The 57,671-nt window shown below is 51.6% G+C and carries 54 protein-coding genes, 1 pseudogene and 2 riboswitches (2 of these 57 cut by a window edge); of the genes and pseudogenes, 23 read left to right on the forward strand and 32 right to left on the reverse strand.

The features are described 5' to 3' along the window. The 5 genes from ABEA66_RS27930 to ABEA66_RS27950 all read right to left on the reverse strand — a co-directional run. A protein-coding gene (locus ABEA66_RS27930; RefSeq protein WP_345592822.1) for a glucose-1-phosphate adenylyltransferase crosses the window boundary here: on the reverse strand, window positions 1–872 show its 5' portion. The gene continues 328 nt to the left of window position 1, outside the view; 872 of the gene's 1,200 nt are visible here — the first part of the coding sequence; the start codon lies at window positions 870–872; its stop codon lies beyond the left edge, outside the window. A 338-nt stretch (window positions 873–1,210) separates the two neighbouring features. Continuing rightward, a complete protein-coding gene (locus ABEA66_RS27935) occupies window positions 1,211–2,401 on the reverse strand; it encodes an ATP-binding protein (RefSeq protein ID WP_345592824.1) in 1,191 nt (396 codons plus the stop codon). Window positions 2,402–2,437: 36 nt separating this feature from the next. Beyond that, complete coding sequence (locus ABEA66_RS27940; protein WP_256865572.1) at window positions 2,438–3,316, reverse strand: CheR family methyltransferase; 879 nt, start codon at window positions 3,314–3,316, stop codon at window positions 2,438–2,440. Between the two features lie 44 nt (window positions 3,317–3,360). Beyond that, window positions 3,361–7,041: a response regulator gene (locus ABEA66_RS27945; RefSeq protein ID WP_345592829.1), complete on the reverse strand. Its 3,681-nt coding sequence runs from the start codon at window positions 7,039–7,041 to the stop codon at window positions 3,361–3,363. Between the two features lie 31 nt (window positions 7,042–7,072). Beyond that, complete coding sequence (locus tag ABEA66_RS27950) at window positions 7,073–8,218, reverse strand: SpoIIE family protein phosphatase (protein ID WP_079914081.1); 1,146 nt, start codon at window positions 8,216–8,218, stop codon at window positions 7,073–7,075. A 321-nt stretch (window positions 8,219–8,539) separates the two neighbouring features. Between ABEA66_RS27950 and ABEA66_RS27955 the strand changes: the two genes are divergently transcribed. Together ABEA66_RS27955 and ABEA66_RS27960 are read left to right on the forward strand one after the other, a co-directional pair. Further along, complete coding sequence (locus tag ABEA66_RS27955) at window positions 8,540–8,986, forward strand: YflT domain-containing protein (RefSeq protein ID WP_079914080.1); 447 nt, start codon at window positions 8,540–8,542, stop codon at window positions 8,984–8,986. Window positions 8,987–9,039: 53 nt separating this feature from the next. Further along, window positions 9,040–9,204: a DUF1328 domain-containing protein gene (locus ABEA66_RS27960; protein ID WP_079914079.1), complete on the forward strand. Its 165-nt coding sequence runs from the start codon at window positions 9,040–9,042 to the stop codon at window positions 9,202–9,204. Window positions 9,205–9,299: 95 nt separating this feature from the next. On the opposite strand, the gene ABEA66_RS27965 is transcribed toward ABEA66_RS27960, so the two are convergent. Both ABEA66_RS27965 and ABEA66_RS27970 read right to left on the reverse strand, forming a co-directional pair. Beyond that, the gene (locus tag ABEA66_RS27965) at window positions 9,300–9,809 is read right to left on the reverse strand and encodes a DUF4188 domain-containing protein (protein ID WP_079914078.1); all 510 of its coding nucleotides are present in this window, start codon (window positions 9,807–9,809) and stop codon (window positions 9,300–9,302) included. Between the two features lie 32 nt (window positions 9,810–9,841). Then, a complete protein-coding gene (locus ABEA66_RS27970) occupies window positions 9,842–10,480 on the reverse strand; it encodes a TetR/AcrR family transcriptional regulator (RefSeq protein WP_192705130.1) in 639 nt (212 codons plus the stop codon). Between the two features lie 203 nt (window positions 10,481–10,683). Here ABEA66_RS27970 and ABEA66_RS27975 point away from each other — a divergent pair, with 203 nt between their 5' ends. From ABEA66_RS27975 to ABEA66_RS27995, 5 genes are all read left to right on the forward strand, one after another. After that, window positions 10,684–11,274 carry a sigma-70 family RNA polymerase sigma factor gene (locus ABEA66_RS27975; RefSeq protein WP_345592836.1) on the forward strand — a complete coding sequence of 197 codons (591 nt, stop codon included), beginning with the start codon at window positions 10,684–10,686 and terminating at the stop codon, window positions 11,272–11,274. Further along, a complete protein-coding gene (locus ABEA66_RS27980) occupies window positions 11,249–12,298 on the forward strand; it encodes a hypothetical protein (protein ID WP_345592838.1) in 1,050 nt (349 codons plus the stop codon). The genes ABEA66_RS27975 and ABEA66_RS27980 overlap by 26 nt, the downstream gene beginning before the upstream one ends. A 290-nt stretch (window positions 12,299–12,588) precedes the next feature. Next, window positions 12,589–13,677 carry a GerAB/ArcD/ProY family transporter gene (locus ABEA66_RS27985; protein WP_345592840.1) on the forward strand — a complete coding sequence of 363 codons (1,089 nt, stop codon included), beginning with the start codon at window positions 12,589–12,591 and terminating at the stop codon, window positions 13,675–13,677. A 44-nt stretch (window positions 13,678–13,721) separates the two neighbouring features. Beyond that, complete coding sequence (locus ABEA66_RS27990; RefSeq protein WP_345592842.1) at window positions 13,722–15,206, forward strand: spore germination protein; 1,485 nt, start codon at window positions 13,722–13,724, stop codon at window positions 15,204–15,206. Continuing rightward, entirely contained in the window at window positions 15,203–16,342 is a 1,140-nt protein-coding gene (locus ABEA66_RS27995) for a Ger(x)C family spore germination protein (protein ID WP_079914073.1), read from the forward strand. The genes ABEA66_RS27990 and ABEA66_RS27995 overlap by 4 nt, the downstream gene beginning before the upstream one ends. Before the next feature lie 150 nt (window positions 16,343–16,492). Here the strand turns inward: ABEA66_RS27995 and ABEA66_RS28000 are convergent, their stop codons facing one another. Beyond that, window positions 16,493–16,867 (reverse strand): winged helix-turn-helix transcriptional regulator, encoded by a 375-nt coding sequence (locus tag ABEA66_RS28000; RefSeq protein ID WP_079914072.1) that lies wholly within the window; start codon window positions 16,865–16,867, stop codon window positions 16,493–16,495. 116 nt (window positions 16,868–16,983) lie between these two features. On the opposite strand from ABEA66_RS28000, the gene ahlS reads away from it, so the two are divergent. Next, the gene (gene ahlS, locus ABEA66_RS28005) at window positions 16,984–17,832 is read left to right on the forward strand and encodes an AhlS family quorum-quenching N-acyl homoserine lactonase (protein WP_079914071.1); all 849 of its coding nucleotides are present in this window, start codon (window positions 16,984–16,986) and stop codon (window positions 17,830–17,832) included. A gap of 45 nt (window positions 17,833–17,877) precedes the next feature. Here the strand turns inward: ahlS and ABEA66_RS28010 are convergent, their stop codons facing one another. The 6 genes from ABEA66_RS28010 to ABEA66_RS28035 form a co-directional block, all read right to left on the reverse strand. Next, complete coding sequence (locus tag ABEA66_RS28010; RefSeq protein WP_345592846.1) at window positions 17,878–18,759, reverse strand: glycoside hydrolase family 43 protein; 882 nt, start codon at window positions 18,757–18,759, stop codon at window positions 17,878–17,880. A 294-nt stretch (window positions 18,760–19,053) separates the two neighbouring features. Beyond that, window positions 19,054–20,334, reverse strand: a complete 1,281-nt coding sequence (locus tag ABEA66_RS28015) for a Gfo/Idh/MocA family protein (RefSeq protein WP_225948548.1) — start codon at window positions 20,332–20,334, stop codon at window positions 19,054–19,056. Window positions 20,335–20,437: 103 nt separating this feature from the next. After that, entirely contained in the window at window positions 20,438–21,565 is a 1,128-nt protein-coding gene (locus tag ABEA66_RS28020; RefSeq protein WP_345592849.1) for a DUF3048 domain-containing protein, read from the reverse strand. 241 nt (window positions 21,566–21,806) lie between these two features. After that, complete coding sequence (locus ABEA66_RS28025) at window positions 21,807–22,028, reverse strand: DUF2905 domain-containing protein (protein WP_079914067.1); 222 nt, start codon at window positions 22,026–22,028, stop codon at window positions 21,807–21,809. A gap of 197 nt (window positions 22,029–22,225) precedes the next feature. Beyond that, window positions 22,226–23,083 carry a sugar phosphate isomerase/epimerase family protein gene (locus ABEA66_RS28030; protein WP_192705132.1) on the reverse strand — a complete coding sequence of 286 codons (858 nt, stop codon included), beginning with the start codon at window positions 23,081–23,083 and terminating at the stop codon, window positions 22,226–22,228. A 236-nt stretch (window positions 23,084–23,319) separates the two neighbouring features. Next, window positions 23,320–24,258, reverse strand: coding sequence for an aldo/keto reductase (locus ABEA66_RS28035; protein WP_345592852.1), 939 nt, complete (start codon window positions 24,256–24,258; stop codon window positions 23,320–23,322). Window positions 24,259–24,485: 227 nt separating this feature from the next. Here ABEA66_RS28035 and ABEA66_RS28040 point away from each other — a divergent pair, with 227 nt between their 5' ends. The 3 genes from ABEA66_RS28040 to ABEA66_RS28050 all read left to right on the forward strand — a co-directional run bounded on the left by ABEA66_RS28040 (window position 24,486) and on the right by ABEA66_RS28050 (window position 25,724). Further along, window positions 24,486–24,869, forward strand: a complete 384-nt coding sequence (locus ABEA66_RS28040) for a MerR family transcriptional regulator (RefSeq protein ID WP_345592854.1) — start codon at window positions 24,486–24,488, stop codon at window positions 24,867–24,869. 188 nt (window positions 24,870–25,057) lie between these two features. Next, window positions 25,058–25,228, forward strand: a complete 171-nt coding sequence (locus tag ABEA66_RS28045) for an anti-repressor SinI family protein (RefSeq protein WP_079914063.1) — start codon at window positions 25,058–25,060, stop codon at window positions 25,226–25,228. A gap of 163 nt (window positions 25,229–25,391) precedes the next feature. Next, on the forward strand, window positions 25,392–25,724 hold the full coding sequence (locus tag ABEA66_RS28050; protein ID WP_345592857.1) for a helix-turn-helix domain-containing protein: 333 nt from the start codon (window positions 25,392–25,394) through the stop codon (window positions 25,722–25,724). A gap of 36 nt (window positions 25,725–25,760) precedes the next feature. Here ABEA66_RS28050 and ABEA66_RS28055 read toward each other — a convergent pair whose 3' ends face one another. The 6 genes from ABEA66_RS28055 to ABEA66_RS28080 are packed head-to-tail and all read right to left on the reverse strand — an operon-like array spanning window position 25,761 to window position 33,767. Further along, window positions 25,761–27,977, reverse strand: coding sequence for a hypothetical protein (locus tag ABEA66_RS28055; protein WP_345592859.1), 2,217 nt, complete (start codon window positions 27,975–27,977; stop codon window positions 25,761–25,763). Between the two features lie 36 nt (window positions 27,978–28,013). Next, entirely contained in the window at window positions 28,014–28,829 is an 816-nt protein-coding gene (locus ABEA66_RS28060; RefSeq protein ID WP_345592861.1) for a response regulator transcription factor, read from the reverse strand. 54 nt (window positions 28,830–28,883) lie between these two features. Continuing rightward, entirely contained in the window at window positions 28,884–30,344 is a 1,461-nt protein-coding gene (locus ABEA66_RS28065; RefSeq protein ID WP_345592863.1) for a glycosyltransferase family 2 protein, read from the reverse strand. Next, a complete protein-coding gene (locus ABEA66_RS28070; protein ID WP_345592865.1) occupies window positions 30,341–31,555 on the reverse strand; it encodes a HEAT repeat domain-containing protein in 1,215 nt (404 codons plus the stop codon). Before ABEA66_RS28070 ends, ABEA66_RS28065 begins: the two co-directional genes overlap by 4 nt. Before the next feature lie 37 nt (window positions 31,556–31,592). Further along, on the reverse strand, window positions 31,593–33,422 hold the full coding sequence (glmS, locus tag ABEA66_RS28075; RefSeq protein WP_345592867.1) for a glutamine--fructose-6-phosphate transaminase (isomerizing): 1,830 nt from the start codon (window positions 33,420–33,422) through the stop codon (window positions 31,593–31,595). A gap of 33 nt (window positions 33,423–33,455) precedes the next feature. After that, window positions 33,456–33,767 carry a helix-turn-helix domain-containing protein gene (locus ABEA66_RS28080; RefSeq protein WP_079914056.1) on the reverse strand — a complete coding sequence of 104 codons (312 nt, stop codon included), beginning with the start codon at window positions 33,765–33,767 and terminating at the stop codon, window positions 33,456–33,458. Window positions 33,768–34,151: 384 nt separating this feature from the next. Between ABEA66_RS28080 and ABEA66_RS28085 the strand changes: the two genes are divergently transcribed. From ABEA66_RS28085 to ABEA66_RS28110, 6 genes are all read left to right on the forward strand, one after another. Then, a complete protein-coding gene (locus ABEA66_RS28085) occupies window positions 34,152–35,009 on the forward strand; it encodes a decaprenyl-phosphate phosphoribosyltransferase (RefSeq protein ID WP_377740202.1) in 858 nt (285 codons plus the stop codon). A 22-nt stretch (window positions 35,010–35,031) separates the two neighbouring features. Continuing rightward, on the forward strand, window positions 35,032–35,385 hold the full coding sequence (locus ABEA66_RS28090; protein WP_345592971.1) for an EamA family transporter: 354 nt from the start codon (window positions 35,032–35,034) through the stop codon (window positions 35,383–35,385). A 110-nt stretch (window positions 35,386–35,495) separates the two neighbouring features. Beyond that, the gene (locus tag ABEA66_RS28095) at window positions 35,496–35,930 is read left to right on the forward strand and encodes a divergent PAP2 family protein (protein ID WP_192705083.1); all 435 of its coding nucleotides are present in this window, start codon (window positions 35,496–35,498) and stop codon (window positions 35,928–35,930) included. A gap of 39 nt (window positions 35,931–35,969) precedes the next feature. After that, the gene (locus ABEA66_RS28100) at window positions 35,970–37,622 is read left to right on the forward strand and encodes a hypothetical protein (protein ID WP_345592873.1); all 1,653 of its coding nucleotides are present in this window, start codon (window positions 35,970–35,972) and stop codon (window positions 37,620–37,622) included. 398 nt (window positions 37,623–38,020) lie between these two features. Then, window positions 38,021–40,294, forward strand: coding sequence for a hypothetical protein (locus tag ABEA66_RS28105; protein WP_345592875.1), 2,274 nt, complete (start codon window positions 38,021–38,023; stop codon window positions 40,292–40,294). Between the two features lie 153 nt (window positions 40,295–40,447). Then, window positions 40,448–41,326 carry a hypothetical protein gene (locus ABEA66_RS28110; protein WP_345592877.1) on the forward strand — a complete coding sequence of 293 codons (879 nt, stop codon included), beginning with the start codon at window positions 40,448–40,450 and terminating at the stop codon, window positions 41,324–41,326. Window positions 41,327–41,420: 94 nt separating this feature from the next. Here ABEA66_RS28110 and ABEA66_RS28115 read toward each other — a convergent pair whose 3' ends face one another. Then, window positions 41,421–42,191: a DODA-type extradiol aromatic ring-opening family dioxygenase gene (locus ABEA66_RS28115; RefSeq protein ID WP_345592879.1), complete on the reverse strand. Its 771-nt coding sequence runs from the start codon at window positions 42,189–42,191 to the stop codon at window positions 41,421–41,423. A 225-nt stretch (window positions 42,192–42,416) separates the two neighbouring features. Between ABEA66_RS28115 and ABEA66_RS28120 the strand changes: the two genes are divergently transcribed. From ABEA66_RS28120 to ABEA66_RS28135, 4 genes are read left to right on the forward strand one after another with little or no spacing between them, the layout of a single operon-like run. Next, on the forward strand, window positions 42,417–42,956 hold the full coding sequence (locus ABEA66_RS28120) for a sigma-70 family RNA polymerase sigma factor (RefSeq protein ID WP_192705088.1): 540 nt from the start codon (window positions 42,417–42,419) through the stop codon (window positions 42,954–42,956). 11 nt (window positions 42,957–42,967) lie between these two features. Further along, window positions 42,968–44,122 (forward strand): hypothetical protein, encoded by a 1,155-nt coding sequence (locus ABEA66_RS28125; RefSeq protein WP_345592884.1) that lies wholly within the window; start codon window positions 42,968–42,970, stop codon window positions 44,120–44,122. 8 nt (window positions 44,123–44,130) lie between these two features. Continuing rightward, entirely contained in the window at window positions 44,131–45,078 is a 948-nt protein-coding gene (locus ABEA66_RS28130; protein WP_079914175.1) for an ABC transporter ATP-binding protein, read from the forward strand. After that, the gene (locus ABEA66_RS28135) at window positions 45,075–45,953 is read left to right on the forward strand and encodes an ABC transporter permease (protein ID WP_345592887.1); all 879 of its coding nucleotides are present in this window, start codon (window positions 45,075–45,077) and stop codon (window positions 45,951–45,953) included. The genes ABEA66_RS28130 and ABEA66_RS28135 overlap by 4 nt, the downstream gene beginning before the upstream one ends. A gap of 74 nt (window positions 45,954–46,027) precedes the next feature. Here ABEA66_RS28135 and trxA read toward each other — a convergent pair whose 3' ends face one another. The 3 genes from trxA to ABEA66_RS28150 form a co-directional block, all read right to left on the reverse strand. Further along, window positions 46,028–46,351: a thioredoxin gene (gene trxA, locus ABEA66_RS28140; RefSeq protein ID WP_192705091.1), complete on the reverse strand. Its 324-nt coding sequence runs from the start codon at window positions 46,349–46,351 to the stop codon at window positions 46,028–46,030. A 54-nt stretch (window positions 46,352–46,405) separates the two neighbouring features. After that, window positions 46,406–46,789 carry a hypothetical protein gene (locus ABEA66_RS28145; RefSeq protein WP_079914045.1) on the reverse strand — a complete coding sequence of 128 codons (384 nt, stop codon included), beginning with the start codon at window positions 46,787–46,789 and terminating at the stop codon, window positions 46,406–46,408. A gap of 155 nt (window positions 46,790–46,944) precedes the next feature. Next, window positions 46,945–47,376 carry an RrF2 family transcriptional regulator gene (locus ABEA66_RS28150; RefSeq protein ID WP_079914044.1) on the reverse strand — a complete coding sequence of 144 codons (432 nt, stop codon included), beginning with the start codon at window positions 47,374–47,376 and terminating at the stop codon, window positions 46,945–46,947. 182 nt (window positions 47,377–47,558) lie between these two features. Between ABEA66_RS28150 and ABEA66_RS28155 the strand changes: the two genes are divergently transcribed. Further along, window positions 47,559–47,831, forward strand: a complete 273-nt coding sequence (locus ABEA66_RS28155) for a hypothetical protein (protein ID WP_345592893.1) — start codon at window positions 47,559–47,561, stop codon at window positions 47,829–47,831. Between the two features lie 77 nt (window positions 47,832–47,908). Here ABEA66_RS28155 and ABEA66_RS28160 read toward each other — a convergent pair whose 3' ends face one another. The 8 genes from ABEA66_RS28160 to ABEA66_RS28190 all read right to left on the reverse strand — a co-directional run bounded on the left by ABEA66_RS28160 (window position 47,909) and on the right by ABEA66_RS28190 (window position 57,059). Next, window positions 47,909–48,079: a hypothetical protein gene (locus ABEA66_RS28160; protein ID WP_179136256.1), complete on the reverse strand. Its 171-nt coding sequence runs from the start codon at window positions 48,077–48,079 to the stop codon at window positions 47,909–47,911. 37 nt (window positions 48,080–48,116) lie between these two features. After that, the gene (locus ABEA66_RS28165; RefSeq protein WP_345592897.1) at window positions 48,117–50,441 is read right to left on the reverse strand and encodes a histidine kinase; all 2,325 of its coding nucleotides are present in this window, start codon (window positions 50,439–50,441) and stop codon (window positions 48,117–48,119) included. Window positions 50,442–50,482: 41 nt separating this feature from the next. Continuing rightward, entirely contained in the window at window positions 50,483–51,106 is a 624-nt protein-coding gene (kdpC, locus tag ABEA66_RS28170; RefSeq protein WP_345592899.1) for a potassium-transporting ATPase subunit KdpC, read from the reverse strand. A gap of 60 nt (window positions 51,107–51,166) precedes the next feature. Beyond that, window positions 51,167–53,218, reverse strand: coding sequence for a potassium-transporting ATPase subunit KdpB (gene kdpB / locus ABEA66_RS28175; RefSeq protein ID WP_377740173.1), 2,052 nt, complete (start codon window positions 53,216–53,218; stop codon window positions 51,167–51,169). A gap of 19 nt (window positions 53,219–53,237) precedes the next feature. Further along, window positions 53,238–54,917, reverse strand: coding sequence for a potassium-transporting ATPase subunit KdpA (gene kdpA, locus ABEA66_RS28180; protein ID WP_345592901.1), 1,680 nt, complete (start codon window positions 54,915–54,917; stop codon window positions 53,238–53,240). Window positions 54,918–54,974: 57 nt separating this feature from the next. Beyond that, window positions 54,975–55,052, reverse strand: coding sequence for a K(+)-transporting ATPase subunit F (gene kdpF, locus ABEA66_RS36440; RefSeq protein WP_377740199.1), 78 nt, complete (start codon window positions 55,050–55,052; stop codon window positions 54,975–54,977). A gap of 126 nt (window positions 55,053–55,178) precedes the next feature. Continuing rightward, window positions 55,179–55,577, reverse strand: coding sequence for a hypothetical protein (locus ABEA66_RS28185; protein ID WP_079914040.1), 399 nt, complete (start codon window positions 55,575–55,577; stop codon window positions 55,179–55,181). A gap of 134 nt (window positions 55,578–55,711) precedes the next feature. Then, window positions 55,712–55,863: riboswitch (cyclic di-AMP (ydaO/yuaA leader) on the reverse strand. Window positions 55,864–56,020: 157 nt separating this feature from the next. Further along, window positions 56,021–56,214, reverse strand: a riboswitch (cyclic di-AMP (ydaO/yuaA leader). Between the two features lie 413 nt (window positions 56,215–56,627). Beyond that, on the reverse strand, window positions 56,628–57,059 hold the full coding sequence (locus ABEA66_RS28190; protein ID WP_345592903.1) for a VOC family protein: 432 nt from the start codon (window positions 57,057–57,059) through the stop codon (window positions 56,628–56,630). Between the two features lie 113 nt (window positions 57,060–57,172). Between ABEA66_RS28190 and ABEA66_RS28195 the strand changes: the two are divergent. Further along, window positions 57,173–57,671, forward strand: a pseudogene (locus tag ABEA66_RS28195) (helix-turn-helix transcriptional regulator); it runs 442 nt beyond the window's last position.

The raw sequence follows: 57,671 nt of genomic DNA on the forward strand, positions 1-57,671 counted from the left end.
CCCAGCGATTCTACAAAGCGCGATTGGGCCAAGCCATTGGCACTGTAGAGCGGCCAGGAGTCCCGGCTTGCAACGAAGGCGGGGCTTCCGCCCAGCAAATCCATATGGGCTTCCCACAGACTTTCAATAGTTCCGACATCTTTCCAATAGTCGGCGAATTCATATGCATACAGCTTGGCGTTATGCTCCAGCATGGCCGGAATGACGTTCTTCCCGAAATCATGGCTTGAAGACGAATCCTGAGCATCCCGTTCCAGGAATGTGCGTAAGAAGGAAGTATTGAATATATAAATGCCCATAGAAGCCAAATTGCTTGCCGGAGCCTTCGGTTTCTCCGCGAATTCCGTAATGCGTCCGCTGGAATCAGTTTTCATAATCCCGAAGCGGCTCGCTTCCGATATAGGTACCGGAGTTACGGCAATGGTCGCATCCGCGCCCGCTGTCAAATGATGCTCCAGCAGCTTGCGATAATCCATATGATAAATGTGATCGCCCGAAAGGACGAGCACCGTATCCGGGTTATACTTCTCGATAAAGGACCAATTGCGGTAAATCGCATCGGCCGTCCCGTGGTATCCTCTTTCGCCGATATGGGACTGGCGGGACGATAAGAGAGCTATCTCCCCTTGCTCCGGCTTCTCCAGCCATGCGGAGCCCAGACCGATATGACGATGCAGAGCCTCGGGACGATACTGTGTCACTACACCAACCGTATCGAGGCAGGAATGCCGGCAGTTGCTAAGCGCAAAGTCAATCATTCGGGCTGAGCCGCCAAAATGAACGGCAGGCTTCGCCTTTTGACTCGTCAGTATGCCCAATCTCTTCCCTTCCCCTCCGGCAAGAAGCATAGCCACACATTGCTTTTGTGTCATCCCGTCATCACCAAACCTTTCCGTTTATGTAGTTTTCCTGACCTTCATAGTATTGATTAAACGAAGGGGACCGCATTGAAACAAGCGCTTCTAGGTTTTGGGCACTCCTGATTAGTATGGTCTATAATCGATTTTTCAATCTGGAGGAGACGGGGAAAATAAATCCCAGGGATGGAGGGAAGGTGGATGAGGGAGTGAATCACTTCATACGCCGCCCGAACTCGGACGATATGAATTTGAAGGCAACAAAAAAAGCCTATGGTTCGTTATAGGCATGTCATGGCTTCCCTTTTGACATAAGGGAGAGGTATTCGATTTCTATCGTTTTGCTTCAGCAATTATAAGGTATGATGCTCCAGCAAGCCTATTTTCGGCCGTATCGTAAACACAAATCGGGCTCCCGATGTATATTCCGTATCCAGATAAATCCTGCCCCCGAGCAGCTCGGTGAAATTTTTGCAGATGGCAAGCCCCAGCCCTGTACCTCCATATTTGCGGGTTGTAGAGGAATCCAGCTGGGAAAAGGGCCTGAACAGAATATCGCGCTTAGAGGCGGGAATGCCGATTCCCGTATCCTGCACGGCAAACTCAATTTCCACGTATTGATCCGTTTCGCGGGACAGCTCTTTGACCGACACGTGTACGCAGCCGCTCTCCGTAAATTTGACGGCATTTCCGAGCAAATTCACGAGAATTTGCCTTAACCTGGATTCATCTCCTACAAGCAGCTCAGGCAGCCGCGGATCGATCTCATAGGCGATATTCAACGATTTGCTGCGCGTCTCCAGCTGAAAGAGGCCTACGGACTCCTGCAGCCAGGAATGGAGATGAAACAGCTCCTCGGTAATTTCCATTTTACCGGATTCGATTTTGGACAGGTCCAGTACGTCGTTCAGAATCGTCAGCAGCGAGGCGCCGCTCTTGCGGATCGTCTCGGCATACTCCCGCTGCTCCCCAGAAAGCTGCGTATCCAGCAGCAGATCCGCCATAGCCAGCACTCCGTTGAGAGGGGTACGAATTTCATGGCTCATGACCGCCAGAAATTCCGACTTGGCCCGCGCGGCCTTCTCGGCCTCCTCCTTGGCCTGCTGCAGCTCCCGGGTCCGTTCTTGCAGCAATGCCGTCTGCCTTTGCAGCTGCTGCTGGGTCACGTAAATGTGAACGAAGCCCTCGATTTTGGAGCGCAGCACATGAGGCATGACGGGCTTAACCATGTAGTCAATCGCACCGACGGAATACGCCGTGAAGGATTGATCCTGCTCATGATAGGCCGCCGTAACGAAAATGATCGGTACTGCCTTCGATTTATCCCGGGATTTAATCCATTTGGCCGTCTCGAAGCCGTCCATGCCAGGCATCTGTACGTCCAGCACAATAACGGCAAAATTATAGGTGAGCAAGCAGCGAAGAGCCTCCTCACCGGAATGTGCCTTGACCAAATGGTAAGGCTGATCGCCAAGCATCGCCTCCAAAGCCAGAAGATTTTCCGGTTGATCGTCAACAAGCAGGATGTGAATCGGTTCATTCATGCAGCTTCCCATTCCTTTCCGTTATCGCTGGCATCCTTATTTGATCTTGCAATACATTTTCTGCTGCGGATCGAGCATTTCATAATGGGCCGCATGCTTGGTGAACGTGATCGTCTCCTTGTCTCCGAGCACAAAGATGCCCGAACGGCACAAGCTCTCATACATCAAATCATGCACCTTGCTTTGCAGCCCGGAGTTAAAATAAATCAATACATTGCGGCAGAAAATAACATGAAATTCATTGAAGGAGCGGTCCGTAACCAGATTATGCTGGGCAAAGACGATATTGTTGCGCAAAAAGGCTTGAAGGGTCGCACTGTCCCCGGATGCCGTATAATAACGGGAAAACTCCTCCTTGCCTCCGGCCTTAATGTAATTTTTGGTGTATTCCCGCATCTTTTTCAATGGATAGACTCCCCGTTCTGCATATTGGAGCACTTCCTCATTCATGTCCGTTGCGTACAGTCTCGTCCTGTCATACAGGCCCTCCTCATGCAACAGGATGGCCATGGAATATACTTCCTCCCCTGTAGCACAGCCCGCATGCCAAATCCGGATCGACGGGAGCTTCCGGAGCAGAGGGACCACCTTCCTGCGGAAGGCTTCAAATAAGCCCGGATCGCGAAACATTTCGGTGACATGAATGACCAGATCGGATGCGAGCCGTTCCATGCAGGCCCTGTCATGCAGCACCCGGCTCTGCAGCTCGGAAATCGTCTGCAGCCGTTCCCCGTACAGCCGGTGCCATATGCGGCGGCGCAGGGTAGGGTAGGCATATTGGCGAAAATCGTATCCATACAGGCGGAACACCCCTTCCAGCAGCAGCTCGATCTCTATTCGCTCACGTTCGTCCTCCTCATCCCCAAGGGGTTCCGCATCTACAGTTGTGTCTGCCACCCAAGCATTCGAATTCACACTGCTTCTCCTTTCCAGCCTCCGCTTCTCTCCTGCACCGCTCATCACTTGCATAACCAGACACGGATAAGGGAAAGCAGCTGCTCCGTATGAACCGGTTTCGTAATATAGTCCGATGCCCCAGCCTGGACACACTTCTCTCGATCGTCCTTCATGGCCTTGGCCGTCAAGGCTATGATAGGCAGGTGCTCAAACTGCGGCTGGCTGCGGATGGCGCGCATAGCTTCATAGCCGTCCATCTCCGGCATCATAATATCCATGAGCACAAGATCAATATCCGGGCTTTCCGACAGACGCTCCAATGCCTGCTTGCCCGTTTCCGCAAAGGCTACCTGCATATCATAGCCCTCCAGCAAATTCGACAGGGCGAAGACGTTGCGGATATCGTCGTCCACGAGGAGCACCTTTTTACCGGCGAACACCGCTTCCTTACTGTGAAGCTTTTGCAGAATACGGCGTTTGGCTTCCGGCAGACGGGCCTCCACCCGATGAAGGAACATGGCCGTTTCGTCCAGCAGGCGCTCCGGCGATTTCACGTCCTTGATAATGATCGATTCCGCATATTTCTTGAGCCTGAGCCGCTCCTTGCTGTCCCATCTATGCTGCGTATAAATAACAATAGGCAGACGCCGCAGGCCTTCTTCGGATTTAATCCGGTCCAGAAGCTCGAACTCGGCCAGATCCGCCGGTCCCATATCGATAACCATGCAATCGAAGGACTGCTTCTTCAGCTCGTCCCAAGCTTCGGCTCCGCCCGATGCACTGACGATTTGAACATCATCATGCCCGATCAGCTCGGTTATGGTGCTGCGATGGTCCTCGTCCTTGCCTACAAGTAAAAGCCGTCTCAAGCCGTTAGCCAGGAAGGCTTCGATTTGGGCGAACGCCTGCTCCAGACTTTCCTTGCTGGAAGGCTTCTGCAAATAAGCGATCGCTCCCATGGACAAGCCTTGTTGAATTTCGTCCACTACCGAAACGATATGCACCGGGATATGCCTCGTGGCGGCATCATTCTTGAGATGAACGAGAATGGACCAGCCGTCGATCACTGGAAGCTGGATATCGAGCAGGATCGCATCCGGCTTATAAGCTTTGGCCAGCTCGAGTCCCGTGTCTCCCTGGAGTGCGACGATGACTTTGAAGCCTCTCTCGCGGGCGGTATCCATACAGATTTTGGCAAAATGGATATCGTCTTCCACGATCAGCAGAACCCTGTCGCCCTCCTCAATAGAGCCTCGATCGTCCGGAAGCTGCTGCGTCTCCTCAGAAGGCATGGCGGCGGATTCCATCGGCCTCAACAGAGCCATAGGCGGAACCGGCTCCGCTAAGAGCGGTTCGACGTCCCTGGCAGCAGCCGCTTGCGCATAGCCTTCGCTCAGCAGCGATTCATGATTTTGGGGGATGTACAAGGTGAAGCGGCTTCCTTCGCCCTCCACACTCTCCAGCTCAATGCAGCCTCCAAGCAGTCCCGCTATCTGCCTGCTGATCGACAGGCCGAGTCCCGTCCCGCCATAGTGGCGGCTCGTCGTGCCGTCCGCCTGACGGAATGCTTCGAAGATCATTCTCTGCTTATCAGCAGGAATGCCGATTCCGGTATCCGCTATCGTAAATCCGATCATAGGGCTGCCGCCCGTCAGCGAATGAATATGAATGGATACGCCTCCCTTGGACGTAAATTTAAATGCGTTGGAAAGCAGATTCTTCAGCACCTGCTGAAGGCGTAGGGAATCGGTCACGATGTCTTGCGGAGTCCCTTCATCGATGTGGATATCGAACGACAGCTTCTTCTTGCGGGCCATCGGGACGAAAGCTTTGTACAGAGCGTCCGTCACGTCCTTGATGACAACCGTCTCGGTGTGAAGCTCCATTTTACCGGATTCGACCTTGGCCAGATCCAGCACATCGTCAATCAGCTTCAGAAGGTCGCTGCCCGAAGTATAAATCGTCTCGGCATACTCAACCTGTTTGTGGTTAAGATTACCCTCTTTGTTCTCTTTCAGCAGCTGGGACAAAATCAGCAGACTGTTGAGAGGCGTCCGCAGCTCATGAGACATATTGGCAAGAAATTCCGACTTGTATTTGGACGCGTAGGTCAGCTCTATCGCCTGCTTCTCCAGCGCGTCGTTGGCATGCTCGATCTGCCGGTTCATTTCTTCGGATTCGAGGATTTGCTCTTCAAGCTGCTTCGTTTTGCGCAGCAAATCGGCATTGCTTCTTTCGAGCTCCTCTTGCTGGCGCTGCAGCAGCTCCTCCGAGGCTTGCAAAGCCTTGGTCTGCTCCTCCAGCTTTTCGTTGGATGCCTGAAGCTCCTCCTGCTGGGTCAAGAGCTCCTCCGATTGACTCTGCAGCTCGTCCGTCAACGACTGTGAAATTCGCAGCAGCTCCTCTACCCGCAGCTGTGCCCGGATTCGCTGCACCGTTATCGCAACGATCTCGCTGAGCCGATCCAGCAGCTGAAGCTCCAGCAGGCTGAAGGGCTGAAGAGAGGCTACCTCGAAAACAGCCACAACCTCATCGTAAGAGACAGCGGAACGAATGGCTACCGTTAGCGCGGCCACCTCTCCGAAGGCGGACCGGATCTTCAAATAATCGGCCGGCACCTCCGCGAGGTCGATCGGCTTCCCGTCCAAGGCGCATTGACCGATAAGTCCTTGTCCGGGGATGACCTGTTGAACCGGCTCCGTCCCGTCTGCACGGGCATACATTCCTTTTAGCTCCAATGTACGGAGTGCATCCTGCTTGGGACCCGCTTCCTTCTCGGCGATATAAATAGCCCCGCTGTGAGCCCCAATGATGCGGCAGAGCTCGCCGATGAACGTCTGCCCCATCTCCTCGAACCGCCGGACACTCTGAAGCTCCGTAGAAATGAACGAGATATGGGATTCGAGCCAAGCCTGATCGGCATTAAGCTGGCTTAATTTCCGTTCATTGGCCGTTGACTCCTCCAAATCCTCAGCAATCTCATTAAAAATATGGGCGATATCGGCGAATTCATCCGTTGTCGTAATCGCTATGCGATAGGAGCCCATCCATCTGCCCTGCTCCTTTTCCAATCCGAAATTCGAGATGATACCCGATAGCATTCCCAATCCCCGGGTCACGCTGAGAACAATCCAGAACATGATGGCAATGCCGATCAACAGGCTCAGTATGGCCAGCAGCATCGTATACGTATAAACGCGGCTGTTTTCTTCTTCCGCCGCTGTCAGCGCCTGCTTCATCGCTTCTTCCTGGTAATCGGTCATACTGCCGATGCTGCTTACAAAATCATCCTGGTAACCGACGCCGACTGCGGTTCGCAGCTCGTTGGCCTCTGCTTGCTTGCCCGCCCTGTACAGCTGAAGGACATCGTCCTTGTATTTCAAGAACGTTTTGCCGCTATTCGATATATCGGCCGCTAAGGACTGCTCCATGCCCCCTTTGAACTCGGTATCCATTTGGCTAAGGGCTTTAGAGACAATGAGGCTCTGCGAACGAATCGCCTCCAGACTTTGGGTCGATTTCGCCGGGTCGGCAATCAACAGCAAATTAGCGAGCGACTTGGCAAGCTCCGTCGTCCCGTTGTGAAGCTCCGCGGTCAGCTGCACCTTCTTGTACCGGTTGCTGTAAATCTCCTTCATGCTTTCGTCTATCGTCGTCAAGCGGTTAATCCCGATTCCGGCCAGTGTGAACATCAGCACCATCAGCGTTCCGAAGCCGAGAAACAGCTTTGTTTTTATCTTCATTGTACTCTCTCCTTACAGCCCCTCCGACGTTTTACCTCGCTCGAACCAGGACCATGCAAATATCGTCCTCCTGCTCCTTCCTGACCTCAGGCGGCAGAAGCCGATCGATGATGCTGCACAGCTCTTCCTCTCCGCTGCATGCGGACAGCTCATTGATAAGCGGGTTCGTTTCCTCCTGCCCTTCCTCTTCCAGCGCCTCCAGCAGGCCGTCCGTATACAGGAAAAGCTGAATCGGGCTCTTGTATTCGAGCACCCCTTTTTGAATATGCATTTGCTCGAAAAATCCGACGGCACAGCCTCCCTGATCCAAAAGGCGGACCGCTTGCCCTTCCTCGAACAGCATGCCGGGCGGATGTCCGGCGTTGACATATTCGATAGTCCGGGCCTCCGTATCGATCAGCAGATAGATAGCCGTAAAATAATAGCTGAAGCCGTTGTTATTCCGTTTGTTCAACTGGTTCATGTACCGGTTCAGCTCGGCGACAACCAGATCCGGGGAGACGAACCGCGTGATTGTATCCTGCATGACGGATGAAATGAACATGCATACAAGCGACGAGGAAATGCCATGCCCCATCATATCCAGCAAAATGATGCCGTACCGGTGGTCATCGATGCGGTACCAGGAATACAAATCTCCTGCCAGCTCATAGGAGGGATGGTAGGAGGCGCTGATATCCAGCCTATCCGTATGGACCGGCTGACCCAGCACGCTGCTTTGCACCTGCTTGGCCAGCTCAAGCTCGCTTTTGATCCGCGCTTCGTTCTCCTTATGCCAGTCCTTCTCGTGCTTCAAGCGCAGCGCTACGCGTATGCGCGCGATCAGCTCCACCTTGTTGACAGGCTTCATCACATAATCCGAAGCCCCCGCCTCCAGCACCTCCGCCAGCAGGTTGGAGTCTCCCAATGCCGTCACGATGATGATGGGGATGTCTTTCAGCTCCTCGCATTCCTGAATGCGTCTGCAGGCCTCAAGACCGTCTATCTCAGGCATCATCATATCCAGCAAAATCAAATCGACCGGTTCCTTGGGTCCCATCCCGGTCCCTACATTTAACAAGTCCAGCAATTCCACGGCGGAAGACAGCTTGATAAAATGCGAATACCCCGTATTGCTCAATATTTTTTCAATCACCATCAGGTTAATGGGATTGTCGTCCACGATTACGATATTCATCGTCAATAGTCCCCTATCGTTGTGCGTCTTACTTGCTTTCTATTATAAATAGAACTTTATATTTATGTAACCAATCTCCGCGGGATTGAATCACCTTCGCTTCCTGTTTCATTCCTGGGGCAAGCGGTTAAAAAATGGCATGCCGTTCCCGGCGGCTCGATAGCTCGAGTGAGTGCCTACTCGAAAACTCGGCAGGTGCTTACGAAGAAAGTTTTCTAATCGAAAACTCAGTAGGCGCTTACGAAGAAAGTTTTCTAGCGAAAACTCAGCAGGTGCTCACGAAGAAAGTTTTCTAATCGAAAACTCTTAGGAGGGATTACCATGAACAACAAGGTGAAGCTGGTAATGACAGAGGAGCAGGCAATCGAAGCCATTCGCGATTTCCGAAGGGAAGGCTATGCGCTGGAGGAAATCTACGTATTGGCTCATGACGACAAGACCACCGAAGGGCTGGCCAATCTTATGGACACCAATAAAGTAGGCTTGTATGAGGAAGGCATCGCGAATACGTTCGCGAACTTGTTCCGCTCCAGGGGAGACCAATTGCGCTCCAAGATGCATTCGCTGGGCTTGACGAAAGCGGAGGCCGATCATTTCGAGGCTGAGCTCGACAAAGGAAAAATCCTTGTCATGGTATGGTACGACGATATCGATCGCCATGATCTGGAGGAGGCCCGCCGCCGCAATCTCCATCGGGACGAGCCGGTTATTCCGCCCGCCGGCCTCTATATGTCCGACAGTATTGGACCCGACGGCACGATGCGATAACGCTTAGGCTAAAGACATCAACATGAACGGAATCCTATTGGGAGGTGAGGCAAATGTTAAGCTGGGCATTATTGTTTCTGGTTATTGCAATCATCGCCGGAATCTTCGGATTTCTTGGCATTGCTTCCGCCGCAGCGGGGATTGCCAAAGTGTTGTTCGTTCTGTTCCTGATCCTGTTTGTCATCACGCTGATTTTGGGGCGTAGACCTTCAGCCTGACCCAAGACAGCCCATTCAGGGCATTCCATTTGATAAATGAACAAAAGGAGCTGTGATCCCGAGTTGTCGGGAGCAGCTCCTTTTGCATGCCAGCTTTATCCGGTAATTTCCGTATTCTCTTGCTTGTGTCCGCGGCCGGAACTCAACCGGTCGCGGGCGCTTTCATGCCGTCTGGCCACGGGAAGGTGGGAGCCGGCTTGGGCCAATCCGTAGACCGGCATATTGTTATAGAAGCATTCATGCTTGCCCTCGTCGATCAAATACGATTCATGATAAATACCAACCGTACCGCTCGTTCCGACCTTCTGATTAAATTCACGCCAAGCCTCCAGATGGGTAGCCCCATGCCTCGCGTAATGCTCCAGCTGCTCAAAGGACCGCCAATACTGCACTATCGTCAAACCGCGCCAGGATAGGAAATAAGAGGCCGACAAAAAACCGAGCTCCGGATGCTGATACAGCTCCTTTAACATCTTGGGCATCGCCTTCATCACCGGCAGCCACTTGTGAACGGCCCACAGCTTGTTAATGCGCATTCCAATCATAAAAACGACAAAGGACCCTTCCATCTGGGCCGTATATCTTCCCGGTATAACCTTTGACATTGCACCCACATCCTTTTTATTTATTCTATAGCTTAACTTCGCATTAATAGCTTCAGATGAGCCTCATATACTCCCATTACATCGTTGGACCGGTACAAATGCGCGGTTAGAAACGCCCCGTAAAAAATCGTAAACGCCATTTGTACGGCCATACCCGGCGTTATGCCTTCTCTTAATTGTCCATCTGCATGGGCCTCTTCTACAAACTGCCGAAACAGCTCGAACAGGTTCGGGTCCTGCCTGCCGATCTCCCTATGCTCGGGAAACAGCAAATAAATTTCGGCTTCGCTAAGCTCCGGCATGCACGGATGCATCTTCATTTCGGACAAGAAGCTGATCAAGCTTAGCATCAGGCCGGGCCATTTCTTCGAGCGCTCTGCCACGTCAGCGAATATATGGCGCAGCGCCGCAAATCCCCGCTTCGGCTTCTCCGCCAGCTCGATCATCCGGTCTGTCAGCCAGACCCGCATGTAATAAACGAGCACATCCTCCTTTTGCGGAAAAAATTTAAAAAAGGTGACCTTCGATATTTCCGCCTTACGGCAAATGTCTTCCAAATAGACCTCGCGAAACGATTTTTCTCCGATAAGCTCGAGGCACGCTTCGTACAAGGCCAGCTTAGCCCGGGCTTTCTTGAGCTCCCGCAATGGTATAGCGTTTTGTTCTGCCATTATGAATTCCTTCCAAAGTTTTGTTAACTCATATAAATAAATTAACACGAGTTAACTTTTTAAGTCAAGTAAAGCTTCTGATCTTTTTTCCATATTTATTAGCACTGGAATATAACCTAAACTAAAAACTAAATAGAACCGAACCTTTTTGGGATACAGAGACAATATAGGGTGTAAGCTGCTTACTCAGGAGGGCCCTCTGAATGCAAAGTGAATACATGTACGAATTACTCGCCAAAGTGAAGGATGGTGATCAACAGGCGTTTCAAGCGATGTATGACGCCACCTATCAGGACGTCTACCGCACAGTCTCCTTTCTGGTGGATCACCAGCAGGATCGGGAAGACATCATGAACGAGATCTATATGCAAATGTGGACCTCACTTGCCAACTACGATCTGAACCGTCCATTCCACTTCTGGCTGCACGGATTGGTCATCCGTCAAGTGCAGAGATTTCGAGTCAAGGGCTGGCGGAGATTCCGAATTTTTGAACGCATCCGTATCTTCTCCCGGGAAGAGCATCATTGGGATCACCCCGCTGTGGTGACGGAGGGGACTAACCAAGAGATATTGCAGGCACTTCAAAAACTGACCGACAAGCAGCGAACGGTGACTATCCTCCGTTTTTTCCATGAATATACTCTTGAGGAAATCGCAGTACTGCTCGATATTCCGCTGGGTACAGTCAAGTCCAGATATCATGCTGGCCTTCAGGCGCTTCGAAAACATGTAGGGAATCTCCCCCCGGAAAGGATGGAACAGCTTCATGACTATGGAACGCAAAATCCGTGAACATCTGCATCAAGCAGCAGAAGCGATGGAATGCCCGCCGGCCATTTCCAAACGCATAGAACAATCCTATGCTCAATATTTGCAACGAAAAAGGAGAGAACTATCTATGAAAAAACGACTTATTAGCGGAATCGCTGCGGCTGCGATTTTGATTCCAACTGCAGCATTTGCGGCCCCTCCCCTGATTGAAATGCTTACTAGAACACCAATGACTACGGAACAAGTCAAGGTGGATGAGGCTGGCAAGGCAGCACTTGAGAAGCTGTACAGCGCATTGCCCGTAACAAAATCGTTTGAGATTATCGATGCAAGCCGCGTTCAAGGTGTCCAAACCAGTATTACATTGCAGGAAAAAGGTGGAACCGGCAAAAAGATTACTCTTCATACCAACGCAGTTACGGGTGCGATCGAGCACGTGATTCAAGAGAATTGGGAGCCTAAGGAGAGGCCGCTCACTGCTTTAACGGATCAGGAAATCAAGACCAAGGTAGATGATCTTATTGATAAAATGTACGGCAGCATCGGTGAGTATGAGTTTGCTATGGAGCAAATGGAGAACCCGGAACAAAAAACATGGATGTTAAATTACACCAAAAAGGGATCGAAAGCGCCATTCTACCAGGCTTTTGTCCAGGGCAATACCATCAGTATTTCTCTGATCGGCGGTGAGACTGCACCTTCAAACATGAAAGTAGAAGGCTTCTTCTCCACAAATGGTAAGCCCGATTATACTGCTGATGCCTTTTTGAACGATGAAAACCTGCTTTCATTACTAAACATGAGCCCAGCAGAATTAAAGCAGCAATTGGCAAAAGGGCAATCTGTTGTTGATATTGCAGCATCTAAGCATGTCTCTAAACAGCAAGTGATTGATGTGATTGCGAATACGCAGGCTGAAGGACAGATTCAAGCTGAACAAAATGGGGAAATCCCTAAGAGCCATCCTTTAAAGGAACAAATGAAAAAAGCTCTTGAGCCAAAAATTTTGCCGGTTATCGAACATAAAACGGAAACACCATGGTAAGGTTGGAAGAGCCATACGGGTGAATGCTGTAAGCAAGCGATGAGCCCTGCTTGTTCAAAATGAAAGTGTGCCGGCTGCCGCCTTAAAAGGTGGGGCAGGAATAGAAGTACAATAGCCTTAACTCCGACTCGGTGGCCCGTAGGAGGCATTTTAAAAAGATGCCCTCCTGCGGGTCATTGCTGCTTTGATCAAAGATTTATTTTGACCTCATTCTACAAATTCCCGGTGTAAAACATCCCTTTTTTGGGTATCACTTCTAAGGGGAGAATAAGGGGGCTGAGCTGAACAACATGAATTCGTCCAACCAAATTTCCATACTGCAGCTAAGCATCCTACTAACCATGACCGTCGGACTTGCCAATCATGTTACCGTCATTCCCCTGCTTCTGCAAACCGCGAAGCGGGATGCATGGATCAGCGTCATTGCCGCCTTCATCCTGCTCGCAGCCTGGATTTGGATCCCTTTTGCCATAACAAAAAAAACAAGGCAAGCGAATCTTGTCGATTGGCTCAAGAACCATACGGGAGTCTGGTTTACACGATTCATACAATTTGCAGCCGCTATCTATATAGGATGCATCGCCTTCATTTCACTGAAAGAAACGGTAACCTGGACCAAAGTAACGTATTTACCCCAAACTCCGGTAATCATTATTGCTGCCGCTCTGATTCTGCTCAGCTGTTATACCGCTAGCAAAGGCATCCAATCCATTGCGATTGCGGCGGGCATCCTTCTGCCCATGGTCATCGTGCTCGGTTATTTCGTCATGGCCGCTAACTTTCAATATAAGCGATATAATCTGCTGTTTCCGATGATGACAAGCCAGCTGTCCGCCATTGCCCAATGCACGATTTATATTGGCGGCGGATTTATCGAGCTGATCATCATCTTGTTTATGCAGCATTTATTAAGCCGTCCCCTCAAATGGGGCCATTTATTTGCGCTGCTCTCCGTCATTTGCGGGTTGACTCTAGGCCCGCTGACAGGCTCGATTGCCGCCTTCGGCCCGGAGGAGGCCGCCAATCTGCGCTACCCTGCCTATGAGCAGTGGAGGCTCGTCACAATTGGCGAGTACATCGCCCATGTCGACTTTTTCTCTATCTATCAGTGGCTCTCCGGAAGCTTCATCCGCATCGCGCTATCGATCTTTCTGATCGTCGAGCTGTTCCAGATCAGACTGCCCCGGAGACGCCAATTATCGATTAATCTGATCAGCTTATGCTTGTTTATTCTATGTATGCTGCCGGTCAGCGACATGACTTTCGTCGCCTACATTCACAACTATTACGCGGTAACCTTCTACGCGGCACTTGTGATCTCGCTAGTTCTTATCACCCTTGTCGCTCTAAAAAGCAGGCAGAAAGGACGAAGCCTATGAACCTTCTTCATTGGATACGCAGCAGGATGGAAGACAGGCGTACAATGTCCCCTTTAACCCGAAGCAAGCCCTCCAAGATGCTGACACGCTGGGATGAGCAGACGCTTCGCTCCTATTTCGCCCATTCCGATGATATATGCATTACCGCCCATACCTATTCCAATCCGGCTTGCCCCAAGGTCATTTTCGTCTATTGCGAAGGAATGATCGATTCCAAACAGCTGCAAGAGTGGGTCATCCCCAATGTCACCGTCTGCATCAAGGAGCATTCGAAGTGGGAGACCATCACGGATCATTTGGGCGGCCTGCTCCAGCTGGAATCGATACGGTCGGACGAGAGCCTGTTTACGCGCTTGTTCAGCGGTCATCTTGTCATTGTCTTCGAAGCCCTCTCCCTGGTTTACACCGTCTCTATTCCGCAGATCCCGCAGAGGAATCCGGAAGAATCAGCCACGGAAATTTCACTCAAAGGCCCCCGGGATGCCTTCACAGAGGAAATCTCTACGAACGTCGCTTTAATACGTAAAAGACTGCGGACGCCCACCTTGTGCAACGAGCCTTTCGAAATAGGAACAAGGAGCCGGACCAAGGTGTCTTTAATGTACATCCGCGATATTGCCAATCCGAATACGATCCAGGAAGCGCGCAACCGGCTCAATAACATCTGTGTCGATGCCCTTCTAAGCAGCGCCCAATTGGAGGAAGGGTTATCCGACCGGTCCTATTCGTTGTTTCCACTGATCGACTATATAGGAAGGCCCGATTTTATTGCCGAGTCCCTGCTCCGGGGCCGCTTCGCCGTCTTGGTGGATGGTTCCCCGATGGCTCTGATCGCGCCGTCTAACCTGACGTCTCAGCTCAAATCGCCGGAGGACCTGCACCTCACCTTTTACTTTGTCAGCTTTGAAAGAGCGCTAAGGCTCATCGGCTTGTTCGTGGCCATTTTTGTTCCCGGCTTTTGGGTTGCCTTAAGCACGTTCAATATGGAGCAGCTCCCATTCCCGCTGCTGGCTACCGTGGTGACCTCTCGTACAGGGCTGCCCACCTCGGCACCGCTGGAAGCGCTTCTGATGCTGTTTTTGTTCGAGATCTTCCGGGAGGCCGGCATCCGGCTGCCGAAGGCCGTCGGACAAACCATTGCCGTCGTGGGAGGACTTATTATCGGGGACGCGGCCATCCGGGCCGGGCTGGCTTCACCCACCATGCTGATTGCTTCCTCGGTGACCGCTGTCGCCACCTTTACTTTGGTCAACCAGTCTTTAAGCGGAACCGTGAGCGTGCTCAGACTTTTCGTGCTGGTGTGCTCCTCTATACTGGGGTTGTTCGGCTTCTTCATCTCCATGTTCTTTATTGTCGTCTATTTGTCCGGTCTGCGCTCCTTCGGTCTTCCCTATCTTGCCCCCTTATCTCCTATTACCTTCCGGGGCTTGATTCCTGCCCTGCTGGCACTTCCATGGAGCGCTGAGAAAAGCAGACCGGGGATGCTGGAGACCATCGATTCCACCCGGGAAGGTACGAGTAAGGAATGAAACGGATACCGATCATGGCAGCTCTTCTTGTCGGCATGGCGCTCATCACCGGCTGCTGGGATGCCCAAAATGTGGAAAAGATCAATTATATCTCCGCCATCGGGCTGGATTACGAGAAACCGAATTACGTCGTTTATGCGCAGCTCCTGGAATTTTCCGCAATTGCGAAGCAGGAAAGCCCTGAGAGCAGGGGAGGGACAAAGACCTGGGTCGGCAAAGGAATAGGAGAATCGCTGAACCTGGCCATGAATGACCTCTATAATACGGCACAGCAAAGAATGGTATGGAGTCACGTAACTACTATCTTTATCGGGGAGAAGGCGCTCAAGCAATGGCCGGGAGGGTATGTGGACGCTCTGACCCGATTTCGGGAAATTCGGCTTACCCCATGGGTGTTCGCGACCAAGCAGCCTATAACCGAAATCATGAACGCGCCCGCTTTCTTTAATCTGTCTCCGCGCGATACGATTTCACATTCGCCGGCCGCCAACTATATGCAGCACTCCTGGATACTTCCGATTCAGTACATGACTTTCTTAGGGGATTACAACGAGCCCGCAAGAACAGTCATCCTGCCTATCCTTTCTATCAATCCGGACCAATGGGAAAAATCCGAAAAACCGGACCCGAAGCTGACCTGGGACGGGGCATTCATCATGAGCGGCAAAAAAATCAAAGGAGCCTTAAAACATGAAGATTTGAAGGGGCTTCGCTGGGTTATCGGAAATACGGTCCGTTCCCCGCTGAAAGTGCAAGAGAACGGAAAATTACTTGGAGTCGTATCGCTCGAGGATCCGTTGGTCCATATTGATGTAAAGCAGGCGTCAGGCCGTCCCCAATATCATCTGCGGATTTCATTGCAGGGGAATGTCGTGGAATTGTTCGGCGATACGCCGGAAAAGGAGCTTGTTGCCGCAGCCAAAAAAATGATGGAGAACGAAATCCGGTTCACTTATGAAAAGGGAATCGCTATCCATGCCGATGTCCTTCAGCTCCAATATGCCCTCTACCTCCAGCATTATAAGGATTGGAAAAGGATGTCGGAGGATCAGCTCGCTTTAGACAAGAGCTCCCTGGATGGAATCGATATCCAGCTCAAGCTGCTGCATTCCGGCATGCTGAAGGAGAAGAAATAAACGTTCACGGGGGCCTAGATAAAAGCAGTCTGGGGGGATTTTCGACGTATTGTGTCGCAGCTCAGGCGGGACCTCCCTATCGAGAGAAAAAACACAGACCTTCCTGCTATAAGGAAGGTCTGTTGCTGTTATAAGTAATTGTCGGCAGCCTTATGTTTGCTCATAATTGGCTCTTGCCGCTTCGACATGCCAGTAATTTTCCCTACCCCACTGTCTTAGCTCTCTCATCGGTTGAAGCAAGCTATCCCCTAAAGGAGTGAGCGAATATTCAACGGTTGGGGGTACGCTTGCTGTAATATGGCGTTGGACCAGACCGTTCCATTCCAGCTTCCGCAGCGTTTGAGTAAGCATTTTTTTGGAAATACCGTCGATTCTTCTTTCCATTTCTCCGTATCGAATGCTTCCGTTTTCCAATGCATAAATGACAAGTGCCGTCCATTTGTTAGAAATGATTTCAAGAACTCTGCTGTAGCCGCATATCGACAACGAGATATCGGGTTGTTTTGTTTTGGCTGAAGATGTCAAATGGTCCCCTCCTGTACACTTCAAAGTTCCCAGGACACCTTAAAGTGCCTACTTACTTAAGTTTAGTTTATGTATTATTGTATGTCTAGCACAGGATAAAAAAGGAGGAAATGAACATGACGAATATTATTAAAGCCCGCCCAAAGCTGTATGTGATGGATAACGGACGTATGCGTATGGATAAAAACTGGATTATCGCCATGCATAATCCAGCTACGGTCAGCAATCCTAATCCACCGGCACAATTCGTAGAATTTCCGATCTATACGGTATTGATCGATCACCCGGAAGGAAAAATTTTGTTCGATACGGCTTGCAACCCGAATTCAATGGGCAGCGAAGGACGCTGGGCCCAATCTACTCAGCAAATGTCCCCTTGGGCAGCGAGCGAGGAATGCTACCTGCATCATCGGCTGGAACAGCTCCAAATCAGACCGGAGGAAATCAAGTACGTCGTTGCCTCCCATCTGCATCTGGATCATGCCGGGTGCCTGGAGATCTTCACGAACGCTACGATCATCGTCCATGAAGATGAGCTGAATGGCGCGCTGCAAAGCTATGCTCGCAACGAAAAAGAAGGTGCCTATGTATGGGCGGACATCGATGCTTGGATCAAAAACCAATTGCAATGGCGGACCGTCAAACGCAATGAAGACAACCTGGAGCTGGCAGAAGGCATCAGGGTTATGAACTTTGGGAGCGGCCATGCCTGGGGCATGCTAGGATTGCACATAGATATGCCGGAAACAGGCGGGATCATCCTCGCTTCCGATACCATCTATACGGCGGAGAGCTACGGTCCCCCCGTCAAGCCGCCAGGCATTTTATACGATTTGATAGGCTACCGGAACTCGGTTGAGAAAGTCCGCACGCTTGCTGCCCGAACGAATTCCCAAGTATGGTTCGGGCATGATGCGGATCAATTCAACCAATTACGCAAATCCACAGAAGGATACTACGAATAGGAAGGTATCTTCAGGCTCCCTGAGGGTCTGCATACTTTTTAACGGCTAGACGATCGCGGCCCCTACCTTGAGTGTGTCTCCGCAATCTTCTACAGGAAATAGATGAGGGCGCTCATTCGGATTTTTGTTCGGCAAATGAATCGTGAGCATCAACCCGCCCAGCAAGCCATGGAACAGCATCCCATGTCCGCCGTCCTTCCGGTAAATCGGCTCCGGATCGTGAACCCAGGGGCCGCTGATATCCCCGTTCAAAGAACGAGCAACCCCTATTGCGTAGCCCTGCTCCCCGAAGCTGGACCATAGGAGCAGCAGCTCGCCTGTTCTGGAGCTGTAGAAGAACGGGCCGTCCGTTACGTACGTGTCCCCATCCCGGACTGGCTTTACCCAGGGAGCCTCGCTGGCCTTGAATAGCGTCATGACCTCACCCTGTGCTTCGGTCAGATCGGGGGACAACCGCATGGCGCATAGTTCACCGTCCTTAACCTGCACCCATTCGTGACAGAACACGATCCAGGGATCTCCGGACCGGTCCACATATAGCGTGCCGTCAAGACATTCCCAATCCTCGGGTGTCACAGGGCCGCTGCCATGCGGCTTATAAGGGCCCTCCGGACGTTCCGATACAAGAATTTGCGTCGCGCGGCAGCGTTCCTCTGATTTAAAGCTTGCGAACATATAGTAGCTGCCTTTCCATTCATGAACCTCGGGAGCCCAATAATGACGGTCCGACCAGAATGAGGCCTCAGGCCGAAACGCAGGGTAAGGCCCTTCCCAATTCACCAAATCATCGCTTATGTAGACGTCGAAGCCCTGCGGCTTCCCGGACCATGCGGTTTCCCCCGAGGTGCCGTATAAATAATATTTCCGTTCTTGCTCTACGGGCAAGATGAACGGATCGCGAAGATGAATATCATCCAGTCTCTTCATCCTATTCTCCCTTTCCAGGCTCGGCTGTAGTGTCATTGGTTAGCTTCTAACACTTCCAATATTCCTCTTTATTATACTTCCAAACTGGAAATTATTGCAGCATCCTTCCGGGCAAGTGAAGCTCGGATGTGAAGATGCCCTTGGACTAAATAAACAAAAAGAGACCCGCATACCAAACGGTGGCTGCGGATCTTATCCAATGTATTTATATGAAAAGGGGGGTCGTTTATTATTATAGGCTTGCAACATTAATCTAAGATGAAAAATAGATTTCATTTATATTACAAAAAACAGCTATAGGAATACGACCTGTCCCTCAAGCCGCGAACGTTCGGCGGCAAATCCGATGGTATGGCCCGAAATGGACTGATCGAGCGTCGTCGACATGACGGAGGATTGGTCACCGCGAAGCGTTTTGACAAAATCCTCGACCAGCCTTAAATCACCGCCGCCATGCCCGTCATCGGTGATGTTAATATTCACATGCTCCTCGGTATAGCCCTGTCCCGGTCTCGGATCCGGATGGCGGACGACAAAATGCCCGTCCTCCATAACCCCCTCGATTTCGCCCTTCGTACCGATAATATGGAGGATTCGGCAGGCCTTGGGAGTAGCGCCGATCATGTTATGCGAAGCGGTGCTGCCGTTATCGAATTCGATAATGACGGATTGACGGTCCACAACGTCATTGTCGCAATGCCATACGCAGCGCCCGTACGGATTATCGGTGCGCAGCGATTCCAGCTTCTCCTCGGTGGTCAGCTTCGCCCCCAAGTGGTGGTTGTTCCACACGTAAAAGCCCCAGCGGCCCTGGTCAATATAATTTTTCTTGGCCGAATACGGACAGGATTCTTCAATCCGGCAATCCGTCAGACAGCGGGTTCCCGCTCCTTCCGGAGCTTTATCGGAACGGAAATGGGAAAGGCTTCCGAAGCTGCTGACCTTGACCGGCCGCGCATTTCCGTTCAGCCAAGTAATCAAATCAAGATCGTGGCAGCATTTGGCCATGAGCATGGACGATTTGCATTGCTCCTGGGATCCCCATTTGCCGCGGATAAAGGATACGGCCATATGGTGGTAGCTGACATGCTCGGAGGTTTGGATGTTCACCACTTCCCCGATCTCTCCGGCGGCAATCCGCTCGCGAATTGCTGTATAAAAAGGAGCGTAACGCAGCACATGACAGATCATGACCGTGCGCCCGTGCTCATCGGCAGTGCGCTTGAGCTCCATAACCTCTTCTTCGGTTACGCCGATCGGCTTTTCCAGCAGGACGTCATATCCGGCTCTAAGGAGCGGAATGGTCGTCTGCACGTGCAGCTCGTCCATCGTTCCGTTAATAGCCGCATCCGCAATGCGGGGAAGCGCTGCTAACTGCTCCACCGTATCGAAGCAACGGTCGTCTGCAATGCCGAACCGCGCTGCCGCCAGCTTCCTCCGCTCGGCATCCGGCTCCACGACACCGACAATACATAGCTGCTCCGGATGCTTCTCCGCATAGGAAGCATAGATCATACATCGCTGTCCCGCTCCTATTAACACCGCGGAAAGCGGCACTGACACTTCATTAGCCAACCGAATCCTCTCCTTTATTCAACGTTGGATAACATCTTTACGAGGCAATCATAACGCAGATTTATGATGGATTCAATCATTATTTTTGAAATATTCAATCATGTTATTGCGTATCCACTCCCCATCCTTCGGGAATGACTTGTATCCAGGTCTGGCCGGGCAGCATCGCCAGCTCCTTGCCCTCCGAGAAGGCCCGGATCATCCCGTTGTGCTGCTCCCATGTCACTTCCTTCATCCGTCCGGCCTGCAGCAAATATCCCTTGCCCGGGCCTGTTACATCAACATCGCGGCGTCCCTCGTTATCGAGCACCTGATGCTTGCTCTCACATACAAGGACATTGGCGGCGGTCAGCTGCTTGCCCGTTTCCTTGTCATTGTGGGGCTTTCCTTCCATGAACCGTTTGTACAAGCCGGTCTCGGCGTCATACTCATAGGAAACATTATACCCGCGAATATAGTGAATCGTTGCTTTCGCGGCTGGCTTGCCGCCGGTGGCAAGCTCCGGCTTCCCTGCCGCAAAAGCGTAGGAGAGTCCCGCTTCCTTCCACTCCGTGCGGAATTTTTTATTCGCTATGCCCTGGCGGATTTTGTCCATGCTGGTGTACAGATTGTGCGGCATTTTGCGGTCGCCGGACCGCCAATAATAGGCTCCGTCGCCGTATACCTCATCGAGGTGCTCCAGCTTATGCTCGGCGATAAGGTCCATGGCATCCTGGCTCCAGCCCGCATGCACGATGACCGCGTCCAGCGCTTCGCCGAGCTGGACGAAATACGGCCGGATGCTGCGCACCGGCCCGATCACCTTCGGCGCTTGGGCCTGATACACGGCCACAAACCGCGTGATCTCGCCCTCGGCCAGGATCTCGTAGACGAGATCGGCCTGATCGAGTCCGCTTTGCGGCCGGGCCTGCGGCGCATTCTCCACCATGACCACCACCGGGCGGTCATGGGCAGGCTGTCCGCTGACCAGTCCTGTCAGCGGGAAGCGGTACCCCGCCGACTGCTGCGCCGCAGTCGGCAGGTTCGTCTCGCCGCCGCCGTGAGGCTGGGTCACGGCGGCGGCGGAGCCGGCATCGACGCCGGGCGCCGCGGCGTCGGGCTTGGCGGCGCAGCCTGCCGATGCTGTCAGCAGGCTGCACGCGAGCACGAGCAGCAGGCCGCTGCGAGGCCTGCCGCTCGAAGCGGGATTGTTGCGTATACGAATCATAAGATTTTCACCTCGGATAACCATTGTCTACTAATCTATATTCTACTAAGGACGATAATAGAATGGATTTTCATCAAAATGATGCTAGCTTCTATCCCTCTATTTACCCTCAAGCAAACTATTTCCTGTTTTTGTTTTATTGTGAACATTTTCACATAACAACATCTATTTAACCCGCTTTCTCCGCTTGATCATGCAAAATAGCGCTCAACCTCCATGGTGAGCGTCGTTCTCGGTATTCCGTGTATTCCGCCGCATCCTCCACTCATTTCGAAAACCATCGAATCACATACATAATGAGTGACAAAACGACGCTGATGACGATGCAGGTCACGACAGGAAAATAAAACTTGAAGTTTTCCTTCTCCACGACAATATCGCCGGGCAGCCGGCCCAGCTGCAAGTACTTGCTTCCGACCGCCCAGAGCAGGCCTGCGACAATCATGACCGCGCCGCCGATAATGAGCAATTTGGCAACAGGATTCATCGGACTCGTTCAGACTCCTTTTTCCCCTTCAAATTTATGCTTCTATCTTATCATCGTTTCCCAAAAAACCAAAATAAACCCAAGAAGCAGACGCCTTCGGTATCTAAGCTGAATAAGGTGCTTTGTGGAGAACCCCGAAATCAATATGAAAAAACCCGCTGCCGGCATCTGCCGGCAGCGGGCTTGCTGCACATTTATTAAATGGAGGCCAAAATGCTGCGAACCTCTTCTCCGTATTGCTTAAGCAATTCCTTGGAGCCATATTTGCCGCTGAAATCCTCTACCCCCAGGTAGCCGTCGTAGCCTACCGCTTTCAGATCGGCAAGCACTTGCTTCCAGTTCACGATACCTTCCAGATTCGGCTCCCAATAGGAGGTCCAGGCTTGCGAACCGTCTTCGCGAACATCCGCCTTTTTCCAGCCTGTGTTTTTAATATGAACATGAGCCAGATAAGGTCCCAGCAGCTCCATTCCCATGCGGAAGTTCTCATATCCTTCATGAATCATGTTGCCCGGATCGAACAGTACGCCGATATGATTCGGATCGAAGCGGCTCACCAAACGAAGCGCGGCGGATGCGCTGGCGATGATCGTGTTGTGATGAGTCTCGACGAGACATTTGACGCCGTATTTTTTGGCCAGCGGCTCTACCGCCTCCAAATAACGAACCTCCAGATCGAACAGCTCATTATAATGAGTCGAGCGGTCATAGTTAGGTACGCCGACGCGGATCACTTTGGCACCCAGCTTTTGGGCTACCTGAAGGACACGCTCCGTAGCTTCAATATCTCCGGCCTTCAAATAAGGCGTAACGCTAATCGTTTGCAGGCCATGCTCACGGGCTACGCGTGCAAAACGCTCAATCTCTTCATCCGTAGCGGACGGATCGATCGAGCACAGATTGTTGCGCCAGAAGGAAGGCTTCTCATTTTTAAATTCCTCTGGAACTTCTTTAAAGCGCCATTCGATGCCGTCAATTCCTGCTTCTTTGGCAGCTGCAGCTAATTCTTCAGGGGATAGGTCCGGTGTAACGACAGTAAATACGGAAAGCTTCATCATGGAACCTCCAGCTTCATTTTTTAGACTTGGTTTTGCTAATAAAATTATAACAGGCTGGAGAGCATTTATCTATGTTCACGTGAACATTTTTAATATTCAGATTATTTGATGCCGTTCCATGACGGCGACCGCGTCATAGCTCTTATTCTATCGTTCCGGGCTTTCAGCGATGCACTCTCCCACCGTAGTCGGTTTCATTGCCCGAATTCAAGAAGCCGCGATGAGTAATTTCATTAATAACGATCCCCGCTTACAGAATCTTTGGGCAATACTTCTTCAATACGACGTAAATCTTCGGAAGTCAGCGTAACTTCCAACGATCCTATATTTTCTTCCAAATAGGACACGCGCTTCGTTCCAGGGATCGGCAAAGTTCCGTTGGCCATCGTCCAAGCAATGGCTAATTGTGAAGGCGTGCAATTTTTTTCTCTGGCGATTTCTTTCACTTTGTCAACCAGCTCAAGGTTCTTTTGGAAACTATCTCCTTGAAAACGCGGCAGGACTCGGCGATAATCGGTCTCGGCAAAATCCTCGAACTTACGAACGCCTCCAGACAAAAATCCTCTGCTTAATGGACTATACGCTACGAAAGTAATGCCTAATTCGTTTACAGTAGGTAAAATATCTGTTTCTACTTCCCGGCTCCAAAGTGAATACTCTGTTTGCAAAGCGGAAATAGGATGAACGGTATGGGCTCGGCGCACGATATCTGACGATGCTTCTGACAAACCGATATACCGCACCTTTCCCTCCCTCACCAAATCGGACATCGCTCCTACCGTTTCCTCAATTGGCACTTCAGGATCAATGCGGTGATAATAATACAAGTCAATATAATTAACACCTAACCGTTTTAAGCTTCTATCGATCGCTGTTTTCACATAGTCGGGACGTCCGAATACTCCTTCAAAATTGGGTCCCACACCAAACTTGGACGCAATAATCGCTTGTTCACGGCGTCCTTTTAATGCTTTACCGAGCAATTCCTCGTTATGGCCATTTCCATAGCAATCGGCTGTATCAAGCAACGTAACGCCCAATTCTAACGCACGATGAATTGCACGAGTCGATTCTTCATCATTCGCTTTTCCATACAGTTCTGACATTCCCATCAAGCCTAAACCAATTGCCGAAACCTTCAGATTGCTATGACCTAATTGTCTAGTTTTCAAAATCCTCTCATCCTTTCCAAAGCGGGATTTAATTCCTTTTATAGCGTACATGCTAAAGCGGACTTGAAGTCAACCGTTTATTCCTTTTGATAAATTTTGTATAATTATCCCCATATTTCCCCACCCCAAGTTCGGTTCTTATGGATATTGGCAGCTATCATACAAATATCTATCTAACGTTATTTGAAAATGTATTAAAGTACACTTTAATGTAGGAGAGAAGAATTATGATGAGTATAAAAGAAGTTACTAAGATAACAGGACTATCGGCTTCCGCACTTCGATACTATGAAAGCGAGGGGCTTCTCCCTTATGTAAAGCGCGGCGAAAATGGGAACCGCGTATATGACCAGGAAGATTTAGAGTGGATTCGCTTTACAACCGCACTTCGGGCAACGGGAATGCCCATCACTCAAATCCAGGAATATGTAAACCTATTTAAAGAGGGGGATCGCACGATTTCAATACGCAAAAAAATGATGTTAACCCATAAATCAGAAATTGAGAAAAAAATAAAAGAACTTTACTACAATCTAGATAAAATCAATTATAAATTGGCGTTATACGATGTTCTTGAAGCTCAAATGGATCACAAAACGATTAAAATTTGACCTACCCTCCCCCATCAACCCTTGGATTCGAACGGCTTCTGAATGTATGATTCTATTGGGTCATACGATTCATTCCCCTAAAATAAATAGGCAAAAAATCCCAAATATGACCCTCAGCGGACAAAAATCCGGATCGTCGGACGAACAGTATAATGTGCCAAATTTCCGAAACCAGGAGGGATTAGGCTATGTCGTTGTCTTCGACAGTGCATACGAAAAGACAGGATATGAATTGGGTTCACCTGATGATCGCCGCCCGTGATTCGGGACTTTCCACAGAGGAAGTCCGGCAATTTTTCAATGAATGTAAAAAAACAAACATAAAGATGAAAAACAAGAGTAATCAAGAAGAAGAATAGGCTATTTTCTTATAGAATCTGCGGATTCTTCTTTTTTATTTTCGATTGTAAACGGTTACATTTAAAATAAAGCCACAGACGGCTTATTCTTTGCTAAAATATAATAAATACTTAGTGTAAATAACTAGTAGAACTGACGATAGAACATAAAGGGGTCACGACCATGATTGGCAAAAAAGTCAAGCAATTGCGTTTGGAGCAAGGGCTTTCTATCTCCGAGCTGGCGGAGAAGGCCGGTGTGGCCAAATCGTATTTAAGCTCGATAGAGAGAGATCTGAGATCGAATCCTTCCGTTCATTTTTTGGAAAAGATCAGTCAAGTGCTGGGGGTTTCCGTAGAAGCCTTATTCCATAACGAAACCACCCCTCAAGGACAGCTGGATGAGGAATGGATGGAGCTGTTACGGGAAGCAAAGGAATCCGGGGTCAGCAAGGAGCAGTTTGCGGAATTTTTGGAATTCAATAAATGGCGCAACTCGCGCAACAAACAAAAATAGCCCCGAAGGCCGGGGCTTGATAAAGTCCTTTCCGGTTTAGGAAGGGCTTTTTATCTGTTCGAAAGCTGCTTTCATGAGATCATAGCTTTGCTTCAATACTTCGTGGTATTCGACCTTATTCCAGACAGACCAGCTGTAGATAGGCAGCTTGGATACGGCGACCGTTTCGGCAGCAGCCTCCCCCGCTGTCGGAGCATTTTGTTCGCTGCGCTGCTGAATCCAGGGAACGAGACGAATGCCTTGGGTCGTTGCCGCTGCCAGCTTGCCGTCCTTCTCTTCGTAGCTCATGACCTGCAAGGAGCTCGGATCGGTAAAACCGAGCAGCATCCACGGGATGCGCATTTCGACGATACTCCCTTTGGCCTGCCACATCGCGAGAGAATTGAAGTCCGGCGAAGTACGATCGGTCGTCCCTCTCGTCAAGCGGCCGGCAGCCACATCCTCAAACGGATAGTATTTCGTTGAGTCTGGAGGGATCATCTCCAATCCGACGGCCAGCTTCCACGGGTGAAACAGTCCGGAATCATCCTTCATCTCCTCCGGCTTCACCTGAAGCATACCATACAGCTTCCCGTATAATCGGGTATGGAAATCGTAATTCGATGCGATTTTCACTTCGCTCTCGCTATCTTTGCCTAACGTGATGAGCGTCTCCAAACCTTCATCCAACTGGCGTCCGCCAAGCTCCTTCGCATGCTTGTTGCCTCCAGGCAGCGTGTCCACTCCCAGATTCAGCAGCTCGTGCTCGGGATCAAACGGCTTTGTGAGCTCCGCAAGGATATAGACATAAGATTCATCATGCGTCATGGTTATCGATTGGAATCCTGGATAAGAGCCTGGGAGAACTTGCTTGTCCTCCGCCTTCAGCTTATTCCAATCGCTGGCGTCTCCATCGATATTGAGCACGCCCTCCTTGCCGGACGTTTCCGCAACAAGCCCGAAATACTGCTCGTTCGTCAGCACATTGTGCCAATATTTTCGGCGTGCCTGAGGAATTTCGAACTCCATCGTGTTCCACGTCCGTTTAAACCATTCGTCCTGCCACGAGAAGACAATGCCCCCTGCCATTCCTTCGGCATGGATATCCTGCAGCAGCGAGGCATTGACCCGTCCTTGCTCCATTTCGTCATGCCCGCCTTGATTCCGGTCCATGTTGGCCAGATGCCCTATCCCGACGGAAGACGGGATACCGAACTCCGTAATCATAACAGGCATCCCCTTATGATAGGCCTTCAGCTGGCGCAGATAGCTTCGGTAGGTATTGGCAGTGCCGTCGGCATTCTTAACATCCTGCAGCGTCGTATCCAGCCGGAAAAAGTCCGGGTAATACGGATAAACGTGAAACGATGCGAAGTAACCGCCCTGCCAGCCGGCAGCATCCAGATGAGTCGCATCCACGCTGGACATGTCCTCCTGGATCAGGATTTCTCCAGGGTGCTTTAGCGGATCGGTCGTCACCCAGTTCGTGAATGTGAGCGGATGCTTCCAGCCGTTTTGCTCTTCCTGTATGGCCAGATGGTCCAGAAGACGCGCCAGCCAATTTTCAAACGGGCTTGCTTCGGGCTTGGCCGATATGAAGGTGCCCTGATACTGGGTTTTATCCTTATGCTTCTCGTTGGTGTTCTTCACCATATTCGGCTCCCATTCCGTACCCAGGTGCCAGGCAAGCAGGTATGGACCGGCATTGGCACGGTACGCGCCGCTCGCTTTGCCGAAGCGCTCCGGAATCTCCACCGTCCCGTAGACGGCCCCGACGGCCAGCGTAATTTCATTCTCGAATTGCTGGTAGATGTCGTCCAGATAAGCGTCTTTTTTCTCGATTAATTCTTCCTCCGGTGTCCAGACACCCTGGATAAAATAAAGCGGATTGTCCGCATGCTTCTGATTATATTCCACCAGCGCTTCATAGAAGACCGGGGACAAAATGGTGTATACCCGTATGGTGTTGGCGCCAAGCTGTTGAATTTGCTGAAACCATTTCAAATACGTTTCCTTGTCTATAGGCAGCTCCCCGGGATCATGCCCCGGCAGCGCTGCGCCTACATTGACCCCTTTTACAAAAAAAGGAGTCCATTGCTGTTTATCGTACATTTCGATGTGATCACCTTGGGTGCGAAACTTGATGTGCGATCCGTCGGCGCTCTTCATGCTCTCGACCTTCATGGCAGGCCAGTAATGCCAGATGAGGGTGCCAACGAGAACAACCGCAATCAGGCGCAGCAGCCAAGTGACCGGGAAGCGGGTACCCTTCATAATTTAAGCTCCTTATCTACTCCCTATTCGGTTCGATCAAGCCAGCAATCTTCGCAGACGAGCCTCCAGCTCTACGGGAGAGAACGGCTTGCGGATAATGTCCGCGACGCCAAGCTCGAAGCATTTGTATACATCCTGCTCCACACCCAGATCCGTCATTACAACGACTTGACAGTCCGGTGCCTGGTCCGATTGCGATACGCGGTGAATAAGCTGGTATCCGTCGAGTGCGGGAAGCATCAGCTCTGTAAGAACCAGATCGGGCTTGACCGCCTCAATGAGCCGCAGCCCCTCCAGACCGTCCTGCGCAGGATGAACGTCATATCCGCGGTGGCCAAGGCGCATATGAAGAAATTCCTGCAGATCGCCGTTCGGCTCAACCATGACGATGCTTGGAACTGATGCCCTGGCCGGCTGCCCCGAGTAAATGGCGATTTCATGACCCGTACGATCCCCATCCTCTATCAGCTCTAGAAAATCCCGAATTGCCTCCGGCGTGAGCAGCGAGCTCTCGGGGAAGCTGGCAACCGCAAGACTGCCGGACAGCAATCCGGCGCCATGAAGGAATGCCTTCACCGTTATGGCCAAATAATGGGTAAAGGAGAGCGATTGTCCGGGGAGCAGAATGGTTAGAAGACCCTCATTCGCTTCATATTCGGTGAGCACCATCAAGTTCAAGTCCTCCATCTTCAATCGCGTCTCCAAATCCTGAAGCTCTATGGAGCTCAGCATGCGGGACTCGGCGGTTATAACACCGCAGCTGCTCCACCCTGCCGAGGATTGAAGCACTTGGTTAATTTGATGGTACAGATGGTCTGATCCTACGGATTGAGTTAACAAAGAAGCTTTCATAACAGATTCACTCCATTCGTTTCAAAGTTGATTGAGAGCATAGTCAGCAAACCATTAGATGGCCTGTGCCTTGGAAGCACTGGATTCCGCAGCGGAGGCGGTAGCTTTCGCCGTATCTGTCGTCCAGCTGCGCCGGACCATATTCCCCCAGCCTTGGTTGCGCCGTAGATAATCCCAATGGCCGTGCAGCTTCCACCATGCATTTAACGGATCATAATATACGGAAATGATAACGGATAAGCCTAGAATGCGAAGCAAGCTTGGACCGCTGACCTTTCGCCCCATGGCAATCTCCTCGATAATGAGGGAGCCTAGTGTGAAGATAAGTCCAATCAGCAGGTTCGCCAGCAGGAAGACGAGCAGTACCGGCAGCTGGGTCATGTCCATCAGCACATACCCGGCCAGCGCGGCCAGCCCGGATAAGCGGATGTAAGGGCTGATCGTTTCATATAAAATGGTATATGGCAGCGATAGCCAGCCAATGACCTTATACTTCGGGATGAACAGCATCGAACGGAATCGGATCACGTTCCATAGCGTGCCCCGGATCCAGCGGCGGCGCTGTGAGCCCAAGATGCTCAGCGTATCAGGCGCCTGCGTCCAGCAAACCGCATCGGGGCAAAAGATGATCTTGTAAGGCAAATTCCGGGCGAGTCTATTCCGGTGCAGCTTCATGACGATATTCATGTCCTCGCCCGGACAATCCTCCTCATAGCCGCCGACTTCAATCAAACAGTCCTTGCGGAATAATCCGAAGGCACCGGATACGATCAGGAGCCCGTTCACCGAGCTCCAGCCGATCCTCCCGCCGAGAAATGCTTTCATATATTCCACATATTGCAGGGCGGGAAGCCATTGGTCCGGCAGGCGAACGGAGGTGACGCGGCCGTCCTCTACCGTGCTGCCGTTGGCAATGCGCACATTGCCGCCGATAGCGATATGCTCCTCCGGGTTTTCCATGTAAACCTTGACCAAGCGGATTAGCGCATCTTTTTCCAATAAGCTGTCGGCGTCGATGGTCGCAACAAGAGGGTATTGGGAGACATTGATTCCGGCGTTCAATGCGTCCGCTTTGCCGCCGTTTGCTTTGTCGATGACGACCAATTTCGGATATAGAGGGTTATGATACATCCCCCGGACCGGCTTGGACTCTAGGTGAGGCTGATAATGAGTCAGGCGGGTCGGCTTCAGGCCGAACTCCTCTATCAATACCTGTAGAGTGCGGTCCTTGGACCCGTCATTGATCACAATGACCTCGTAGACCGGAAACTCCAGCAGCATCAACGAGCGTACGCTCTCGATAATCGTCAGCTCCTCATTATGGGACGGGACCAGAATCGATACGGGCGGTACGTGCTCTGAGCCTGCAAGCTCCCTATAGCGGGAGTACATCGTGCTTTTGACCAGCGATAGCATTTTCTGATGGGATACAGCCAGAATGAACAAGTAGAGCAGGCTGGACCCGATAATTAAATAAGTGGCTGCAATTCCATAATCCAATAAAAAAGTTCTCATCCTGTCCCTCTTTCTACGAACCGATGGGAATCCGTCGCAGCAGAAGGGCTCGTGTAATTTTGTTGAAACTTCGTGCGGTATAAGCGCGACATCTCACTATGCAGCGGGATTTGCCGCATCTCTCGTTCGGCCGCAGCGGCCGACAGATCCATTGCCTCATGAATGGCGTTCCACACCGTATCCTTGGCCGGCCCTGCTTGCATATCGCGGGCGGCTTCGCACAAGACTTCAAAGCCGTCGAGACCCAGGCGGATCAAGCTTTGGGCGCTGCCATAGCGCACCCGCCAGTCTGGATCGGCAAGGGAAGCCTTCAGCGGTTCAGTGTAGAACAACAGCTGATGCTCGCCAACCGCTTGTGCAGCAGCGGCCCGGATTTCTCCATCAGGATGAGCAAGCAGCTCGCCGACAAGGCCTGGCGGCAGAACCTGCGGATACCTCAGCACCAGTCTCGCCGCTTGGAGACGCACCTCTGCGTCCTCCGACCTCAGGAGTCGCTCCAATGATGCTAAGCTGCACGGACGGCTTCCGCTGGACAAGCCGGTCAAAGCCAGCTTGAGCAGCGCCGGATTCGTCTCGGTGTCCAATATCTCGGCGTACAGGGGCGCCGGATCGAGCGATGATGCGGACAGAATGTCCGCTGTCAGCTGCTGCGCATGGGGATGCCGCTCCATGAGCAGCGAGATGAGCCGCCGCAGCTCCTCCGGCCTCTGCGCGCATTTGGCCGCCGCACGTCCGACCACGAACGCGGTGGACTCCGCTATCTCGCGCTCCAGAAGCTTTAGCAGTGCTTCGGCGCATTCACCGGCGCGCATAACACCCAGGTGGTATGCAGCCTCCACGCGAACGGCATGCCAAGGACTGTTCAACCGTCTCAGCTCCATATCGATCAGTCCCATATCACGGCACAAGGCTGTAAGCTTGTCCCGGTGCGGCCCCCGGATCGTTTCGATCCATTCCAGCAGCTTGGATTGCACCGCTCGAAGCTCCATACGGGTTAAAGAACCGGGCGGGGGCAGTAGAGCCTGGGCTTCATCCATCTGGACACTTAAATAGGCAAAGTAGTCCTGATGCTTGGCAAGGCCTTCGTTCAGCTGCCTGGCGTTGCTTTGATGTCGGAATCGCAGCAGCCCCAAGATGCCGAACCCGCCGGCTATTGCGGCTCCCAGTACGTACAATACGGAAGCCGTCTGTTGTAATGGCTCCATCTCCATACGTTTCTCTCCTCCAACAGCACGCTGTATTTTTTATTTATTCTACCGTAACGCTTTTGGCCAAATTGCGCGGCTTGTCCACATCGTTGCCTCTGAGGGCAGCGGTATAATAAGCCAGCAGCTGCAGCGGGATCACGCTAACGGCAGGCGTCAGTAGAGAGTGGGTGTTCGGCACATAAATGACATGGTCCGCTGTCTTGGCAACCTCGGTGTTGCCCTCTAATGCAATGCCGATAACGTACGCCCCCCGCGCCTTGACTTCTTTAATATTGCTGAGGGTCTTCTCCATCAGCCGGTCATCGGTTGCCAGAGCAATGACGGGGGTTCCGTCCTCGATCAAGGCCAGCGATCCGTGCTTCAGCTCTCCTGCCGCATAAGCCTCTGAATGAATGTAGGAGATTTCCTTCAGCTTGAGGGAAGCTTCCATCGCGACGCAGTAATCCAGTCCCCGGCCGATAAAGAACAGATGCTCATGACGTGTTATTTGATGGGCGAGCTGTTCTATCGGCTGCAGGTACTGAAGCATCCCTTCTACCTGCATAGGCAGCCGTTCAAGCATTGCAAGGAGCTCAAGCTGCGTAATTTTATCGATAGTGCCCCGTGCTTCCGCCATATACAATCCGAGCAAATAGAAGCCGATCAGCTGTGTCGTATAGGCTTTGGTCGAGGCAACGGCAATCTCTGGCCCTGCCAGCGTAAATAGAACATCGTCGGCTTCACGCGCGACAGAGCTTCCGACTACGTTGGTTATGGCCAGTACTCGTGCCCCATTCTCCTTGGCTTCGCGCATCGCTGCGAGCGTATCGGCGGTTTCGCCGGACTGGCTGACGGCAATGACCATGGTAGATTCCGGAATGACAGGCATCCGGTACCGATATTCCGATGCCAAATCTACCTCCACGGGGATGCGGGTCAGCCGTTCGATGACGTTCTTCCCGACCAATGCCGCATGATAGGCGGTTCCGCAGGCGACGATATGAATATGCTTTATGGAACGAACCTGCTCCCCGGTAAGCTGCATCCCCGGCAGCACGACCTTCTGCAGCTTCTCGTCGATTCTTCCGCGCATCGTATCCCGGTAAGCTCTCGGCTGCTCGTGAATTTCCTTCAGCATGAACGTATCGAAGCCGTTCTTCTCGGCCATCAGCAGGTCCCAGTCAATATGAAACAGCTGTGTTGCGATAAAATTGCCCTCCAGGGTCATAAGATCAACCCCTTCCCGGGTTAATACGGCCATTTCCCCATCATTCAGGATGTAGACGTCCCGCGTATATTCCAATATGGCCGGAATATCCGATCCTATGAAATTTTCACCGTGTCCGACTCCGATAATTAGCGGGCTCGCATTTCGTACCGCCACCAGCTTGTCCGGCTCATAGGCCGATAGCACAGCAATGGCGTAGGCGCCCCGGATCCGCGAAATCGCATGGCGAACGGCCTGTACCAGACTGCCTTCATAATAGTGGGCAATCAGGTGGGACAGCACTTCCGTATCCGTTTCGGACACGAACGTATAGCCGAGCTGCTCCAGCTCCTCCTTCAGCTGCATATGATTTTCAATGATGCCGTTATGTACGACAGAGATAGTCCGATCCTTGTCTGTGTGAGGATGGGAATTCTCATCCGACGGCTTGCCATGGGTCGCCCATCGTGTATGGCCTATGCCTGCCGAGCCCGCCAAAGGCTCGAATTGCAGCCGATGCTCCAGCTCAGTAATTCTTCCCTTTGCTTTCTTCAGCTTCAGGCCGTTGTCCGTATAGATGGCCACTCCGGCCGAGTCATATCCGCGATACTCCAGTTTCTTTAATCCTTCCAAAAGAATCGGCTGCGAATCTCTGCTTCCGATATAGCCTACAATACCGCACATTGTTTACTCCTCCTCATGGTTGTTTTCATCACACTATCGTTTTTGTAGTTCAATCATCCGCTTGAGCTCTTCCCGGCTAATGCCGGCATTCGCCGCCTCTTCGAACAGCTCGTACCAGTCTTGCCTCGATAAAGGTGCTTGCTGCTTCACTTCCGGCTGTACCAGCTGCTCCAAAGAGATGTCCAATGCAGCTGCAATTTTAACCGCCAATTGAATGGACGGGTTCGACTGAATGTCCCGCTCAAGGGTGCTCAGGTACGATTTGGCCACACCTGAGGCTTGTGACAGCTCGGATAAGGAAAGTCCTTTCTCCAAGCGCAGCTTCCTCACTCGCTTTCCCAACATGCGCCATCGATCCTTTGTTGTAATAGATGCTTGGTCGAGTATCGGCCGAGATCGTTCTATGCAGAGAACAGTGAAATTGTTCTATCTACAGAACGATATCTTGGAGTATACCGCAGAATTACCCAAAATAAAAATTCAAAATAGCGAATTATTTCGATTTAGAGAACGAAATCATTAAAAATTCTCTAGAATCCTCCAAAAAACGGCATGATTTCGTTCTTTTTATCGAATGGCGTTTTCGATATAATGAATGCCGTAACCGAAGGAATCCCAGACACCCCTCTGCCCTGCACGTGTCAAAAATCAAAACGAAAAGGAGAATGGGGTATGGACCAAACGAAAGCTCAAGTCAAACTGAAGCGAGGGGAAAGCCGTGCGCTGCCGATGCATTACTTGGCGTTAATGCGACCGCGGCAATGGACCAAAAACCTGCTGGTGTTCGCCGCACTCATCTTTTCCATCCAACAGGCAGACTTGAATATGCTGATCCGGGCTATGACCGGCTTCGTCCTGTTCTGTCTCGTCTCGAGCTGCGTGTACATTTTGAACGATTACGTGGATCGGGAAAGAGACCGGATGCATCCGGAGAAGAAGCATCGGCCGCTGGCTTCCGGCGCCATTCAGCCGCAGATGGCCTTGGTGTTCGGGTTTGTCTTGCTGCTGTGCTGCGTTCTTGTAGCGTTTCGCTTTCAGCCTTTGTTCGGCGTTGTCCTGTCGGCGTATTTTTTCTTGAACGTGCTCTATTCCTTAAAGCTGAAGCATGTTGTCATTCTCGATCTGCTGATTATTGCATCCGGCTTTGTTCTGCGGGCTGTTGGAGGCGGTCTGGTGATCGGTGTGGCCCTTACGCCCTGGTTTCTGATCTGCACCATGCTGCTGGCCTTATTCCTCGCAATCGGTAAAAGGCGTCATGAGCTGGCGCTGCTCGAAGGCGGCAAAGGGGCTCACCGCAAAGTGCTGGAGTCGTATTCGGTGGAAATGCTGGACCAAATGTCGGCCATCGCTACGACAGCCACGATCATGAGCTACGCTCTGTTTACATTTACGTCGGGACGCACGATCCATCTGATGTGGACGCTCATTTTCGTGCTGTACGGCATGTTCCGTTATTTGTATTTGATTCATATCGAGGATAAAGGCGGACGTCCGGAAAAGCTGCTGCTGGAAGACAAGCATATTTTAATAACGGTTGTGCTGTACGGCCTTTCCGTCGGCTGCATCCTGCTGTTTTTCAGCAATTAAAAGGGAGTGAATTAATAGTGTGATGAAATACATATGGTTAATTGCCTCCGTCTTGTTGGGTGCTTCAGGGCAGATTTTGATGAAATGGGGCGTTGACGGGGTTAAGCCTGCGGGGGCTGCCTTATTAACGTGGACGGGCTTGAAGGCCTATTGGCCTGTGATCGCCGGTATCGGAAGCTACGGGCTCAGCTCGATTTTCTGGCTGCTTGCTTTGAAGCAATTCCCGCTCAGTACGGCCTATCCGATGGTCAGTCTGAGCTATATCCTGGTCATGGTGCTCAGCTTCTTCTTATTCCAAGAGACTCTTACTGTACAAAAATGGTGCGGCGCGATCCTGATCTCCGCCGGAGTTCTGGTGATCGCCCGGGCATCATGACCTGGGACTTGCTCTTCCAGGCCTTCCCCTGCTTCCCTATGTAGTCACGATTTAATCACGTAATTTTAGAGAAAAGATTCCATGGCAAAAAGAATCGAGGTGATCAGATCATGGACATCAGCTCCCGCATCCTATATCCGGCTCTGCCTTTTATAGCATGGGTCGTGTCCGGAACCTTGAAATACGCTATCAACCGCATCCGGCATGGACAGAACGCGCGTCATCTTATCGGGAACGGCGGGTTTCCGAGCACCCATACGTCCGTCGTCTCCTCGGTCACGATGCTGACCGGCTTCGATCAGGGCTTCGATACACCGATGTTCGGACTAGGCGTAGCATTAACCTATATCGTCATGATCGATGCGGTAGGCATTCGGCGGGCTGTTGGAGATAGCGCCAAATGGATCAATAAGCTGGTCCGTGACAATACCCCGACGGCGGAAGCCGGTTTGCGGGAACGTCAAGGGCATACCCGCCTGGAGCTGCTCGGCGGACTGGCCGTAGGCACGATGCTGGGCTGGGCGGCTTCACAATGCCTCTCTTAAAATCCCATTGTATAAGCATGAAAATGGAGGGGTGACCTAATGAAGAACCGACTTGCTTCCTTTAGTTTGATGACCGGAATGGCACTATTGATGCTGGTTGTAGCCGGCTTCGTCATTCCGTCACTATTGTTCCTGGTCCATGTGCCGCTATTGCCGCTGCATTTTTGGCTAGCTGCGGCGGCGGCAGTCGGAACGGCATGGCTCGTGTTCCAGACTTCAGGAGAGGATTTGCCTCGCTGGCTCTTCGGAGCATCCATCGGGTGCACTGCTCTGCTGTTTGCTGGCAGTCTCCTGATCAGCGCCTATTTTTACGATTTATCCTACGACGGACAAGCGTACCACCAGGAAGCGATTATTTTGCTCTCCAACGGGTGGAATCCGGTCTATGATGCGCCTGTGTCCATGCCGACAGGAAACAGCATCTGGGTCAACCATTATGCCAAGGGCGCGGAGACTGCGGCTGCAGCCATATATAAAGCAACGGGCCTGCTGGAGGGCGGCAAAGCCATCAACCTGCTTACCCTCGCCGCCTCCGCTCTGCTCAGCTTGTCGGCCCTGCTGCAATTGCGGCCGAACCAGCGCGTTCAAGCCTGGATCGTTGCGGTGCTGCTTGCCCTAAACCCTGTCAGCATCTATCAAGCATTCAGCTACTATGTCGATGGCTTGCTGGCGTCCCTCTTGCTGTGTCTGGTTGCGCTCGGCGCATTAATCTATTCACGTGCGAACCGGATTCTGCTATTTGGCTATACCTTGACCATGGTTCTCATCATGAATATCAAATTTACAGCGATCGCGTATGCAGGCCTGCTGACCGTCGGGCTGCTCATCGTCTTGTATATGAGCGAACAATTCGGGCTCTTGAAGCGGTTGTTCCGAATCGGCGCTATCGGAGGGCTAGCGGGCGTCCTGCTGGTCGGCTACAACCCGTATGTGACGAATACCGTCCGGGACGGGCATCCGTTCTATCCGTTAGCCGGTGAAGAAGCGATTGACGTCGTCAAAAACTTCATCCCGCGCAACCTCGAAATGATGAACCGCTTCGAGCAAGCGGCTTCCTCCTATTTTGCGACGACCGTCGGCAACAGCACGGAGAAAAGGCCGACCCAATTCAAATGGCCGTTCACCTTCACGGACCGTGAGCTGCAAGTGTACGGCGAGCCCGATGTAGCGGTGTCCGGCTTCGGCCCTCTGTTCAGCGGGACGCTGATCCTGTCGCTGCTGGTGCTGCTGCTCGCCTTTCGCAGGCGCACCGGCTGGACGTTAGCGGCCATTGGCATTATCCTGCTGCTGGCGGCCTCGGCGTTCGTCAATCCGGCGGCGTGGTGGGCCCGCTACGTGCCGCAGCTATGGTTCGTGCCGCTGATCTGCGTCTGGCTGGCGCTGAGTCTGCAAAGCGGCTACCGGACCATAAAGGCCGCCGGTTGGACCTTGGCCGTATTGATTGCAGCGAATGCGCTGCTCGTCACCGGCATGTACACGAAGGAACAGTTCGCCTGGAATCAGGAGCTGAGGGGCCAGCTTGCCGAGCTGCGTCAGGTGCCTCAGCCGATTCCGGCTGAATTCACGTACAGCTGGTCCAATCAGGAACGGCTTAGAGCTCTCGGAATCGAAGTGAAGGAAGAACGGGAGCTCAGCTGCAGTACCGACAAAATGACACTCGTAAAGTCGGGCACCTCCTTATGCTTGAAGTAAGAAAAACTTTTATTGGCGTCCTTCCGTAGATGAGCGACCGCGTTAAGCGGAAGTTATTATCGCCAAATATAATTTTCACTTCCGATGATCTCGGAATCTTATAAATTCTATTGTGGAGAGAAAACCGTCTATCGACGTCCAGGTTGTTGAAAAGCTTTGTTTTGCGCGAACTATGCTACATAGGGAGGTGGGGTGTGCCTCGGAGGAGTTTACGTCCACCTTTGAAACCCGTGAAAATACCGCTAATCCTAATCACCTTTCTCGGGTTTCAACAGTGGCCGTAGGGGCATACCCCACCGGAATATTGGCGTCTGTTCAAGCTTCATGGGGTTTTCAACAACCTAAACATCACGCCCTTTCATAGATAAGAAGACAGAGCTTTTTAAAAGGAGGATATCATGCAAGTGAATTCGGTTAACAAACGCCCCCTGCTCGTTCTGGCGGCCCTTACGCTGTTTGCCGTTGCGGCGCTTGCATGGACGTTATCGCATGGGACAAGAGGCTGGTTCGCCGGACCGGCCAAGACCGCTCCGCAATCGGTGCTGCCGGTATTCGAAGAGCAGGGAATTAAGCAGACCTCCTCGGTTAAAGACGGCCATTTGGAAGTATACAACGGCAGCGGCTGGACACCGCAATTTTGGACCGGCGTCAATCTGGGCGCGACTACTCCCGGCCATGCGCCTGGAGAGCTCAGCCCGATCAAGGAAGATTATTTGCGCTGGTTCGGGCAAATCAAAGAGATGCATGCCGATGTCATCCGCGTTTATACGATTTTGCCGCCCTACTTCTACGAGGCTCTGGCGGAATTCAACAGCGGCCGCCAAGACCCGCTCTACGTGCTTCACGGCATTTGGGCCCCGGAGGACCAGTTGAACGGGAACGGCGGCGAAGGGAGGGATGCCTATCAGGAAGATACGATAGCCGTATTTAAACAAGAGATTCAAGACGCCGTCCATGCCGTTCACGGCAATCTCAACCGAAAGGCCAAGCCTGGACATGCTTCCGGCAAATACGATGCGGACATTTCGCCCTATGTATTGGGCTGGGTCGTAGGCACAGAATGGGATCCTTATGCGGTCAAGGCAACCAATGATGCGCATCCGGATTTGAAGCCGTTTCAAGGGACGTATTTCCAGGCCAAGCCGGAGGCTTCTCCATTCGAGAGCTGGCTTGCGCAAATGCTTGAAACCGTAGCACAGGAGGAGATGAAATACGGCTGGCAGCATCCGGTTTCATTCACCAACTGGGTGACAACGGACCCGCTTACGCATCCGAATGAACCGGCGGAGAACGAAGATTTGGTATCTGTCGATCCGATGCATATTCATCCACAGGAATCGTGGAAGGCAGGCTACTTCGCTTCTTACCATATTTATCCGTATTATCCCGATCTGCTGAGCTACGAGGATAAGTACCAGACCTATAAGGACAGTACGGGCGAAATCAATCCGTACGCCGGTTATTTGCATGATTTAAGAGAGCATCACAAAGGCATTCCGTTGATTGTGGCGGAGTATGGTGTCCCTAGCTCCCGAGGCCTCGCCCACTACGGTCCGCTGAATCGCAACCAGGGCCTGCATACCGAGCAGGAGCAGGGTGAAATCGACGCCGCTCTATATCAAAGCATATACAACGAAAATTACGACGGCGCCGTATTGTTCTCGTGGCAGGACGAATGGTTCAAAATCACCTGGAACACTCTCGAGCTGGATACGCCTATTGCAAGGCGGCCGTATTGGCGAAATATGCTTACCAACGAGGAGCATTTTGGGGTGCTGGCCGTTGAACCGGGCAAATCGCCGGAGGATACGATCGTGCTGGACGGCAAGACGGGAGATTGGGATCGTCGAAAGCAGGTGGAAACCAAGCAGTATCCGGGCTACAGTCTGTCGGTTTCCCACGATGAAGCGTACTTGTATTTGATGCTGAGAAATTCCCAAGGCGATTGGAAGCTTGGAGACAACCCCTTATACCTTGGCTTCGACACCTTGAATGGCGGAAGCACTACGGCGGATCAAGCGCCCGGTGTTAGCTTCAGCAGCGGTCAAGAATTTGTCATGAAGCTGCAGGGGGCCGAAGATTCCTCCCTGTACATCGGCAGCGCCTACGATTATCACAGCTGGCTGTACGGCTACCAGAAGAAGCTGATGCCGTGGCAGGAGAGCTGGGCTCATGCGGAGAACGGGATCTTCCTGCCGTATAAGCTGCCTGTCAACAAAGGCTTTGTACTGCCGCAAACAAAGGAAAAGGTTCCCTTCGAGGATGTGGAGCTCGGTCAGCTTCATCAAGGCACGACCGATCCGGCAAGCCCGGATTTCAACAGCTTGGCGGACTGGTTCGTTTCCGGCCCGGTTATCGAGGTGCGTATTCCTTGGATGATGCTGGGCTTCACCGATCCGAGCCAGCACAAGGCATGGAAGTACCCTTACGAAGCCGGAGCGCTTAAATTCGACGATGTGAAGTCGATCCGCGTCGAGCCGCACTGGGTTCGCGGTGCCGAGGGGAAAGATAAGCAGGAACCTCTGGCCTACAAATGGGATCATTGGAACAAAGTCGATTATCATGAACGGCTTAAGAAGAGCTATCCGATTTTGCAAAGTCTATTCGCGGAGCAAGGTAAAAAACCGCCGAAGGATGCGCTTGCTCCCCTCCCTTCGGCCCAGACTCAATGATAGGCGACGGATGCCGGGAATTACATGAATCAAATAAGCTTAAACGATCAGGTACATCCTAAGGCCAACATTGAATTTGGAAGGAGCAGGAAAGTGACTCTGCGGCACATGAAACTATTCAATACTTCAAAGACAAGAAGGAGGTTATGCCGGTTGCTGCTAAGCTGCTTACTAGCCGGACAGGTGCTTACAGGGCTGTCCTTGTTATACGGGACTTCCGCCCTGGCTGCTGAGGCTAACGGCCAACAGGTTCTCAGCACGTGGATGTGGAATCCGTATGTGATAGGCCAAGAAGCGGACAGCACGCTTCAGCAGTTGACGAGCAAAGGAGTGAACCGGGTCTACTTGCTGGTGGATTCGAGTTACCCCGCTTCTTACTACAGCAGCTTTATTCGCAAGGCGAACGCTCAGCACATCGAGATTCAAGCGCTGGGCGGCGCTCCGAATTGGGTGCTTCCGGAGTATAACAAGCGCATGTACGAGTTCATCGATTGGGTGAAGAGCTACAACGGGAGCGTCCTTCCTGAGGAGCGGTTTGCCGGAATTCACTTGGATGTGGAGCCTTATGTACTGCCTGAATGGCGTAAGGATTCGGATACGGTCATTGGGCTTTGGAAAGACACGGTAAGCGGATTTGTCGAGGAGGTGAAGAGCGATTCCACTCTGACCGTCGGTATGGATATGCCGGTGTGGCTGGATTCGTTTCAAGTAGGTGACGGACAAGGCGGAAGGACAACCTTGTCGGATTGGCTTATTCGCCGTATGGATGAAGTGACGCTGATGGCGTATTTCAATAAAGCCCAAGACATTGCCTCGTCAGTCCAAACCGAGCTGGCTGAAGCCGACCAGGCCGGCGTCCCTGTGCTTGTAGCTGTAGATACGGTTGACAGCGGCGAGCCGGGTACGTTTTACGGCAAAAGCGAAGCCCTTATGATGCAGGAATTGTCGGCATTGCTGGAGCAAATAGGAGGCCGCCCTTCTTTCGGCGGTATCGGCGTCCATGAGTGGGACAGCTGGTTAAAGATGAACTAAACGATGGGGCAGAGCTCGCACCTGGTGCGGGCTCTGTTTTTGCCGTTCCTTCACTCTCCCATGCACCAGCCGATAGCTGCAAGGCTTCGGCAGCTTACTTGAACATCCATGCCGATAAGCTCATTGTGCCGTATTGATACTGCTGATGCAGCAGTCTGGCGGACCGGTTCCGGTCGGCAGCACCCATACATATAAAGAGAGGAGCCAAATGCTCCTGGGTCGGCACAGCCTTTTGGGCATAGGGCGCCCTCTGTGCATAATCGAATAGAGACTCCAAATCCCACACGCTGATTTTATCCGCCAGCCACCGATCAAAATGTACAGCCCATTTATCGGCTCCCTCGCTCTCCCATCTCAGCTTCGACAGATTATGTACGGTGCCGCCGCTGCCGATGATCATGACCCCCTGTTCCCTTAAAGCAAGTAAGGCTTTGCCTATCCGGTACTGCTCCTCGGGAACCAGCCTGGGATGTACCGACAGGGATACCAGCGGAATATCGGCTTCGGGGTACAGCAGCTTCATAACGGTCCATACGCCGTGGTCCAGTCCCCTTCGATGATTCAGCTCACACCGGATCCCTTCGCCGGACAACAGCCTTTCGATCTCCATGCTTAGTACCAGATCCCCTTTGGCCGGATAGTCCAATTCGTAAAGCGGCTCCGGAAAGCCGAAAAAATCATACATCGTCTCCAGTTGAGGTGCACTTGAGATCATCTGCACAGGATGCTCCCAATGCGCACTAAAAATGGCTATCCCTTTAGGTCTCGGAAGCAGCAATCCCAAATTACGCAGCAGCTTCGTATAAGAGTTCGTTTCCAGCACTAATGTAGGCATTCCGTGAGCAACGAATAAAGCTGGAACCATGACAACGACTCCTTTTTGTTATTTGCATGTTCGGAGGCTTTAGCTTTCCCTTTTACAGCCGTCATGGCTGCTTAGCTGTTCCCCTCCATTATAACTGCAAAACGATAGCCTGCGCCGGGTTATAATAAAAAAGGACAAAATGTTTTCCAATTGATTCGGCTGCTGATACAAAATCAAGTCATGCTCCGTCTTATATATAGCTGCAGCTGAAAGGAGGACAATCGATTGGAACCGCAACAACAACAAACATCTGATTATTTTCGCGAAGTGTTTTATATACATTACCCTACCGTTCGCCGCAAGCTCATCGGGCTTGTCAGAGATGAGGCGGCCGCAGAAGATTTGGCTCAGGAGGTGTTCCTGCGTCTCTACCGCAACCCTCCGGACGAACCGTCCGTGATAGGCGCCTGGCTGCATCGGGTGCTGACGAGGATCGCCTACGACCATTTGAATAAAAAGGCCCGGGAGCGAGCTCTGCATGAGAAGCAATCCCTGCACATCCTCAGCACGGAAGAGGAGCAGCCGTCTAACGAGCAGCTTCTGATGAAACAGCTTGACCAGGAGGAAATGCGAGAATGGCTGGAGGAATTGCCCGAACGAGACCGCAAGGCGCTTCTCCTCAAGTACTCGGGGTACAGCTACGCGGAAATCGCCGAGCAGCTCCAGGTTCGCCCCCCTTTGGTCGGAACCCTGCTGCACAGGGCTACAGAACGGTTAAGAAAACATGCCGAAGCGCAAACGCAAGCACATGCACGTATGGAATAGGAGGAATTTCGATGAGCGAATCTACTAAAAAGAATGATAGAGAGTTAACGGATGCCGCTTGGGCCAAGCTGCAGCAAAAGCTTGCTCAAGAACCAGCACGGCCTCAATGGTCGCGCTGGTCCGAACAACTTACGGCGGATGCCGCAGCCGCTCCTCTTACAGCTTCCGTAACGGAAGCTCCGGCGATGGCAGGAAGCGCAAGCCAGCCAGCAATTCCGCAGGCTTACCCTAACAGCCCGGAATCCGGACATACCAAGAAATCCGGATCGTTCGCCAGCTGGCTGCATAAGAACAAAAAATGGGTTGCCGGGGCCGCCGCGGCAGGGGTTATCGCCGTTACCGTCGCTACGCCTTCCGGCAACCAGGCTCTTGCCGCGATCTTGAACAAGTTCCGCATGCAGCAGCTTACCGTGGTACAGGAAAATGATTTGCAAACGATCTTGAACGGCGCTTTCGGGGACGGCAAGGAACGGGAGTCGATCAACAAGTTCGGAACCTTCTCCCAAACGTCGGGCAAACCTATCGGCGAGGTCGATGCTTCTGAAGCGTCCAAACTCGCTGGACATAAGATTATTATCCCGCCTGAATATGATGCCAAAAATAAAATCTATGTTTCCCCATCCAACAGCCTTACTTTTAATATGAATGTGGATGAGGTTAACAAAGCCATGAAACGCCTGGGGGCAACGAAGCTGCTGCCGGCCTCCGTAGACGGCAAACCGATCACGCTGGAAATGGGTGAGACTGTTCACCTGTATGTTGTATCCAAAGATTCCCCCGAGAAGGGAGATTCCAAGGGCTATTCGTTCACACAAACACCGGTGCCGACAATTACGGTCGATCCGTCCATTCCGGTAGCGGAGGCGCTGGATGCGGTGCTGCAATTCCCGCTTTTGCCTCAGAACCTTAAGGAAAGCCTGCAAACAGCCGGTGTCCTGCAAGGCGGCTCCGTTCCGCTACCTATCATAGACAATGGCCAGGTCGAAAAGGTGAAGGTCGAGGGCGTAGACGTCATCGTAAGCACCAATCAATACAACCAGGGCAAGACAACCTACTACTCGGCAACCTGGGTGAAGCAAGGGCAGCTGTACAGGGTTGACGGCAGCAATGGGCTAACGAGCCGCGCCGCCCTTATTGCTAAAGTAACGGAGTTGATCAAGTTGTGAGCCAAACCATGATTGATGCTCAGAATTTAAGCAAGGATTACGGAAACGGCCGCGGCTGCCGCGGTATTACGCTTCAAGTTGGTGCGGGGGAAGCCTTTGGCTTCCTCGGCCCTAACGGCGCAGGCAAGAGCACCTTCGTCAAAATGCTCGTCGGCCTCATCCGTCCTACCGGAGGGAGCGCGATGATCATGGGCGAACCGATCGGCTCTGTAGAAGCGCGGCGCCATATCGGTTACTTGCCGGAGCTGTACCGCTATCAGGAATGGCTGAGCGGCGAGGAGGTTGTGAAACTGCATGCCAAGCTGTGCGGCATGGATCCTGTCACAGCCGGAAAACGCGTTCCCGAGCTGCTTGATCAGGTAGGAATCGGTCTGCGCGGGCGAGACCGCGTGAAGAACTATTCCAAGGGCATGCAGCAGCGACTTGGCTTAGCCTGCGCTCTCGTTAACGATCCGAAGCTCGTATTCCTGGATGAACCGGCCTCCGCGCTGGATCCTATCGGACGCATGGAGGTGCGTGATCTCCTGCGCATGCTTCGCGGTCAAGGAAAAACGATATTCCTTAACTCTCACTTGCTTGAGGACGTCGAAATGCTGTGCGACCGAGTCGCCCTGCTGAATAATGGAAATATACTGCACACCGGAGCCGTCTCCGACGTGCTGCAGGAGAAAACCCGCTGGCACTTGCGTGTCGGCGGGTTCACGCCGTTTGGTTTGACATGGCTTCAGGATATGACAGGTCTTCCGATCGCAACAGCCTCGCTGGAGGTGCCACACGACAGCGATTCCGTATGGCTGGAAGCTGAGCTGGAGGATGACGAACAGATTGGCTGGCTGAACAGCCTCGTGATTGAGCAAGGCATGACCTTGTATGAGGTGAAAAAATCGAAAACAAGGCTGGACGAATGGTTCATGAGCGCCGTGTCCGGATTGAGTCATAGGGGGGAACGCGCATGAACGCTATCATCGCAATGACCTGGAAAGAGCTTCTGCGCAAAAGAGTTATGCTGTTGACACTGCTCATGACGATCGTTTTTTTGCTCGCCTTTTGGTTTGTCGCTCAAACCATCGGAGCACGGCTTCATGATACGCAGGATAAGACCAGCATAACTTATCTTATTCAAAGCTTTACACTAGGCAGTATTACTTTAACGCTCGGCTTCTTTTTCGGAGCCTTTGTCATCGCTTTTCTATCCATCTTCAGCTCCTTTGCCGTTATCTCGGGAGAAGCGGAGCAAGGGGTGCTGCAGGCGCTCATGCCTCGTCCTGTTCCGCGCTGGCATTGGTATATGGGAAGATGGATCGGCTATGTGACCTTGGGAATAGGGTACGCCGCCCTGCTGTTCGTTTCGATTTTATGGATCACCGATTACCATTCGGGGGTTCCCTCCGATCTGTTCGCACTGATCAAATCGTTTCTGCTATTCGCCTCCGTAGTTCCGATCCTGGTTTCCGTCTCGATGCTCGGATCGTGCATATTCTCCGCTTTGGGGAACGGCGTATTTATGACCATGCTGTACGGAGCGGGGTGGCTTGGCGGAATGATCGAAAAGGTAGGAAGCATCGCCAGACTGGACAACGACACCGTCAAACCGTTGACAACCATTGCGGGATTAATGTCCCTCGCCATGCCTACCGAATCCGTTCAGCATCGCATGCTCTCCGAGATGTTCTATCTCCCCGAGCTGCAGGGGATTGCAGAACTGGACTCCGCTCTCGGCCCGTTCGGCATCGGCCAAGTCCCATCCAATTCGTTTTTACTCTATGCGGCTTGTTATACCCTCGCTGCGATAGCAGCAGGATTATTCATGTTCAACCGCAAGGATTTATAACGTAAAAAAACAACCCTACGGTTTCCCGGATGATCCAGGTACCCGCAGGGTTGTTATGTTTTTATCCTTTTCCATTAATTGGCCAAATGGGGCTCTACCCAGGACAGCATATCACCCAATGGTCTGAAACCGACAGCTGTAGCCACTTCGACGCCGTTTTTGAACAGCTTCATAGTCGGAATGCTCATAATACCGTAAGCTCCGGGAGTTTCCGGATTATCATCCACATTCATTTTGGCAATCGTCAGCTTGTCACCCAATTGCTGGCTCATCTCTTCCAGAACAGGGGCGATCATTTTGCAAGGACCGCACCACGGAGCCCAGAAATCTACCAACACGACACCTTCTTGAGCAATCGTTTCTTTAAAATTGTGATCTTCTACTTTAATCAAAGACATAGTATGCACTCTCCTTTAAATAGGATTAACCTTGATATATATCAACCTAAACTATTAATCGATTCGAACTCGACTAATAGAAGGGCCTGAACCGTATCCATGGAAAGGCTTGTCGTTACGGTTTGGATCAAATTGCAGCATACGGAGATTCGCGTACAAATCGTCAAACCATTCCTGATCGCGAGTCATTAAGGCCAGATCCATCAAGCTGCGGAGACCCGCTTCTACCGGCACATAATCGGTCAGCTTAGACAATTTGCCCAACGAGCTGGTAACGACTTGACCGATCGCTTCTTCATGATCGCATTGGGTAACCCGAACCTTCACCGTCCCATAGGCATCAATGGATTCCACATAGCCTATAAATTTCTCATCCTCCGCCGACGTTCCGCTAACCCAATCGCTTACCTTAATCCAATCCTGACGGATCGATGTCATTACTGCCACTCTCCTTCCTCAAAATAAGGATCTGCTTAACTGAAATGAAACGAATTACAGTTTACCTGCCATTTACCAAGGCTTCCTTGCCGCAAACGATAGGCATACCCTAACTGAGATCTTATTCGTAACAGTTTGGCCCGGAAAAAGAAACGCTAACGTTTCTTCTCTTGCTCTCGACGCAGCCGCTCCAATACATCGCGGATCGTCCATTGACCGAAATATTCAATCAATTGCTTCTCCGCCCCAGCGAATATGTCATCCATCACCACAGCCATATTACATGCAATCATACAATCCTGCTCCACGTCGCCCGAACACCATCCCGGCTTGACGGACCCCATAGAGGTTAAACGATACATCTCAGCCAGTGTGACCTGTGAAGGATCGCAATGGAGCAAAAATCCTCCCCCGGTTCCCTCCTTGGCGGCTACATAACCGTGCTTGCGAAGCAGCGCCATGACTTTGCGCACTCGCGCTGGATGGGTGCATACATTGTGGGCGATCATATCGCTTGTGGCCATATGATCGGGTCTGTAAGCGAGCAATACCAGACTATGAACCGCTATTGTAAACTCGCTATTCACAGTGATGCCTCCTCATAAACCTGATCGCTATTTGCTGCTGTTTGCCTTTCATACTGTTATTATATCGATTACAGTTGGAAGTGTCAAGGGCCTTTGCATGTATAGAAACGGCCTTGAGAACAAACGATAAGCTATGCTTTGCCGTACGGAAACTGCTGAAAAGCTTTAAGGAGTTGAACTGCATGTCACAGTATACCGATCATTTTATTAAAGAGTTAATCAGCAAGAACAATGACCTGTTTACCGAGCAGGATTTTACAGAATGCCAGAAAGCGGTCAAGGACTTTACAGGGCTGGTTGCCAACCTGGAAACGACCCAATACAATTTTCGCAGGAAGCTGTCGGATGTGGCCGATAAAAATCCTCATGATATCGAGAAGGTTGTTTATCTTCAAGGCATGGTAGACGGAATGAACCTAGTGATTGGTCCCTTGAAGCAATTTATGAATCAGTAACCGGCACTTCTGCGCTCTAATCCATGACGAAAGGGGCCTTTCCCGGTGAAAAGCCCCTTTCTTAGCGATATTTCCTATTAATGAATAATAAACTGGATAATACCCGAAATAATGATGGCCTGGCAAAACGAGATGAGTATTCTTTTCCGCACGGCCGCTTTATGCGTCTGACGCGTATTGTCGAACATATTGATAAACAAGTACCCGGATACAAATAAACAAATAAATACGAAAATAAAGATTCCCATTGCTCTCTCTCCCATGCTGATATGCTGTGATACTGGCTTAAACTTGAAATTTCGGGTCAAAGTCGGCAACGACAAGCACATCCATATGGCGAGAGGAGCGAAGCAGCCTCTTCACCAAAGATTGATGCCACCATTCCTGCCATAGCGTTCGTCTGGATTGCCCAATAATCATCTGTGTTGTCTTAACCTCGCTGGCTTTAGCAGCCAACACATCCGCGATCTGATGTCGGCTTGCGGCTGATAAAATGTGAAACTTTCCTCCGAGTCTTTCCGTCAGCTGCCCGATGGCATCGAGCCTTTCCGATAGCTCTGGAGTAACCGCTCTGTTATCCGGCTGTACAAAAGTCACTATCCATATGGCCTTAAGCCGGTGCGCGATGCGAAATCCTCTGCGGATCAGCCTCTCCGCATGCGGTGAGGTATTGACGCATACGAAGATAACCTCCTGCCTCCGCCATGGTCCTCTCAAGGCCCCTTTGCGCTCCCAGGATTCGAGCCGTTCGTCCACGTCATCGGCTATCTCCCGCAGCGCCAGCTCACGCAAAGCAATTAAATTCCCTGTTTTAAAGAAATTCCCCAGTGCTTGATCTACTTTCTCCATGGCATAAATTTGGCCGTCCTTCATCCGCCTCCGGAGGGATTCGGGCGCCACATCAATAAGCTGCACTTCATCAGCCAGCCACAGAATGTGATCCGGCACCGTTTCACGGACCCGGACCCCCGTGATCTGCATAACGGCATCGTTAAGGCTTTCCAGATGCTGCACGTTCACCGTGGAAATGACAGAGATGCCTGCATCCAATATTTCCATGACGTCCTCGTAGCGTTTTTTATTCCTGCTGCCGGGGACATTCGTATGGGCCAGCTCGTCGACGAGCACAATTTCCGGCTTAAGCCGAAGGATCTCCTCCGTATCCATTTCCTCCAGCTGGGCGCCGCGGTAATCGATCACCTTGCGCCGTATGGTCTCCAGCTGCCCGACCTGCGCCAGCGTTTCCTTCCGGCCATGGGTCTCCAGCAACCCGATGCGCACTTCCGCTCCTTTGCGCAGCAGATCGTTGCCTTCACGCAGCATCGTATACGTCTTGCCTACACCTGGGGCTGCTCCAACGTATACCTTGAACCGGCCGCGCCTGATCTGCTCGATTCTTCGCTCAACCTCCTGCGAGCTCAGCCTCCTGTAGGGATCCTCGGCCGGCTTCTTGCGCTTGGCGGGAAGAATACGTTCTCCTTCGTGCTCCGCTCTGTCGGCTACGATGAAGATGTCTATGTTTCTCGTTTGTTGAAGCATATCGTGAACGATAGAGCCTTGCCAAAGCTCCTGCCAGCGCGTCTGCTTGGAATGGCCCATCACGATTCGGGTTATATTATGCTCTACCGCAAACTGCACCAGCATGCCGGGCAGCGCTCTTCGCGAGCAGAGCGGCAGCTCCTCGAAGCTGCCCCCGACCTTTTCGACCAGCTTCATGATAGACCGCTTGAAGGCGGCCTCCTCTCTGCCCAGCTGCTTCTTATTACTCACAAACGTAACGACATGAAGATCCCCGTTCAGCCGCTTGGCGATCTGCTGGCCTCTACGGACATGGATCGATCCGTTCCAATGGTACTGCGCCGATACCAGGATGCGTTCCCCTGCCCCCGATGGGCCAAGCAGCCCCATTTCCTCCCTATATTTTTCGAGTGATTCGTTCACTCCCTCCGCCACAAGACGGAGCGACAGCTCGCGAAGGACGGCGAGATTGCCGCGTTGAAAGACATCGGCGTCGCCTTGGAACCTCAAGTTGCCTTCGGCGGCACGGGCTAACATCGTTTCGGGTGTTACGTCGATCAGGACGACCTCATCCGCCAGCTCCAGCGTATCGGAAGGGACGGTTTCCCTAACCTCCATACCGGTCCTCCGCTTTACCAGGTCGGTGACTCCTTCCAGCTCGTAAACATTAATAGTCGTGATAACGCTAATGCCGTGGCTTAGCAAATATTTGATATCTTCTAGTCGCGTGGGAAACCGGGCGTCCTTGCGGTTACGGTGAGCCAGGCCGTCAACCAGAACAAGCTCGGGATTGCGTTCGATCAGCTGCTCGAGATTCAAATCCTTCTTCTCCACGCCGTCCTTGAGCCAATGAATGCTGGGAATGCGCTCGAGATCGCCGATCTGCTCCACCGTGTCCGGTCTTTGCATCGTAGACACGGCGCAGATAACGACATCGATGCCCTGCTGCTTGTGCGCATGTCCTTCGCGCAGCATGTGATACGTCTTTCCCGAGCCGCTGACCGCGCCGATGTAGACCTTTAGCCGCCCGCGGTGTAGCTTGGATATGGATAATAAGATTTCCTCGGGCGTCTTTCCTCTAAAGGTCTCCATCTCGGCGCCTCCCTGCTGAGCCTATGGACTTCAATGAAGCATCATTTATGGGTCAATGCCTCCAAATCGATGTTGAGCTTAAGCACGTTCACTCTTGGCTCACCGAACAATCCCAAGTCTCTTCCTTCTATATGAGCATCCACCAGCTTGCTCAGCTGCTCCTGCGGGATGCCCGTCAGCTTGCTGATTCGGGGAACCTGCGCTTGAGCCGATTCCGGGCTGATGTGCGGATCGAGACCGGATGCGGAGTTCGTAATCAAATCGATAGGCAGCTTGCTGATCGGAACATCGGGGTTGTTCGCCTTCCATTCCTCGATGGAAGCTTGAGTGCGCTTGATCAGCTCCGAGTTGGACGGGGCATAGTTGTTTGTTCCCGAAGCTTCCGCCTTGTATTCGATACTCGATACCCGTCCCTGGAACCATTTCGGATCGGTAAAGCTTTGTCCGATCAGCTCGGAGCCTACAATCTGTCCCGAGGCATTGCTCACCAGACTGCCATTGGCTTTGCCCGGCATCAACACTTGAGCCAGACCCGTGCATACCAGAGGATATACAATCCCGCACAGAACAATAAAAACGACGGCAATCCGAAGCACGGTAAAGAAGGAAACCGTTCCGGCGCTTGGATGCGCCGCTGAAGCTGTAGCCGAAGTCGAAGGTTTCATACTTTCTCATTCCTCTCTGATTCGGGGCCAAGTCCATGGACAAAGCCCCTTCCTCTATCTTTACATCCATACATTCACGATCAAATCGATGAGCTTGATCCCAATGAACGGTACGATGACCCCGCCTAGTCCGTACACCACGATGTTTCTGCTAAGCAGCCTGGATGCGGTCATGGGCTTATAAGCCACTCCCTTCATCGCAAGCGGGATCAGCAGCGGGATAATGATGGCGTTAAATAGCAACGCCGATAGGATAGCCGACATCGGGGAACCGAGCCGCATAATGTTCAAAGCCTCCATTTGCGGAATAGCTAAGGTGAACATGGCAGGGATAATAGCGAAATATTTGGCTACGTCATTTGCAATGCTGAACGTGGTCAGCGCACCGCGTGTCATGAGCAGCTGCTTCCCTATGGCAACCACTTCGATGATTTTAGACGGATCGGAGTCCAGATCGACCATATTGGCCGCTTCCTTGGCCGCGACCGTTCCGCTGTTCATCGCCAGGCCCACGTCCGCCTGGGCGAGCGCCGGGGCATCGTTCGTCCCGTCGCCTGTCATTGCGACCAGCTTGCCTTCCGCCTGCTCCCGGCGGATCACCGCTATTTTATCCTCCGGCTTGCTCTCGGCGATAAAATCATCCACTCCCGCTTCACGGGCAATGGTCGCCGCCGTCAGCGGATTATCCCCGGTACACATGATGGTTTTGATCCCCATCCTGCGCAGTTCTTCAAAGCGCTCCTTCATGCCCGGCTTCACGGTATCCTTCAAATAAATCAGCCCGTACAGCCGTTGATCTACCGCCACCGCCAGAGGCGTACCCCCTTCCGAGGCAATGGCGTTGCTCCTGCTCTCCAAATCCGCCGGGATGATGCCGCCTTGAGCGATGACCCACTGCTTCACCGCATCGACTGCCCCCTTGCGAACCTTGCGTCCATCCGCCAGATCGATACCGCTCATTCGGGTTTCCGCTTTGAATTCGATGAATTCGCCGCCTTCTCCAAGCGCTTCGTCATAGCTTAGGCCCTGCTTCTTCATCCATTCCAGTACGGACCGGCCTTCGGGAGTTTCATCCTTTATGGAGCTGACAGCCGCCCATCCGGCCAAGTCTTCTATACGTTCCGACCCGATTGGCAGCATATCGCTTGCCATGCGGTTCCCGTAGGTGATCGTTCCTGTTTTATCAAGGATCATCGTATTGATGTCCCCGGCTGCTTCCACCGCTTTGCCGGACATAGCCAACACATTGAATTGGGTAACCCGGTCCATACCGGCAATCCCTATGGCCGACAACAAGCCTCCGATCGTTGTCGGAATCAGACACACGAGCAATGCGATTAACACCGGAATCTCCAGGCGGATCTCCAAATAGCCCGCGATAGGAGCCAAGGTCACGACAACGATCAGAAAAATAAGTGTCAAGCTGGTCAGCAAAGTATTCAATGCCAGCTCATTGGGCGTCTTCTGGCGCTTGGCGCCCTCGACCAGCGATATCATCCGGTCTATGAACGATTCGCCGGGATCGCTCGTAATCCGTACTTTAATTTTGTCGCTGACGACGCGTGTTCCGCCGGTGACGGAGCTGAAATCTCCGCCGGCTTCCTTGATAACGGGAGCAGATTCCCCTGTAATCGCCGATTCGTCGACCGAAGCCAGCCCTTCGATGACTTCGCCGTCACCCGGAATCATTTCCCCTTGGGACACGACGACCAGGTCCCCCTTGCGCAGCTCGGTAGAAGGCACCACCTTGATACCGGAGCCATTATTCACGATTTTGTTCGCCGTAATTTCCTGCTTGGTCTTTTTGAGAGAGTCGGCTTGTGCCTTCCCTCTCCCCTCCGCCAGCGCTTCCGCGAAATTTGCAAATAGTACGGTGAATAATAAAATAACGAATACGGTAAAATTGAAGCCTACGCTGTTCTCCGTTCCAAAGTAGCCAGGAAACACGGTCATAAGCAGCACAACCAAGGTGCCCGCTTCTACAACGAACATGACGGGATTTTTCATCATCACAACCGGATTCAGCTTCAAGAAGCTTTCTTTAACGGCATTCATGACGATCGCCGAGTTGAGCATCGATTTCCGATGCTGGTTTGCATTCATCTTGCTCATACAGTTTCGCCTCTCCCATTTAACGAATCGTTACATGTTCTGCGATAGGCCCCAGCACGATGACCGGCAGGAACGTCAGCGCTCCGATAATCAATATTGTACCTACCAGAATTCCTACGAACAAACGGTTATCCGTTCTGAACGTGCCGATGGTCTCGGGCACCCATTGCTTGCGTACAAGGGAACCCGCCACTCCCAAGAGAGCAATCATCGATATATAACGACCGAACAGCATGACGACACCGGTGGATATATTCCAGAACGGCGTATTATCGCCTAAGCCTTCAAATCCTGACCCGTTATTGGCGGCCGAGGAGGTATACTCATACAAAACCTGCGATATCCCGTGATAGCCCGGATTTGATATAGCTGCCCTTCCTAACTCCGTTGCCAGTGCAAGAGCCGTGGGCATCAGAATAATGAAAGGATGCGCCAGAATCGCTATAGCAATCAGCTTCATTTCACGCGGCTCGATCTTTTTGCCGAGAAACTCCGGTGTACGTCCCACCATCAAACCGGCCAGAAACACTGCAAGAATGGCATACATCAGCATATTGACCAGTCCTACGCCTTTCCCGCCGAATACGCAGTTCAGCATCATCAAAGCGAGCGGTGTGATTCCGCCGAGCGGCGTCAGCGTATCGTGCATATTATCGACTGAGCCGGTTGTCGCCGCCGTCGTTACCGTTGTAAAAAGCGCTGTTTGCGCGATACCGAAGCGGACCTCTTTCCCCTCCATACTGCCCTGCGAAGCGTCGATTCCCAGCTTGTTCATCAGCGGGTTCCCCGCCGATTCCGCCGTATAGATGAGCGACAGGAACACCAGGAACAAGATCATCATCGCCGAGAATAGAACCCAGCCCTGCTTCCGATTGCGTGCAAAAAGTCCGTATGTGTACGGAAGGGCAGCCGCCAAAGACCACATTGACAAAATTTCAAGCACATTCGTCAAACCGCTCGGATTTTCAAAGGGATGAGCCGAGTTGACTCCGGAAAAGCCGCCTCCGTTCGTTCCCAGATGCTTGATGGATTCCAGTGAAGCTACAGGCCCGATAGCGATCTGCTGCCGGCCTCCCTCCAGCGTGTTGACGGTTAAGGTCGGCTGCAGCGTTTGCGGCACATGAAGCGCTACAAGCACCATCGTGACCCCAATAGCGAGCGGGAAAAATACCCGGATATGCGCTTTGACAAAGTCTTCAAAAAAGTTCCCGATTGTCTCTCCCTTGCTCGTGATACCGCGTATAAAAGCAATAGCTGCGCACAGCCCTGTCGCCGCCGAGGTGAACATCATCATCGTAATGACAGCCATTTGCGAGAAGTAGGATAACCCCGACTCCCCGCTGTAATGCTGCAGATTCGTGTTGGTCATAAAGCTGATGACCGTATTGAACGACAGCGTTTCTTCCATATTGTCGATACCATTCGGGTTCAGCGGCAAATCGTTTTGAACCCGAAGGAGGAGATAGCCGATCGCCACAAAGACGATATTCGTCAGGATGAAGCTTAGAGCATACGTCTTCCAAGTCATCCCTTGGCGGTTCTTCAGGCCTGTTACCGCATAGATTGCCTTCTCCACAGGAGCAAACCAGGTATCCGTACGATTGCCTTCATTGGAAAAGACGTGATATAAATAGGTCCCTAATGGTTTGACCAGCAGGACTAGAATGACAATCACGACGGCGATTTGCAATATTCCCATTATCGTTTCCTCCTAAGAAAGCTGTCTTCGTCTGCTGAGCTTTCCTGAAAGAAATGCTCAGAATTTTTCCGGATGAATCAGGGCATAAGCCAAATAAATGAAGAGAAGCACAGTGATGACAGCGATAACCGTCATGATCTTTCGCCTCCTGTCTCCTCAACGACCCGATTGCACCAAGACAAAAAGCCGTAAAACAAAAGGTACGTTACTGCCAGCAGTACTACCATATATACATCCTGCATAGGAATGCCTCCGTCCGCATTAATTCATCAAGAAAGATACATCATGGCTTGAAGTATGAATGACATGGTCAGCTCCCAGACCTTTATAGACAAGCCGCGGATTCATATTATGCGTTACCACGCAAATTTCTTTGGATGTCCAGGTCCTGCATATTTGAATGAAACGGCAGCACAAGTTCAAGGAGCTTTCAAATAAAAAGACTTTACCGATCGGAAGGTCGGGCAATAGCCATGACTCGCATTCCGATGTATCGATCCAAATCATATGCTTTACGCCCAAGCTCTCTAGACGCTCCTGCTCCGCCCGGCTGTTCGTAATTGCTGCGAACGGAATGCCTTTGGACAGCAGCAGCCGGATAAATCCTTCTCCGGTTTTGTTGGGCGCCGATACAAGAATAAATTCTTGAGCGGCGTTCATCTTCACATTCCTCCTAATCTCTCAAGAGAAGGCAGCAGGATCAGGGCACAAAAAAAGAAGCCTGCGAAAAGAGGTGAACTCTTCACGCGGCTTCTTAAAGCACAGCCATAGCTGTACCTAAGCACACGATCATCGTTGCCTCTCTCGATACGCTTACGAGGTTAGCTGCCGGATTCGGGCGTGAGAGTCGCCCTACCTGAAATTTCAGGATTCACCCCATGAGCCGGTAAGCTCGTTGGTTCCCCCGTTCCTTAATTAAGCACTAAGGATTCAGCGATACATTGCAAGGTCATATTCATCAAGTTTTATGGAAACATTCCATATCGTTTTTCAATAGAAGACGCAAGAAGACCACAGAGGCTTAAGCCCTGTGGTCGTTAATAGCGATCACAAGCTTCATCATCCTCTCTCCATAGACCCTTTGAACTTCTGCATAGCGAAGTTCAAAGTCTGTTCCACGCTGACGAGGTTAGCTGTCGGATTCGGGCGGTGAGAGTCGCCCTACCGGCAGGCGCAAGCTAGCTTTGCACCCTTCGGATTCACCCCAAGCGATATGCGGACGGCTCTCACACCGAACGGATATCACTGTGTTGGTTCCCCCGCTTTCCTATAGAAGGAAATTAAGCGATCAGAATTTGGAAACATTGTTTTTTTCAAATCATGAATTGTATATTACGCCAGTTGCCCTTAACTGTAAAGAACACTTGGGAGACTTGTGCGATGAAATTACACCAACGGCCAGGATGGCAACGCTTACTTTACATGCGATCTCCAGATAACTGCTTCCTGCTCACTCTATCTCCATTTTTCACAAATTGATTCCCTTTGATTTCCTGCGCTTCAGCACCCTCTTTATCCAAAATGCGCTTAGATAAAGCCAACCGTTTTTCTCTGCAATGCTGATTGCGTCAATCCGGTTTTTGGCTTCGAGCTTTTGCTGAAAGAACAAAATGTAGTTCCCACGCAGCAGCTTATACGGTAAAATTATACAGGATCATCAATTATTCATAAAAGAACCGGGGATTCCTCCCCGGTCAAAGCCTTTTATTTTCAGCTCCAACTGCTCGTTGTATCATTCATGAAGAACTGGAACGTAATGTTAAAACGATCTTTCACTATTCCGAAGCACGGACTGAATTCAGTTTCCTGCAGCGGGAATATCACTCGCCCTTTTTCACTCAATTTAGTAAACATTTCTTTAATCTCGTTTTGCTGCGTCGCTGTAATGCAAATATTCACCTGATCTCCAATTACATAAGGTTGCCCCGGAAAGATATCAGCGACCATCAAATCATTTTCACCGGTTTGCAGCACGGCATGGGAAATGCGGGTTTTCACCTCTTCAGGTAAACCATCGGCATCCTTGCCTTCCCCGTACGTAGTTTTGAACAGTAATTTCGAGTTCAACGCTTCCTGGTAAAACTCAATTGCTTCCGCAGCTTGTCCATCCAGCATAATAAACGACGTTGAGCGCATTGACATTCCAACATCTCCTTTTAAATGAAATTGTCCAATTTGGGTTGTTTTGGACTTGATTAGCATCATATCGCGCAATAGTGACAATACTTGTCGCAATACACGAAATGGAGTTTATAATGGCAAAGTCCAAACGACTGATCGAGATTATGATGATCATCAACAAAAAGAAGTCTTTCAACGCCAAAGAGCTTGCCGATGAATTTGGAGTTTCCACGCGGACGATTATGCGGGATATGCAGGAGTTGAGCGCGCTGGGGGTTCCTTTTTATTCGGAGGTCGGTCAGCATGGGGGATATAAGATGCTTAACGAGAGAATGCTGCCCCCGGTTGCTTTTACGGAAGACGAAGCGCTTGCTGTATTTTTTTCCAGCCATGCATTGAGGCACTACGAGAATCTTCCTTTTGAGGCGGAAACAGATTCCGTGCTGCGGAAGTTTTACTCTTATATGACGGAAGATATTCGGGACCGTATCGACCGGATGCGGAAACGATTTGATCTGGTTACGCCGATGAGATATGCAAGCACGCCTTATTTGAGCTTATTGCTGGATGCTGCGATCGATCAAAAAGTGGTGCGCATGGAGTACGAATCGAAACAGCATAAGCGGTTAAGAG

The organism is Paenibacillus vulneris (assembly GCF_039543185.1).
Lineage (GTDB): Bacteria > Bacillota > Bacilli > Paenibacillales > NBRC-103111 > Paenibacillus_S > Paenibacillus_S vulneris.

Bases quoted from the DNA above. Each gene is read 5' to 3' on its own strand.
- ABEA66_RS28050 (WP_345592857.1), top strand. From the start codon at position 25,392: ATGATTGGCAAAAAAGTCAAGCAATTGCGTTTGGAGCAAGGGCTTTCT.
- ABEA66_RS27970 (WP_192705130.1), bottom strand. From the start codon at position 10,480: ATGGCAGAACAAAACGCTATACCATTGCGGGAGCTCAAGAAAGCCCGG.
- ABEA66_RS27935 (WP_345592824.1), bottom strand. From the start codon at position 2,401: ATGAATGAACCGATTCACATCCTGCTTGTTGACGATCAACCGGAAAAT.
- ABEA66_RS28115 (WP_345592879.1), bottom strand. From the start codon at position 42,191: ATGGTTCCAGCTTTATTCGTTGCTCACGGAATGCCTACATTAGTGCTG.
- ABEA66_RS28060 (WP_345592861.1), bottom strand. From the start codon at position 28,829: ATGAAAGCTTCTTTGTTAACTCAATCCGTAGGATCAGACCATCTGTAC.
- ABEA66_RS28025 (WP_079914067.1), bottom strand. From the start codon at position 22,028: ATGAATCCTGTTGCCAAATTGCTCATTATCGGCGGCGCGGTCATGATT.
- ABEA66_RS27950 (WP_079914081.1), bottom strand. From the start codon at position 8,218: ATGAATATCGTAATCGTGGACGACAATCCCATTAACCTGATGGTGATT.
- ABEA66_RS28135 (WP_345592887.1), top strand. From the start codon at position 45,075: ATGAACGCTATCATCGCAATGACCTGGAAAGAGCTTCTGCGCAAAAGA.
- ABEA66_RS27980 (WP_345592838.1), top strand. From the start codon at position 11,249: ATGACTATGGAACGCAAAATCCGTGAACATCTGCATCAAGCAGCAGAA.
- ABEA66_RS28040 (WP_345592854.1), top strand. From the start codon at position 24,486: ATGATGAGTATAAAAGAAGTTACTAAGATAACAGGACTATCGGCTTCC.
- ABEA66_RS28185 (WP_079914040.1), bottom strand. From the start codon at position 55,577: ATGAACGCCGCTCAAGAATTTATTCTTGTATCGGCGCCCAACAAAACC.
- ABEA66_RS28085 (WP_377740202.1), top strand. From the start codon at position 34,152: ATGCATTACTTGGCGTTAATGCGACCGCGGCAATGGACCAAAAACCTG.
- ABEA66_RS28155 (WP_345592893.1), top strand. From the start codon at position 47,559: ATGTCACAGTATACCGATCATTTTATTAAAGAGTTAATCAGCAAGAAC.
- ABEA66_RS28190 (WP_345592903.1), bottom strand. From the start codon at position 57,059: ATGTCAATGCGCTCAACGTCGTTTATTATGCTGGATGGACAAGCTGCG.
- ABEA66_RS27985 (WP_345592840.1), top strand. From the start codon at position 12,589: ATGAATTCGTCCAACCAAATTTCCATACTGCAGCTAAGCATCCTACTA.
- ABEA66_RS28045 (WP_079914063.1), top strand. From the start codon at position 25,058: ATGTCGTTGTCTTCGACAGTGCATACGAAAAGACAGGATATGAATTGG.
- ABEA66_RS28090 (WP_345592971.1), top strand. From the start codon at position 35,032: ATGAAATACATATGGTTAATTGCCTCCGTCTTGTTGGGTGCTTCAGGG.
- kdpC (WP_345592899.1), bottom strand. From the start codon at position 51,106: ATGAAACCTTCGACTTCGGCTACAGCTTCAGCGGCGCATCCAAGCGCC.
- kdpF (WP_377740199.1), bottom strand. From the start codon at position 55,052: ATGACGGTTATCGCTGTCATCACTGTGCTTCTCTTCATTTATTTGGCT.
- ahlS (WP_079914071.1), top strand. From the start codon at position 16,984: ATGACGAATATTATTAAAGCCCGCCCAAAGCTGTATGTGATGGATAAC.
- glmS (WP_345592867.1), bottom strand. From the start codon at position 33,422: ATGTGCGGTATTGTAGGCTATATCGGAAGCAGAGATTCGCAGCCGATT.
- ABEA66_RS28165 (WP_345592897.1), bottom strand. From the start codon at position 50,441: ATGGAGACCTTTAGAGGAAAGACGCCCGAGGAAATCTTATTATCCATA.
- ABEA66_RS28070 (WP_345592865.1), bottom strand. From the start codon at position 31,555: ATGGAGATGGAGCCATTACAACAGACGGCTTCCGTATTGTACGTACTG.
- trxA (WP_192705091.1), bottom strand. From the start codon at position 46,351: ATGTCTTTGATTAAAGTAGAAGATCACAATTTTAAAGAAACGATTGCT.
- ABEA66_RS28100 (WP_345592873.1), top strand. From the start codon at position 35,970: ATGAAGAACCGACTTGCTTCCTTTAGTTTGATGACCGGAATGGCACTA.
- ABEA66_RS28030 (WP_192705132.1), bottom strand. From the start codon at position 23,083: ATGAAGCTTTCCGTATTTACTGTCGTTACACCGGACCTATCCCCTGAA.
- ABEA66_RS28020 (WP_345592849.1), bottom strand. From the start codon at position 21,565: ATGGTTATCCGAGGTGAAAATCTTATGATTCGTATACGCAACAATCCC.
- ABEA66_RS28055 (WP_345592859.1), bottom strand. From the start codon at position 27,977: ATGAAGGGTACCCGCTTCCCGGTCACTTGGCTGCTGCGCCTGATTGCG.
- ABEA66_RS28125 (WP_345592884.1), top strand. From the start codon at position 42,968: ATGAGCGAATCTACTAAAAAGAATGATAGAGAGTTAACGGATGCCGCT.
- ABEA66_RS28160 (WP_179136256.1), bottom strand. From the start codon at position 48,079: ATGGGAATCTTTATTTTCGTATTTATTTGTTTATTTGTATCCGGGTAC.
- ABEA66_RS28065 (WP_345592863.1), bottom strand. From the start codon at position 30,344: ATGAGAACTTTTTTATTGGATTATGGAATTGCAGCCACTTATTTAATT.
- kdpB (WP_377740173.1), bottom strand. From the start codon at position 53,218: ATGAGCAAGATGAATGCAAACCAGCATCGGAAATCGATGCTCAACTCG.
- ABEA66_RS28105 (WP_345592875.1), top strand. From the start codon at position 38,021: ATGCAAGTGAATTCGGTTAACAAACGCCCCCTGCTCGTTCTGGCGGCC.
- ABEA66_RS28145 (WP_079914045.1), bottom strand. From the start codon at position 46,789: ATGACATCGATCCGTCAGGATTGGATTAAGGTAAGCGATTGGGTTAGC.
- kdpA (WP_345592901.1), bottom strand. From the start codon at position 54,917: ATGGGAATATTGCAAATCGCCGTCGTGATTGTCATTCTAGTCCTGCTG.
- ABEA66_RS27975 (WP_345592836.1), top strand. From the start codon at position 10,684: ATGCAAAGTGAATACATGTACGAATTACTCGCCAAAGTGAAGGATGGT.
- ABEA66_RS28010 (WP_345592846.1), bottom strand. From the start codon at position 18,759: ATGAAGAGACTGGATGATATTCATCTTCGCGATCCGTTCATCTTGCCC.
- ABEA66_RS27995 (WP_079914073.1), top strand. From the start codon at position 15,203: ATGAAACGGATACCGATCATGGCAGCTCTTCTTGTCGGCATGGCGCTC.
- ABEA66_RS27990 (WP_345592842.1), top strand. From the start codon at position 13,722: ATGTCCCCTTTAACCCGAAGCAAGCCCTCCAAGATGCTGACACGCTGG.
- ABEA66_RS28130 (WP_079914175.1), top strand. From the start codon at position 44,131: ATGATTGATGCTCAGAATTTAAGCAAGGATTACGGAAACGGCCGCGGC.
- ABEA66_RS27945 (WP_345592829.1), bottom strand. From the start codon at position 7,041: ATGAAGATAAAAACAAAGCTGTTTCTCGGCTTCGGAACGCTGATGGTG.
- ABEA66_RS28080 (WP_079914056.1), bottom strand. From the start codon at position 33,767: ATGTTGGGAAAGCGAGTGAGGAAGCTGCGCTTGGAGAAAGGACTTTCC.
- ABEA66_RS27960 (WP_079914079.1), top strand. From the start codon at position 9,040: ATGTTAAGCTGGGCATTATTGTTTCTGGTTATTGCAATCATCGCCGGA.
- ABEA66_RS27965 (WP_079914078.1), bottom strand. From the start codon at position 9,809: ATGTCAAAGGTTATACCGGGAAGATATACGGCCCAGATGGAAGGGTCC.
- ABEA66_RS27955 (WP_079914080.1), top strand. From the start codon at position 8,540: ATGAACAACAAGGTGAAGCTGGTAATGACAGAGGAGCAGGCAATCGAA.
- ABEA66_RS28095 (WP_192705083.1), top strand. From the start codon at position 35,496: ATGGACATCAGCTCCCGCATCCTATATCCGGCTCTGCCTTTTATAGCA.